The 57671-nt window shown below is 71.4% G+C and carries 49 protein-coding genes (1 of these 49 running past the window's edge); 32 read left to right on the top strand and 17 right to left on the bottom strand.

What is annotated here, in order from left to right:
• The 5 genes from ACYQ77_RS41465 to ACYQ77_RS41445 form a co-directional block, all read right to left on the bottom strand.
• Window positions 1-549, bottom strand: partial view of an amino acid ABC transporter ATP-binding protein gene (locus tag ACYQ77_RS41465; RefSeq protein WP_459722510.1) — the 5' portion only. Its footprint begins 180 nt before the window's first position; only the first 549 of its 729 coding nucleotides appear in the window; it begins with the start codon at window positions 547-549; its stop codon lies beyond the left edge, outside the window.
• Complete coding sequence (locus ACYQ77_RS41460; protein ID WP_459722507.1) at window positions 546-1292, bottom strand: amino acid ABC transporter permease; 747 nt, start codon at window positions 1290-1292, stop codon at window positions 546-548. The genes ACYQ77_RS41465 and ACYQ77_RS41460 overlap by 4 nt, the downstream gene beginning before the upstream one ends.
• Complete coding sequence (locus ACYQ77_RS41455; RefSeq protein ID WP_459722504.1) at window positions 1293-2069, bottom strand: ABC transporter substrate-binding protein; 777 nt, start codon at window positions 2067-2069, stop codon at window positions 1293-1295. It abuts the gene before it with no gap.
• A 1-nt stretch (window position 2070) separates the two neighbouring features.
• Complete coding sequence (locus tag ACYQ77_RS41450; RefSeq protein WP_459722501.1) at window positions 2071-2886, bottom strand: ABC transporter substrate-binding protein; 816 nt, start codon at window positions 2884-2886, stop codon at window positions 2071-2073.
• A 114-nt stretch (window positions 2887-3000) separates the two neighbouring features.
• Window positions 3001-3825 carry an NUDIX domain-containing protein gene (locus tag ACYQ77_RS41445; RefSeq protein ID WP_459722498.1) on the bottom strand — a complete coding sequence of 275 codons (825 nt, stop codon included), beginning with the start codon at window positions 3823-3825 and terminating at the stop codon, window positions 3001-3003.
• 62 nt (window positions 3826-3887) lie between these two features.
• Here ACYQ77_RS41445 and ACYQ77_RS41440 point away from each other — a divergent pair, with 62 nt between their 5' ends.
• Both ACYQ77_RS41440 and ACYQ77_RS41435 read left to right on the top strand, forming a co-directional pair.
• The gene (locus tag ACYQ77_RS41440) at window positions 3888-4454 is read left to right on the top strand and encodes a TetR/AcrR family transcriptional regulator (protein ID WP_459722495.1); all 567 of its coding nucleotides are present in this window, start codon (window positions 3888-3890) and stop codon (window positions 4452-4454) included.
• Window positions 4451-5353, top strand: a complete 903-nt coding sequence (locus ACYQ77_RS41435) for an SDR family oxidoreductase (protein WP_459722493.1) — start codon at window positions 4451-4453, stop codon at window positions 5351-5353. Before ACYQ77_RS41440 ends, ACYQ77_RS41435 begins: the two co-directional genes overlap by 4 nt.
• On the opposite strand, the gene ACYQ77_RS41430 is transcribed toward ACYQ77_RS41435, so the two are convergent.
• Window positions 5343-6959, bottom strand: coding sequence for a PucR family transcriptional regulator (locus tag ACYQ77_RS41430; RefSeq protein WP_459722491.1), 1617 nt, complete (start codon window positions 6957-6959; stop codon window positions 5343-5345). The two genes, ACYQ77_RS41435 and ACYQ77_RS41430, sit on opposite strands and share 11 nt — an antisense overlap.
• An 85-nt stretch (window positions 6960-7044) precedes the next feature.
• Between ACYQ77_RS41430 and ACYQ77_RS41425 the strand changes: the two genes are divergently transcribed.
• The 5 genes from ACYQ77_RS41425 to ACYQ77_RS41405 all read left to right on the top strand — a co-directional run bounded on the left by ACYQ77_RS41425 (window position 7045) and on the right by ACYQ77_RS41405 (window position 12556).
• Complete coding sequence (locus ACYQ77_RS41425; RefSeq protein ID WP_459722489.1) at window positions 7045-8337, top strand: aspartate aminotransferase family protein; 1293 nt, start codon at window positions 7045-7047, stop codon at window positions 8335-8337.
• On the top strand, window positions 8337-9833 hold the full coding sequence (locus tag ACYQ77_RS41420) for a CoA-acylating methylmalonate-semialdehyde dehydrogenase (RefSeq protein ID WP_459722486.1): 1497 nt from the start codon (window positions 8337-8339) through the stop codon (window positions 9831-9833). Before ACYQ77_RS41425 ends, ACYQ77_RS41420 begins: the two co-directional genes overlap by 1 nt.
• A 173-nt stretch (window positions 9834-10006) precedes the next feature.
• Window positions 10007-10495, top strand: coding sequence for a hypothetical protein (locus ACYQ77_RS41415; protein ID WP_459722483.1), 489 nt, complete (start codon window positions 10007-10009; stop codon window positions 10493-10495).
• 17 nt (window positions 10496-10512) lie between these two features.
• Entirely contained in the window at window positions 10513-11775 is a 1263-nt protein-coding gene (locus ACYQ77_RS41410) for a hypothetical protein (RefSeq protein WP_459722481.1), read from the top strand.
• 7 nt (window positions 11776-11782) lie between these two features.
• Complete coding sequence (locus tag ACYQ77_RS41405; RefSeq protein WP_459722478.1) at window positions 11783-12556, top strand: ESX secretion-associated protein EspG; 774 nt, start codon at window positions 11783-11785, stop codon at window positions 12554-12556.
• Window positions 12557-12559: 3 nt separating this feature from the next.
• On the opposite strand, the gene ACYQ77_RS41400 is transcribed toward ACYQ77_RS41405, so the two are convergent.
• Window positions 12560-13009, bottom strand: a complete 450-nt coding sequence (locus ACYQ77_RS41400) for a hypothetical protein (RefSeq protein ID WP_459722476.1) — start codon at window positions 13007-13009, stop codon at window positions 12560-12562.
• Between the two features lie 120 nt (window positions 13010-13129).
• On the opposite strand from ACYQ77_RS41400, the gene ACYQ77_RS41395 reads away from it, so the two are divergent.
• Complete coding sequence (locus ACYQ77_RS41395; protein WP_459722474.1) at window positions 13130-13501, top strand: hypothetical protein; 372 nt, start codon at window positions 13130-13132, stop codon at window positions 13499-13501.
• Window positions 13491-13733: a hypothetical protein gene (locus tag ACYQ77_RS41390; protein WP_459722473.1), complete on the top strand. Its 243-nt coding sequence runs from the start codon at window positions 13491-13493 to the stop codon at window positions 13731-13733. Before ACYQ77_RS41395 ends, ACYQ77_RS41390 begins: the two co-directional genes overlap by 11 nt.
• Here ACYQ77_RS41390 and ACYQ77_RS41385 read toward each other — a convergent pair.
• Window positions 13662-14570, bottom strand: a complete 909-nt coding sequence (locus tag ACYQ77_RS41385; protein ID WP_459722472.1) for a S1C family serine protease — start codon at window positions 14568-14570, stop codon at window positions 13662-13664. The two genes, ACYQ77_RS41390 and ACYQ77_RS41385, sit on opposite strands and share 72 nt — an antisense overlap.
• Before the next feature lie 88 nt (window positions 14571-14658).
• Between ACYQ77_RS41385 and ACYQ77_RS41380 the strand changes: the two genes are divergently transcribed.
• The 19 genes from ACYQ77_RS41380 (at window position 14659) to ACYQ77_RS41290 (ending at window position 39460) form a co-directional block, all read left to right on the top strand.
• Window positions 14659-14973, top strand: coding sequence for an ArsR/SmtB family transcription factor (locus ACYQ77_RS41380; protein WP_459722470.1), 315 nt, complete (start codon window positions 14659-14661; stop codon window positions 14971-14973).
• A gap of 8 nt (window positions 14974-14981) precedes the next feature.
• Complete coding sequence (locus ACYQ77_RS41375) at window positions 14982-15443, top strand: SRPBCC family protein (protein ID WP_459722468.1); 462 nt, start codon at window positions 14982-14984, stop codon at window positions 15441-15443.
• Between the two features lie 14 nt (window positions 15444-15457).
• Entirely contained in the window at window positions 15458-17530 is a 2073-nt protein-coding gene (locus tag ACYQ77_RS41370; RefSeq protein WP_459722466.1) for a S9 family peptidase, read from the top strand.
• Entirely contained in the window at window positions 17530-18480 is a 951-nt protein-coding gene (locus tag ACYQ77_RS41365) for an LLM class F420-dependent oxidoreductase (protein WP_459722463.1), read from the top strand. The genes ACYQ77_RS41370 and ACYQ77_RS41365 overlap by 1 nt, the downstream gene beginning before the upstream one ends.
• A gap of 1342 nt (window positions 18481-19822) precedes the next feature.
• Window positions 19823-21121 carry a pyridoxal phosphate-dependent decarboxylase family protein gene (locus tag ACYQ77_RS41360; RefSeq protein ID WP_459722460.1) on the top strand — a complete coding sequence of 433 codons (1299 nt, stop codon included), beginning with the start codon at window positions 19823-19825 and terminating at the stop codon, window positions 21119-21121.
• Window positions 21118-22386 carry a lysine N(6)-hydroxylase/L-ornithine N(5)-oxygenase family protein gene (locus ACYQ77_RS41355; protein WP_459722457.1) on the top strand — a complete coding sequence of 423 codons (1269 nt, stop codon included), beginning with the start codon at window positions 21118-21120 and terminating at the stop codon, window positions 22384-22386. Before ACYQ77_RS41360 ends, ACYQ77_RS41355 begins: the two co-directional genes overlap by 4 nt.
• Before the next feature lie 53 nt (window positions 22387-22439).
• Window positions 22440-24131, top strand: a complete 1692-nt coding sequence (locus ACYQ77_RS41350) for an IucA/IucC family protein (protein WP_459722652.1) — start codon at window positions 22440-22442, stop codon at window positions 24129-24131.
• Window positions 24128-25399 carry a type I glutamate--ammonia ligase gene (locus ACYQ77_RS41345; RefSeq protein ID WP_459722456.1) on the top strand — a complete coding sequence of 424 codons (1272 nt, stop codon included), beginning with the start codon at window positions 24128-24130 and terminating at the stop codon, window positions 25397-25399. The genes ACYQ77_RS41350 and ACYQ77_RS41345 overlap by 4 nt, the downstream gene beginning before the upstream one ends.
• Before the next feature lie 48 nt (window positions 25400-25447).
• Entirely contained in the window at window positions 25448-26248 is an 801-nt protein-coding gene (locus tag ACYQ77_RS41340; RefSeq protein ID WP_459722453.1) for a TIGR03084 family metal-binding protein, read from the top strand.
• Window positions 26249-27044: 796 nt separating this feature from the next.
• Window positions 27045-28697: an acyclic terpene utilization AtuA family protein gene (locus tag ACYQ77_RS41335; RefSeq protein WP_459722451.1), complete on the top strand. Its 1653-nt coding sequence runs from the start codon at window positions 27045-27047 to the stop codon at window positions 28695-28697.
• A 50-nt stretch (window positions 28698-28747) separates the two neighbouring features.
• Window positions 28748-29893 (top strand): acyl-CoA dehydrogenase family protein, encoded by a 1146-nt coding sequence (locus ACYQ77_RS41330; protein WP_459722449.1) that lies wholly within the window; start codon window positions 28748-28750, stop codon window positions 29891-29893.
• A complete protein-coding gene (locus tag ACYQ77_RS41325; protein WP_459722447.1) occupies window positions 29890-31488 on the top strand; it encodes an acyl-CoA carboxylase subunit beta in 1599 nt (532 codons plus the stop codon). The genes ACYQ77_RS41330 and ACYQ77_RS41325 overlap by 4 nt, the downstream gene beginning before the upstream one ends.
• A 5-nt stretch (window positions 31489-31493) precedes the next feature.
• Complete coding sequence (locus tag ACYQ77_RS41320; protein WP_459722444.1) at window positions 31494-33458, top strand: acetyl/propionyl/methylcrotonyl-CoA carboxylase subunit alpha; 1965 nt, start codon at window positions 31494-31496, stop codon at window positions 33456-33458.
• On the top strand, window positions 33455-34615 hold the full coding sequence (locus ACYQ77_RS41315; RefSeq protein ID WP_459722441.1) for an acyl-CoA dehydrogenase family protein: 1161 nt from the start codon (window positions 33455-33457) through the stop codon (window positions 34613-34615). The genes ACYQ77_RS41320 and ACYQ77_RS41315 overlap by 4 nt, the downstream gene beginning before the upstream one ends.
• Before the next feature lie 147 nt (window positions 34616-34762).
• Window positions 34763-35371 carry a TetR/AcrR family transcriptional regulator gene (locus tag ACYQ77_RS41310; protein ID WP_459722438.1) on the top strand — a complete coding sequence of 203 codons (609 nt, stop codon included), beginning with the start codon at window positions 34763-34765 and terminating at the stop codon, window positions 35369-35371.
• A gap of 112 nt (window positions 35372-35483) precedes the next feature.
• On the top strand, window positions 35484-37667 hold the full coding sequence (locus ACYQ77_RS41305) for a helicase (protein ID WP_459722436.1): 2184 nt from the start codon (window positions 35484-35486) through the stop codon (window positions 37665-37667).
• Window positions 37664-38227: an SRPBCC family protein gene (locus ACYQ77_RS41300; RefSeq protein ID WP_459722434.1), complete on the top strand. Its 564-nt coding sequence runs from the start codon at window positions 37664-37666 to the stop codon at window positions 38225-38227. Before ACYQ77_RS41305 ends, ACYQ77_RS41300 begins: the two co-directional genes overlap by 4 nt.
• 4 nt (window positions 38228-38231) lie before the next feature.
• Window positions 38232-38645 carry a PaaI family thioesterase gene (locus ACYQ77_RS41295; RefSeq protein ID WP_459722432.1) on the top strand — a complete coding sequence of 138 codons (414 nt, stop codon included), beginning with the start codon at window positions 38232-38234 and terminating at the stop codon, window positions 38643-38645.
• Window positions 38646-38647: 2 nt separating this feature from the next.
• Window positions 38648-39460, top strand: a complete 813-nt coding sequence (locus ACYQ77_RS41290) for an NAD(P)H-dependent oxidoreductase (protein ID WP_459722430.1) — start codon at window positions 38648-38650, stop codon at window positions 39458-39460.
• 463 nt (window positions 39461-39923) lie between these two features.
• Here ACYQ77_RS41290 and ACYQ77_RS41285 read toward each other — a convergent pair whose 3' ends face one another.
• On the bottom strand, window positions 39924-41306 hold the full coding sequence (locus ACYQ77_RS41285) for a hypothetical protein (protein ID WP_459722428.1): 1383 nt from the start codon (window positions 41304-41306) through the stop codon (window positions 39924-39926).
• 572 nt (window positions 41307-41878) lie between these two features.
• Between ACYQ77_RS41285 and ACYQ77_RS41280 the strand changes: the two genes are divergently transcribed.
• Complete coding sequence (locus ACYQ77_RS41280) at window positions 41879-42682, top strand: alpha/beta hydrolase (RefSeq protein WP_459722426.1); 804 nt, start codon at window positions 41879-41881, stop codon at window positions 42680-42682.
• Here ACYQ77_RS41280 and ACYQ77_RS41275 read toward each other — a convergent pair.
• Together ACYQ77_RS41275 and ACYQ77_RS41270 are read right to left on the bottom strand one after the other, a co-directional pair.
• Window positions 42669-44072 (bottom strand): cytochrome P450, encoded by a 1404-nt coding sequence (locus ACYQ77_RS41275; RefSeq protein ID WP_459722423.1) that lies wholly within the window; start codon window positions 44070-44072, stop codon window positions 42669-42671. The two genes, ACYQ77_RS41280 and ACYQ77_RS41275, sit on opposite strands and share 14 nt — an antisense overlap.
• A 2-nt stretch (window positions 44073-44074) precedes the next feature.
• Window positions 44075-45379: a TetR/AcrR family transcriptional regulator gene (locus ACYQ77_RS41270; protein ID WP_459722420.1), complete on the bottom strand. Its 1305-nt coding sequence runs from the start codon at window positions 45377-45379 to the stop codon at window positions 44075-44077.
• Between the two features lie 223 nt (window positions 45380-45602).
• Between ACYQ77_RS41270 and ACYQ77_RS41265 the strand changes: the two genes are divergently transcribed.
• From ACYQ77_RS41265 to ACYQ77_RS41255, 3 genes are all read left to right on the top strand, one after another.
• Window positions 45603-46817, top strand: a complete 1215-nt coding sequence (locus tag ACYQ77_RS41265; protein WP_459722419.1) for an acetyl-CoA C-acetyltransferase — start codon at window positions 45603-45605, stop codon at window positions 46815-46817.
• 51 nt (window positions 46818-46868) lie between these two features.
• On the top strand, window positions 46869-49028 hold the full coding sequence (locus ACYQ77_RS41260; RefSeq protein WP_459722416.1) for a 3-hydroxyacyl-CoA dehydrogenase NAD-binding domain-containing protein: 2160 nt from the start codon (window positions 46869-46871) through the stop codon (window positions 49026-49028).
• Window positions 49029-49202: 174 nt separating this feature from the next.
• On the top strand, window positions 49203-50429 hold the full coding sequence (locus tag ACYQ77_RS41255; protein ID WP_459722414.1) for a S1 family peptidase: 1227 nt from the start codon (window positions 49203-49205) through the stop codon (window positions 50427-50429).
• Here the strand turns inward: ACYQ77_RS41255 and ACYQ77_RS41250 are convergent.
• The 6 genes from ACYQ77_RS41250 to ACYQ77_RS41225 form a co-directional block, all read right to left on the bottom strand.
• Window positions 50396-51910, bottom strand: coding sequence for a beta-N-acetylhexosaminidase (locus ACYQ77_RS41250; protein WP_459722649.1), 1515 nt, complete (start codon window positions 51908-51910; stop codon window positions 50396-50398). The genes ACYQ77_RS41255 and ACYQ77_RS41250 overlap by 34 nt on opposite strands.
• Entirely contained in the window at window positions 51826-52740 is a 915-nt protein-coding gene (locus ACYQ77_RS41245; RefSeq protein WP_459722411.1) for a carbohydrate ABC transporter permease, read from the bottom strand. Before ACYQ77_RS41245 ends, ACYQ77_RS41250 begins: the two co-directional genes overlap by 85 nt.
• Window positions 52737-53636: a carbohydrate ABC transporter permease gene (locus ACYQ77_RS41240; RefSeq protein ID WP_459722409.1), complete on the bottom strand. Its 900-nt coding sequence runs from the start codon at window positions 53634-53636 to the stop codon at window positions 52737-52739. Before ACYQ77_RS41240 ends, ACYQ77_RS41245 begins: the two co-directional genes overlap by 4 nt.
• Window positions 53636-54919 (bottom strand): extracellular solute-binding protein, encoded by a 1284-nt coding sequence (locus ACYQ77_RS41235; protein ID WP_459722406.1) that lies wholly within the window; start codon window positions 54917-54919, stop codon window positions 53636-53638. The genes ACYQ77_RS41240 and ACYQ77_RS41235 overlap by 1 nt, the downstream gene beginning before the upstream one ends.
• A gap of 93 nt (window positions 54920-55012) precedes the next feature.
• A complete protein-coding gene (locus tag ACYQ77_RS41230) occupies window positions 55013-55411 on the bottom strand; it encodes a DUF1707 SHOCT-like domain-containing protein (protein WP_459722403.1) in 399 nt (132 codons plus the stop codon).
• Between the two features lie 357 nt (window positions 55412-55768).
• On the bottom strand, window positions 55769-57671 hold a 1903-nt coding region (locus tag ACYQ77_RS41225), incomplete at its 5' end, for a tetratricopeptide repeat protein (protein ID WP_459722401.1).

Below are 57671 nucleotides of genomic sequence, written 5' to 3'. Positions count from 1 at the left end.
GCCGGCCATGAGGTCCAGCACGCCCTTCACCAGCTCCGGGTCGAGCGCACTGGTGGCCTCGTCGAACAGCATCACCTCGGGGTCCATGGCGAGCGCACGCGCGATCGCCACCCGCTGCTGCTGACCACCCGACAGCGCGGCGGGCCGGAACGGCGCCTTCTCCGCGAGCCCCACCTCCGCCAGCCGCTCCCGTGCGATCGCCGCCGCCTCGTCCTTCCCGAGCCGCCGCACGTCGCGCAGCGGCAGCACGATGTTGTCCAGCACGGTCCGGTGCGGGAACAGGTTGAAGTGCTGGAACACCATGCCGACCCGCTGCCGCAGCTTGTCCGGGTTCGTGCGCACGACGCTCGTCCCGTCGAGCAGGATGTCGCCGGAGTCGGGCTCCTGCAGGCGGTTCGTCACCCGCAGCAGCGTCGACTTGCCGGACCCGGACGGCCCGATGACGCACGCCGTCTCCCCGGCCGCGACCGACAGCGACACCCCGCGCAGCACCTCGAGCGTCCCGAACGAGACGTGGATGTCCTTCAGCTCCACACTGGACGAACTCACGACCGCACCGTCCCCGAGGTCACCAGGTCGGGGGTGTCCGCGGCCACCTTCTTGCCCACCCGCAACCGTTTGTCGATGTGGTTGACCAGGTGCGTCAGCGGCACCGTGATCACCAGGTACACGAAGCCGGCGGCCACCAGCGGCGACAGGTTGCCCGTGTTCGCCGCGAGGTCCTGCCCGATGCGGAACAGCTCCCGCTGGTCGACCAGCAACCCGAGGAAGTACACCAGGCTGGAGTCCTTCACCAGCGCGATGAACTGGTTCACCAGCGCGGGCAGCACCCGCCGCACGCCCTGCGGGATGACCACCTTCACCATCGCGTTGCGGTAGGACATGCCCAGGGCGCGGCTGGCCTCCATCTGTCCTTTGTCGACGCTCTGGATGCCGGCCCGGAAGATCTCCCCGATGTACGCGGCCGCGATCAAGGACAGCGCGAGGATCCCCAGCGGGTACGGGTTGGTGCCGACGACGTCCCGCGCGACCGTGCCGAGGCCCTGGCCGATCACGAGGATCGTCAGGATCGCCGGCAGGCCGCGGAAGATGTCGGTGTACACGCGGGCGGGCCAGCGCAGCCACCGCTTGGTGGACAGCCCCATGACCGCCAGCACCATGCCCAGCACGGTGCCGATCACGGCGGACGCGCCCGCCAGGATCAGCGTGTTCAGCAACCCGGTCTTCAGCAGGTCCGGGAAGACCTGCCAGATGTACTCCCAGTTGAGGAACGTGTCGAGGAACTGGTCCATCTACTTGGCGGCGAACTCGGGTGGCGTGGGGGCGTTGGGTTCGAACCGCTTGTGCAGCTCCTCCCACGTGCCGTCCGCGATGACCTGCTTGAGCCCCGCGTTGATCTTGTCGATCAGCTCCGTGTTGCCCTTCTTGAAGGCGTAGCCGTGCGGCAGGTCGGTGGTGATCGAGTGGACCACCGTCAGCTTCGCGTCCGGGTTCTCGCTCGCGTACGTCTCGGCGGTCGCGAGGTCGAACACGGCGCCGTCGATGGCCTTGGTCTTCAGCGCCGACAGCGCGGCCGCGTCGTTCGGGAACCGGACCGCCTGCGCGGCAGGCTCGTTCTCCGCGAGCCACGAGTCCGACACCGTCCCCTGCACGACGCCGATGCGGTGGCCCGCGAGGGTGTTCTCGTCCGTGACCGGCGAGCCCTCGGGCGCCTCGATCCCGAGCGACTGGTAGTTGTACGGGTCGGAGAACGCGACCGTCTTCTTCCGCTCCTCGGTCTGCGAGATCGCGGAGCTGCCGATGTCGAACGTCCCGTTCGCGACCTGGCCGAGCAGCGCGGAGAAGTCCGTCGCCACGAACTCCAGCTTGAGGCCCTGCTTCTCCGCGATGGCCTTCAGCAGCTCGTTGTCGAACCCGGTGAACTCACCGTTCTCCTGGTAGGCGTTGGGCTTCGAGTCGCTCAGCGTGCCGACGCGCAGGGTCTCCTCGCCACCCGCGTCGTCGCTGCCGCACGCCACGAGCGACGCGGCGGTCACTAGCGCGGCCAAGGCCGCGAACAGGCGTTTCATGTCAGGCTCCTGGGTTCTCGACCGGCAGACCGGGTCCGCCCTCCGCCAGCTCGGCGGGCAGCGGGGTGTCCTGGTAGAACCTGGCGTGCAGCTTCGCGACCGTTCCGTCGGCGATGGCCGCGGCCAGGCCCCTGTTGAGCTTGTCTAGCAGCTCCTTGTTGTCCTTGCTCACCGCGTAGGCCGACGGCGTCTCCTTTGACTCGATCGTGTAGCCCAGCTCCAGCGGCACGGCGGCGTTCTGTTCAAGGTACTGCTGCCCGATGTCCTTCGGCACGACCCAGCCGTCCAGCGTGCCGTTGCGCAGCTGCGCGAACCCGGCGTTGTAGTCGGGGAACCGCACGACCTCGGCGCCCGGCACCCGGTTGGTCGCGAAGTCGTCCTGCACCGACGCCTGCACGACGCCGAGCCGCTTGCCCTTGAACGCGTCGACGCTGGTCAGGCCCGCGCCCTTGGCGGTGACGACCGTCGTGTACTCGGTGTTGTAGCCGTTGGAGAACGCGACCGTCTTCTTGCGCGCCTCGGTGGTGGAGATCGTCGAGCTGCCGATGTCGAACCGTCCATTCGCGACACCCGCGAGCAGGCCGGCGAACTCGGTGCCCACGAACTCGACCTCGAAGCCCTCCCGCTTCGCGATGTCGCGCAGCAGTTCGTTGTCGTAGCCGGTGAACTTGCCGTCCTCGAAGAAGATGGCGGGCGGCGCGTCGGTGAGGGTGCCGACGCGCAGCACCTGGCCACCGTCGCCGGAGTCGCTGCCGCACGCGGTCAGCGCCGCGGCGAGCACTCCGGAGACGAGCACGGCGAGGAGCCTGGAACGCATTGTTTCTCCCTGGAAATCCCGTTTGGCGGGCGCCAGGTTAGGCAGTCCGGGGCGGCGCGCTCATCTCGTTCCAGTATGTGGGCGGCACGCGGTGCCGTCGATCACACCGGGAATCTAGAGCTGGTTCAGCAGCCAGCGCGGGCCGAGCGTCTGCGCGCCTTCGGCCGCACAGCGGCGTTTCAGCTCCCGGTCGGCGGTCACGACGTAGAGGTCGGCGTCGCGGGCGGTGAGCTGTTTCACGGTCTCGACGATCGTGTCGTCGCCGTCGTGGTCCGCGCGGACGGTCCGGACGTGGTCAGCGTCACCGACCTCCCGCGCCTTGCCCTCCACGACCATGACCAGCTCGGGGTAGGCGACGTCGAACGGCGCGAGCGGCACCCCGTCGAGCTTGTCGATCTGGTCGCGCAGCCGGGTCGCCGCGCCGTGCCGGTCGCGCCACCAGCCGTCGTTGCGCGAACCCATCACGTTGGCGGTGTCCACGATGAGCACGGTCCTGCGCATGGCGGTGCGCACCCGTGGCCACGACGCGGCGAACGGTGCGAAGAGGTTCATGCCCTCGACCTCGTCGGCGGGCACCCAGCGGGCGTCCTTGGACTCCCAGTCGCGGGGTCCGACGTCCTGGTGTTCCGCCAGCTCGCCGACGACCGTGTCGTAGTGCCAGCCACCGTGGTCCTCGCGCACGTAGCCGTGCACCCGCACCGCCGACACGTCCAGAGTGGACTCCTCGGCGGTCTCCCGGAGCGCGGTCGTCACCGCCGCCTCGTCCCGGTCGCGGGCGCCGCCGAACAGCCCCCAGGTCTCGGGTCCCAGCGACAGCGCGGACCGCTGTTGGAGCAGCACCATGCCGTCGTGGTGCACGAGCAGCCCAGCGGCGCCGTACGCGCCCCAGTGCCGATGGCCGAGTCCACATTGGACGAACCGGTCGCCCTCCCGCAACATGCCGCCCATCGTACGCAGAGGGCACCTGGCCGAGAATATATAGACTGGTCTATTCTGTGCGCATGGCAGACACCAAAGGTGCCCGGACCAGCGCACGGCTGGTGGAGTCGATGCTCGAGCTGATCCAGACACGCGGGTACAGCGGCACCGGTCTCAACACGGTCGTGGCGCACGCGAACGCGCCGAAGGGTTCGCTGTACTTCCACTTCCCCGGTGGCAAGGAGGCGCTGGGGGAGCAGGCCGTCGCCTTGGCCGCGGAGCGCTTCCGCACGATGGTCACGGCCGACGGCACCCCCGGCGAGGTGGTCCGGCGCGTGCTGGACGCCCTGGCCAGGCTGCTCGAGGAGGGCGACTACCAGCTGGGCTGCCCGGTCTCCGTGGTGACCCTGGAGATGGGTGCGGAGAGCGACCGGCTGCGCGCGGCCTGCGCCGACGCGTTCGAGTCGTGGGTCGCGCCGCTGGCCGCCCTGCTGACCGCACACGGCCGCACGCCCGCCGAGGCCAGGTCACTCGCGACGGCCACCGTCGGCATGATCGAGGGCGCGGTGATCATGTCGCGTGCCCAGCGGTCGGTGACCCCGCTGCGCTGCGCCGCCGACACCGTGGTGCCGCTGCTGGACCGCCCGTGACCAGGCACGCGCTGGTCTTCGGCGCGAGCGGCTACCTCGGCAGGCACGTGGTGCGCGCACTCGGCGCGGCGGGTGTCCGGGTGACCGCGGCGCGGCGGGACGAGACGCCGGTCGGCGACGTCACCGAGATCCACCACTGCGCCGGTGCGTACCGGTTCGGCATGACCGTCGAGGAGGCGCGGGCCGGGAACGTGGACACCACCCGCACCGTGGTGGAACTGGCGGCGCGGCTGCCCCGGCTCCGGCGGCTCGTGTACGTGTCCGGATACCGGGTCAGCGGGCTCGCCGAGTGGGACTACCGGCGGCTCGGCGCGTACGAGGCGTCGAAGGTCGAGGCGGACGCGGTCTTCCGGACCCGGGCGGCCGAGCTGGGCGTGCCGTGGACGATCGTGAACCCGGCGAGCGTGATCAGCCCGGACTCGGACCAGCAGCTGGGCCTGGCGGCGAACGTGAAGCAGCTGTGGGAGGGCGCGCTGAAGGCCTTGCCGGGCAACGCGTTCGTGCCGGTCGTCTCGGCCGGCTACCTGGCCCGGTTCATGGCGTTGGTGCCGGCCGACCCGTCGACCGACGGCTCGGCGTACTGGCTGCTCGACGACGACACGCCTCTCCTCCCGGACCTGTTGACGCTGGTGGGGACCCACCTCGGCGTGCGGGTGCCGCGGCTGCGCGTCCCGCTCCCGCTGGTCAGGCGGCTGCCCGCGTGGCTCACGAAGGTGGACCCGGAGACCCGGTCGTTCCTGTCGGCCGACCGCTACCCGACGGCGTCCGCGCGCGAGTTCGCGGCGCGCCACGACCTGACGATGCCGGACGTCCGCACCCTGCTGTGCGAGTGGGCGGACAACCTGGTGGCGCGGTGGTCGCGCCTGTCAGGACACGGTGCCTGCGGGGCTAGCCGTTGATCTCGTGCACCAGCAGCGCCACGTGCAGGGACAGCACCGAGTCCGGGTCGTCCAGCGACACGCCCAGCACCTGCTCCACCCGCGCGAGCTGCTGGTAGTAGGCGGTCCGGGACATGTGCGCGGCGGAAGCGGCCGCCGACTTGTTCCCGCCGTGGGCGCAGAAGTGCCGCAGCGCGTCCACCAGCCGACTGCCATGAGTGGCGTCGCGGGCCAGCAGTGGACCCAGCTCGCGGGCGGCGAACGCGGTGACCCGGTCGTCGTCGGCGAGCAGGTGCAGCAGGCCGCGCAGGCGGACGTCGTCGAGCCGGTGGTACTGGCGGTCGTCCGGGGTCCGCAGTGACGCCTTCGCGACGTGCGCGGCCTCGATCAGGGTGCGGCGGGCGTCGGCGGTCGAGCCGACCGTCGTGCCGACGGCGACGATCACCGGCAGCGCCTTCGGCGCGCTGGCCGCGGCCTGGTGGATCTCCTTCGACAGCCTGCGCAGCACCGCGTCGGCGTCCGCCTGCGGGGTCAGCGACAGCAGCGCCCGCACGCTGATGTCGTCCACCACGCCCACCAGCGCGGCGACCCTGGCCCGGCGCGCGGCCAGCGCCGTGGCCTCGGCAAGGTCGCGCAGCACCTCCTGCGTCGCCATCGACGGGCGGCCCGCCGTCGCCGTGGACGGGCGGACCGACACGCCGATCAGCTGCCGCCGCTGCAGCGGGACGCCCAGGGCACTCGCCCGTGCCGTGATGTCCGCCGCGGTGGTCGTCGAGCCCAGCAGCTCGGTCAGCAGCGTCCGGTGCGCGTGCCGTTCCAGGCTCTCCCGGTCGCGCGCGACCAGCCGGTGCACGGCCAGCGCCGACGCCGCCCGTTCCACGATCACCACCTGCCGGTGCTGCGGTTCGACCGGGCACACCAGCACGAGGCGGCCCCAGTCGTTGCCCCGCGCGCCGACCACGGTGACCAGCCAGCCGGCCTCCGCGTGGTAGCTCGTGCGCGCGTCGACGGTCACCGCCCGCGACCTGGCCGCCCAGTCCGCGACCAGCTCACGCGGGTCGGTGCCCGCCGCGTCGTAGGCCAGCACGTCGTGGCCCAGCGTCTCCAGCACCACCGGCAGGCCCGACGCCCGCGCCACCTCCCGCAGCACCTCCGCGGGTTCGGCGCCTGCCACCGTCAGCGCCGTGAACGTCTCGTGCACCCGTTCCGCCGCCCGCAGCTCCGCGACCTGCGCGGCCACGATCAGCCCGACCACCGCCTCCGTCACCGCGACGAACCGGGTCTCCCGGGACAGCGTGATCAGCGGCAGCTCGTGCGCGTCGGCCGCCTCGACCAGCGCCGCCGGCAGCTCGCGGTGCCAGTGGCGGACCAGCTCGACGACCACGCCGACCACGCCCGCGCCCGCCAGCTCCTCGACGTACTTCGCCAGCGCCGCGGGGTCGTCCGGCAGTGCGATGCCGGTGGTGAGCACCAGTTCGCCGCCGTGGAGCAGGGGCGCGATGTCCGCGATCTCGGCGATGTGCACCCAGCGGACCCGGCGGTCGAGCCCGGCGGACCCGGCTACCACGGTCGCCATGCCCTGCCGGATCACCGGCAGGGTCAGCACGTCCGCGACGGTCGGGTACATGCACGCACACTGTACGGGCGGACGGCGTTCCGCGATACACACTGTCCATGGCGTGGCGGGGTCCCGCGTCGGCACACTCGAAGCCATGGACCGTCTGATCGACCGCCACCGCGCCGTGCTCCCGAACTGGCTCGCGCTGTACTACTCCGACCCGCTGGAGATCGTCCACGCCCACGGGCGGCGGGTGACCGACTCGAACGGCAAGACCTACCTCGACTTCTTCGCGGGCATCCTCACCAACGCGCTCGGCTACGACGTGGCCGAGGTGAGCGACGCGGTCCGCAAACAGCTCGACACCGGCATCCTGCACACCTCGACGCTGTACCTGATCCGCAGCCAGGTGGAGCTGGCGGAGGAGATCGCGAAGCTGTCCGGCATCCCGGACGCCAAGGTGTTCTTCACCAACTCCGGCACGGAGGCCAACGAGACCGCGCTCATGCTCGCCACCCAGTACCGGCGCAGCAACCAGGTGCTGGCGATGCGGAACTCCTACCACGGGCGGGCGTTCGCCACCGTGGGCATCACCGGCAACCGCGGCTGGTCGGCTTCCTCACTTTCACCGGTTCGTGTTTCGTATGTGCACGGCGGGTATCCGTACCGCAGCCCGTTCAAGGGCCTGTCCGACGCCGACTACATCGCCGCGTGCGTCGACGACCTCCGCGACGTGCTCCAGACCGCGACCTCCGGCGACGTGGCGTGCATGATCGCCGAGCCGATCCAGGGCGTCGGCGGGTTCAGCTCACCGCCCGACGGGCTGTACGCCGCGTTCGCGGAAGTCCTTGCCGAGCACGGGATCCTGTTCATCTCCGACGAGGTGCAGACCGGCTGGGGACGCACCGGCGCGCACTTCTGGGGCATCCAGGCGCACGGCGTGACGCCGGACATGATGACCTTCGCCAAGGGGCTCGGCAACGGGCTCGCCATCGGCGGCGTCGTGGCGCGCGCCGAGATCATGGACTGCCTGTCCGCCAACTCGATTTCCACGTTCGGGGGTAACCCGGTCGCGACTGTTGGCGCACACGCGGTGCTCGACTACCTCCGCGAGCACGACCTCCAGGCCAACGCCGCCGTACTCGGCGACCGGCTTTTGTCGGGGCTGCGGGATATATCTGTCGCGCACCCGGTCGTCGGGGACGTGCGCGGCAAGGGACTGATGGTGGGCGTGGAGTTCGTCGAACCGGGCGGCACGACGCCCGCCCCGGCCGCTGCCGCGCGCGTGCTCGAGGAGACCAGGGCGCGCGGGCTGCTCGTCGGCAAGGGCGGGCTGCACAACAACGTCATCCGGCTGGCGCCGCCGATGACGTTGACGGGTGAGGAACTGGACGAGGCGCTCGGCATCCTCGGCGACGCCATCGCCGAGGCTGGAAAGGACTACTGATGGTCGCGAAGATCAGCCACTGGATCGACGGCAAGACGTGGGGCGGCGTGGCCGCGCGCACCGGCGAGGTGTGGAACCCGGCGACCGGCGAGGTCACCGGGCACGTCGACTTCGCGTCGCAGGCGGAGGTCGAAGAGGCGGTCGCGGCGGCGGCGCGGGCGTTACCCGCGTGGCGCGACGCGTCCCTGGCCGCGCGGTCCAAGGTGCTGTTCGCGTTCCGGGAGCTGCTGGTCGCCAACCGCGACGAGCTCGCCGCGATCGTCACCGCCGAGCACGGCAAGGTCCTCGACGACGCGGCGGGCGAGGTCGGCCGCGCGATCGAGAACGTCGAGTTCGCGTGCGGCGTGCCCGCCCTGCTGAAGGGCGGGTTCAGCGAGAACGCGTCCACCAGGGTCGACGTGTACTCGATGCGCCAGCCCCTCGGCGTGGTCGGCGTGATCTCGCCGTTCAACTTCCCGGCGATGGTGCCGCTGTGGTTCGTGCCGAACGCGATCGCGTGCGGCAACACGGTGGTGCTCAAACCGTCCGAGAAGGACCCGTCGGCGGCGAACTTCATCGCCGAGCTGTGGCAGCGGGCCGGGTTGCCCGACGGCGTGCTGAACGTGCTGCACGGCGACAAGGTGGCGGTCGACGGGCTGCTCACGCACCCCACCGTGCGCGGCATCTCGTTCGTCGGCTCCACCCCGATCGCGCGGTACGTGTACGAGACGGGCACGAGCCACGGCAAGCGCGTGCAGGCGCTGGGCGGCGCGAAGAACCACATGGTCGTGCTGCCGGACGCGGACCTGGACCTGGCGGCGGACGCGGCGGTGTCGGCGGGCTTCGGCTCCGCGGGCGAGCGGTGCATGGCCGTGTCGGTGGTCGTCGCGGTCGACCCGGTCGGCGACGAGCTGGTCGAGCGGATCAAGAGCCGCATGGCCGCGCTGCACGTCGGCGACGGCACGCGGCCCGGCTGCGAGATGGGCCCGCTGGTGACGGCGGCGCACCGCGACAAGGTCGCGTCCTACCTGGACGCGGGCGTGGCCGAGGGCGCGTCGCTGGCGGTCGACGGCCGCGGCCACGAGGTCGACGGCGCCCCGGACGGCTTCTGGCTGGGCCCGACGCTGTTCGACCACGTCCGTCCCGGCATGTCGGTGTACCGCGACGAGATCTTCGGCCCGGTGCTGTCGGTCGTGCGCACGGAGAGTTACGAGTCCGCGGTCGCGTTGATCAACGACAACCCGTACGGCAACGGCACCGCGATCTTCACCAACGACGGCGGCGCGGCCCGCAGGTTCCAGAACGAGATCGAGGTCGGCATGGTGGGCGTGAACGTCCCCATCCCGGTCCCCGTCGGCTACTACTCGTTCGGCGGCTGGAAGGACTCCCTCTTCGGCGACACCCACGCCTACGGCCCGGACGGCCTGCACTTCTTCACCAGGACGAAGGTCGTCACGTCCCGCTGGCTCGACCCCTCCCACGGAGGTGTGAACCTGGGCTTCCCCCGCAACGACTGAGCGCGGCCGGGTCGGGTCCGCGAGCCGGGGTGCGGAGCGTTCCCCTCGCGGACTTGATCCGAAACGGAACCACGGCGCCCCGGCCCCCGTCATAATGCCCGCGTGTACTGCCTGGTCACGGGCGGTAAACTCGGGGCGATCAAGGGGTGACATGGACGAGGGGCGTGGTGGGCGTGCCTGACGGTGCGAACACGGACAACACGGACACTGAGCAGGAGCCGGGCACACCGGCGGAGCAGGTCGAGCAGGAGATCGCGTCGACCGAGGTGCTCAACTGGTGGCGCTCGCTGTTCGGACTGGGTGGACCGCAGCCGCACGAGTCGGGTGGTGGCGGCACCGGTGGGCAGTTCATGTTCGCGAGCCTGGAGGAGCTCGACGCGGTCATCACCAAGTGGGAAGAGGAGCGCGACGGGATCCTGTCCGACCGGGACGCGATCTACAAGGCCTACGACCACCTGCGACCACCCGCCGCCGACGACATGAGCAACGAGGCCACGAACGCCTCGCGGGACTCGCTCGCCAACCTGTTCCAGCACAACAACGCCATGCTGCGGTACGCGGAGAACTACATCGAGAAGCTGAAGGCCAGCCGCGAGCAGATGGCCGTCATGGACGAGGGCGCCCGCGACAACCTGCGTAGCATCCGCAACGTCGAGGCCTGAGGCGAGGGGATCGGGGCATGAGCTTCTGGGACAACCTCCCCTTCGGGGGCATGACCGGCGCGCAGATCTACCACAACTTCCGCGGCGGCACCGGCGACGACGGGTTCGGGCTGAGCGCCTCCGCGTTCTACGTGGAAGCGATCGTCAAGAACTACGAGGAACGCACCAAGTCGATCACCAAGCTGACCACGCGGATGGAGAGCGCGTGGGAGGGCGAGGGCGGTGGCGCCGCCCGGCGCGGCGCGGGTCCGCTGGCCGTCGAGCACGGGCTCGCCAAGGACAGCATGATGACCGCGCACACCACGATGCACGACCAGTTCGACGCGTTCCGGGTCGCGCAGCGCACGGTCACCGAGGTGCCGCCGACGCCGGACAAGCCGAGCGCGTGGGACAACCTGACGAGCCTCGGCGGCGCGGGCCGCGACTACGAGTCGCAGATGACGCAGGTCAGCGCCGCGAACGAGCAGAACGTCGCCGTGATGACGGCGTACGAGGGCGTGTCCGCGGCCAACGTGGAGCGGATGCCGACCTCGTACGGCCGGATCACCGACGACTACGCGGCGGTCGGCGTCGAGCGCCCGCCGCCGCCCACCCCGCCGCCCGGCTACGTGCCGCCGCCGAAGACGGGCCGCTACCCGACCGGCAGCACGCCCGGGACCGGCAGTGACACGGGGACGAACCAGAACGGCTCGTCGGACTCGTTCACCCAGGTGAACCCCCAGCACAACAACCCCACGAACCCGCAGCACAACAACCCGACGTACCCGAGCGAGATCCGGCCACCGTCCACGGTGGAGCCGCCGCGTGGTCCGCTCCCGCCAGGACAGAACCCCGGACAGAACCCGAACCACCCCGGCCTGCCGGGCATGATGCCGCCCGCGTTCGGCCCGAACGGCGGCGGTGGCGGCACGGGTGGCGGCCGTGGCTTCGGTCCCGGTGGCGGTCGCGGGTTCGGCCCGGGCGGCGGTCCCGGTGGTCCCGGCGCCGGTGGTTCCGGTGCTGGCGGCCCCGGTGCGGGCGGCCGTGGCGGCATGGGGTCCGGTTTCGGTCCCGGTGGCGCGGCGGCAGCGGCGGAAGGCGCGGGAGCGCGTGGCGGCATCGGCGGCCCGGGCGGTGCGGGCGGCCGAGGTGGCATGGGCGGTGGCATGGGCGGCGGTGGCCGCCGGGGTGAGGGCGAGGACGACGCCGAGCACGAGAGGCCGTCGTTCCTGGTCGAGCCCGACCCGCACGACACGTTCGGCACCGACGAGGTCACGGCGCCACCGGTGATCGGCGAGTAGGGGCACCGTGCTCGAGAAGCCGCTGAAGCTGCACATGGAGGCACTGGCCCGGCTGGTGCGCATGGAGAACCTGGGCGACCTGCACGTCACGCTGAAACCGCAACCGGTGTGGCGGCGCAGGGCCGACCAGGACCGGTTGGAGACCGAGGCGCGCAACGAGTTCCAGCGCCTCGGCCTGCTCGACCGCCGCGGCCGCGTGGAGGTCGAGGTCGCCGCGTCGCTGGCGGTGCTGTGCCGCGCGGGCGCGGAGTTCTACGGCTGGATCAACGAGGGCGACGACACGAAGGGCGTCCTGGCGGGCGCCATCGGCCGCGAGGCGATCCTGGCCGTCCGTGAGGGCGCGATGGTGACCGTCACGCAGATCCGCCCGGAGACGCTGCCGAACGCGCTGGTCGGCCAGACCCCGGAGGTGGGCGCGTCCCGCGGCGAGTCGGTGAGCGTCCTGCGCTCGGACATGCTCGCGACGGTCGGCGGCCGCCAGCGCACCGCGGCCGGCGTCGGCATGCGCCCGGCCCCACCCGAGGTCAGGATCGTCCAGCAGGTCATCGCCCAGCCGACCACCGGCGCGGGCGAACTGTACGTCGCGATCCGCGACCGCATGGGCCGCCGCGTCCCGTGCCGCGCACCCCTCCGCTACGCCGACACCCCCAACGGCCGCTGGCTCAACCACACGACCCCGACCCCCGACGGCGACGAACGAGTCCTCGTGGCCCCGGCGAGCCGCAGTGACCTGATCGGCCGCCTGCAGGAGATGCACAGGAACCTGACCGGCACCCGCTGATCGTCACGACGGCAGCCAGCCCGGCCACCACGCCGGCACGTTGTCCGGGCCGCACAGACCGGAGTCGCCGGGGTACCCGGCGATGGTTCCGGTGACCGCGAAGTCGTACAGGACGAGGCCGATCGGTCCGGCGACGGCGACCGCGACGCCGAGCGTGACACCGACGACCCGCCCTGCCGTACCCGCCCGCGAGAACAGCTTGTGCGGCAGCACGCCGAGAGCCGCGGCCACACACGTCACGACCGGCATCAGACCGAGCCGGGTCAGCAGGTGGAAGTTCAGTTCGAACCGGCCACCGGCGTCGAACCCGGCATCGCAGTACGCGCGCGCCGACCAGACCAGCCGGTAGTCCACGTAGGCGCCGCCGATGCCGAAGGCGACGACGACGCCGACCGCGCCCGCGCAGCCGATGAGCCGGGAGAACTTCCGCGCGGTGTCCATGTCAGACGGCATGGGACCTCCAGAGTCGTTTCCTGGAGGACGCGTGCCCGTCGGCCGGTGTTGCCGCTGGTCGTGTGGAGGAACGGTGGAGATGTGGTGCAGGCGTACGACCCCCGGGCATACCGTGGTCGCATGGAGACCATCGGGATGGTGCTCGTGCTCGCCGGGTTCGTGGTGCTGGGCGGGGCGGTGGTCGCGCTGCTGCGGTTGCGGCGGGAAGCAGGGGCGGTCGAGGCACGCGCCCGGCAGGTGGCCGAGCGCATGGACGCGCTGCCGCCGGAGCTGACCGGGCGGTTCGGGACCGGGGACCGGCACGTGATCGTGGTCGAGTTGCTCAACCTGTTCGAGCTCGCGCACCGCGAGAGCGCGCTGACCAGGCCGTTCACCGCGCTGACGCCACGGCTGGTGCGGGACCTGGTGCACCGCAGGCTGGTCGGCAAGGTGCGGGAGTCGCTGGCCGCGGCCGGGGTGACGGCCGACGTGCAGGTGCGCCGTGCTCGCTGAGCTGGTGGTCGTCGGGGGAGCCGCGCTGCTGCTCGGCTCCCTCGTGCTCCTCCGCGAGATCCAGGACCTGCGCGATCGGGTCCGCCGTGCCGGCTGGCTGCTCACCCGCGCGGACGCCGCGATCAGCGAGGCGCGCCGGGCGAGCGTCACGGTCGGTGGCCTACAGCTGGTCGATCACCTGCTGGGCGCGGTTGCTCGGAATGGCGAACCCGATCCCGACGCTCCCCGCTGACCCGTCCGGGCCCGACACCGGCGAGTACATGGCCGAGTTGATGCCGATGACCTCACCGGCGCTGTTGAACAGCGGCCCGCCGGAGTTGCCCTGGTTGATCGCGGCGTCGGTCTGGATGGCCTGGTAGGACGTCGCCTCGCCGCCGCTTTGCTGCTGGGTGAAGGGGAACGGGCTCTGCTGCTGTTCCTCCTCGGGCACGGTCACCTTGCGGTCCAGCGCCGACACGATGCCCGTCGTCACGGTCCCCTGCAGGCCGCCGGGCGAGCCGATGGCGATGACCTCGTCGCCGACCTTGACGTCGTCGGAGTCGCCGAACGTCGCCGCGGTCAGGCCGCTGACGCCCTTCGCCTGGATCAGCGCGAGGTCGCTGGACGGGTCGGTGCCCAGCACCTCGGCGTCGACCGTGCGGCCGTCGGACAGGGTGACCGTCACCGACGTCGCGCCCGCGACCACGTGGTTGTTGGTCAGGATCCTGCCGTCGGACGACAGGATCACGCCGGAGCCGATGCCCTCGCCGTTCGCCAGCCGCACATTGACCTGCACGACGCTGGGCAGCACCTTCGCGACGACCGCCGAGACGTCGGTGCCCTCGGTGCCGGTCGTGCTGGACGTGGTGGTGGCGCTCGCCGACGCGGTGGGCGTGCCGGCGCCGTCGGCGCCGATCACCGCGCCGAGCGTGCCGCCGAGCCCGCCCGCGACGAGGGTCGCGGCGATGACGGCGGCGACGGTGCCCCCGCGCACGCGCCGCGGCGGCTGCCGGCGCGGCGGCACGGGCGGCGGCGGGTACGCGGGTCCGGGGTAGGTCCACGGGGGAGTGTTGGTCATGTTCTCGCTCATGCACCCACCGTGCGCCCGCGCCATGAGAGAACGCTGTGAGAGCGCACAGGCTTGACTGAGAGTTGTGGTAAGTCGTAGCTTACCGTTCGTGCCGACTTACCAATTGGACGCGCTCGGCGCGCTGGGCGACCCGACCCGGCGCGCGATCTTCGAACTGCTCGCCGCCCGCCCCCGCGCGGTCGGCGAGCTGGCGAACGAGCTGCCGGTGAGCCGGCCCGCGGTGTCGCAGCACCTCAAGGTGCTCAAGGCGGTGTCCCTCGTGACCGACAGCGCCGAGGGCACGCGACGGCTCTACCGCGTCGACCCGCGTGGTGTGCACGCACTGCGCGACTACCTGGACCAGCTGTGGGACACCGCGCTGGCCGAGTTCAAGGCAGCAGTCGAAAGGGAAGAAGAGGAATGACCACCGGCATGCGGAACCTGTCAGTCACCAAGTCCGTCACCGTTCGTGCGGCGCGCACCCGTGCTTTCACCGTGTTCACCGAGAAGTTCTTCACGTGGTGGCCGGCGAGTCACCACATCGGTGACGCCGAACTCGCCGACGCGGTCATCGAGCCGGCGGTCGGCGGCCGCTGGTACGAGCGCGGCACCGACGGCGTCGAGTGCGAGTGGGGCCGGGTCCTCGCCTACGAGCCGCCCGACCGGATCGTCCTGTCGTGGCACCTGCAGGGCGACTGGACCTACGACCCCGACCCCGCGAAGGCCAGCGAGGTCGAGGTCCGGTTCGTCGAGGAGGAGCCCGGCACGACCCGCGTCGAGCTGTCCCACCGGCACATCGAGCGCCACGACGTCCCCGACGACGTGGTCCGCGGCGTCGACTCCCCGAACGGCTGGGCCGGGATCCTCGAGACGTACGCACTGTCGGTGCGGTGACCTAAGGTGCGGGGGTGACCAACTCTTTCCTCAGACTGCAGGCCAGGACCCAGCGGTTCACCCTCGGCACGCCCCGCGGCTTCCAGGTCTCGCCGGACGGCTCGCGCGTGCTCTTCCTGCGCTCGGCCGCCGGCGAGGACCGGCAGCACATCCTGTGGAAGCTGGACGTCGCGTCGGGCGAGGAGACGCGGCTCGCGGACCCGGAGGCGCTGCTCGGCGGGGACGAGGAGCTGTCCCCGGAGGAGCGGGCGCGGCGCGAGCGCAGCCGTGAGCAGGCGGGCGGCGTGGTCGGCAACGCGACCGACGCCGATGTCCGGATCGCGGCGTTCGCGTTGTCCGGCAAGGTGTTCGTCGCCGACGCGGTGACCGGCGAGGTCCGCGAGCTGGCGACCGAGGGCCCGGTGATCGACCCCCGGCCGGACCCGACGGGCACGCACGTCGCGTACGTCGCGGGTGGCGCGCTGCGGGTCGTCGCGGTCGACGGGAGCGGGGACCGGGCGCTGGCCGAACCCGAGGGGCCGGACCAGGCCTGCGGTGTCGCCGAGTTCATCGCGGCCGAGGAGATGGGCCGGGCGCGCGGCTTCTGGTGGTCACCGGACGGGACGCGGCTGCTGGTCGCGTTCACCGACAAGAGCGCGGTCCGCCGGTGGCACATCGCCGACCCGGCCAACCCCGGCGCCGAACCGAACGTGGTCGCCTACCCCGCGGCGGGCACCGACAACGTGACGCTGCGGCTGGCGGTCATCGGGCTCGACGGGTCGCGGGTGGACGTCGACCGCGGCGACGACGAGTACTTCGTCACCGCGCACTGGAGCTCGAACGGGCCGCTGCTGATCGCGCAGCAGCCCCGTGACCAGCGGCGCATGACGGTCCGGTCGGTCGACGCGGAGACCGGCGCGACGACCGTGCTCGCCGAGGACACCGACGACCGCTGGGTGGAGATCGTGCCCGGCGTGCCCGCGTGGACGGCCGACGAGCGCCTGGTCCGGGTCGCGGTCGCCGACGGCTGGAACCGGCTCGTGGTCGACGGCAAGGAGGTCACCCCGCCCGGCCTGCAGGTCCGCTCGGTCCTCGACGTCGGCGCCGACGTGCTGTTCACTGCGTCGGCCGACGACCCGACGCAGGTGCACGTGTACCGGTGGGCGGACGACGGCGTGACCCGCGTGTCCACTTCGGACGGCGTGCACACCGCGGCGCGCGGCGGCGACGTCACGGTGCTGGCGAGCTGGTCGCTGGACCACGCGGGGCCGAAGGTGTCGGTGCTGCGGAACGGCGCCGCGGTGGCCGGGATCGCGTCGCTCGCGGTGGCGCCGCCGCTGACGCCGAAGGTGCGGCTGATGACGGTCGGCGAGCGGGACCTGCGGGTCGCGCTGCTGTACCCGACGGACCACCGGCCGGGCACGAAGCTGCCGGTGCTGATGGACCCGTACGGCGGTCCGCACGCCCAGCGGGTGCTGTCCACGCGGAACTCCTACCTGGGCGCGCAGTGGCTGGCCGACCAGGGTTTCGCGGTGCTGATCGCCGACGGGCGCGGCACCCCGGGCCGTGGTGCGGAGTGGGAGCGGGAGATCGCGTTCGACTTCGCGGGCGTGACGCTGCAGGACCAGGTCGACGCGCTGCAGGCGGTCGCGGCGACGGAACCGGACCTCGACCTGTCCACTGTGGCCATCCGCGGCTGGTCGTACGGCGGGTACCTGTCGGCGCTGGCGGTGCTGCGGCGTCCGGACGTGTTCCACGCGGCGATCGCCGGCGCGCCGGTGACCGAGTGGCGGCTGTACGACACGCACTACACCGAGCGGTACCTGGGGCACCCGGACGAGCGACCCGAGGTGTACGACCGGAACTCGCTGATCGACGACGCGCCGGGGCTGGAGCGGCCGCTGCTGATCATCCACGGCCTGGCCGACGACAACGTGGTCGTGGCGCACTCGGTGCGGCTGTCGGCGGCACTGGTCGCCGCGGGCAGGCCCCATGCACTGCTGCCACTTCCGGGGGTCACCCACATGACGCCACAGGATGACGAGGTCGCGGAGAACTTCATGCTGATGCAGGTCCGCTGGCTGCGCGACGCGCTGGGGGTGGCGTGATGGACCGCTGGGGCCTGACGCTGCCGTTGACGGGCGTGCCGCTGCCCGCACACCGCGACCTGGTGCGCTCGCTGCCCGACCTGGGGTACACGGACGTGTGGTCCGCGGAGACGGCGGGCACGGATGCGTTCACCCCGCTGGCACTGGTCGCCGAGTGGGCCCCGGGCATGCGCCTCGGCACGGCGATCGCGCCGATCTACACCCGCGGCGCCGGCCTGCTGGCAATGCAGGCGGCGACCATCGCCGAACTCGCGCCGGGCCGGTTCGTGCTGGGCATCGGCACGTCGACCCCGACGATCGTGACGAACTGGAACGCGCTGCCGTTCGAGGCGCCGTACGCGCGGTCGCGCGACACCCTCCGTTTCCTGCGCGCGGCACTGCGCGGCGACAAGGTGACCGAGAAGTACGAGACGTTCGCGGTGTCGAAGTTCCGCCTCGAACGCCCGCCGACCCCGCCCCCGCAGGTGGTGCTGGCGGCACTGCGCCCGGGCATGCTGAAGCTGGCGGCACGGGAAGCGGACGGCGCGATCACCAACTGGCTGGCGCCATCGGACGTGCCCACGGTCCGCTCCGCCCTCGGCGACGAGCCGGAGCTGGTGGCGAGGATCTTCGTCTGCCCGACCACGGACGCGACCGCGGCCCGCGGCCTCGGCCGGTTGCTGATCTCCAGCTACCTGACGGTCCCGGTCTACGCGGCGTTCCACGAGTGGCTCGGCAGGGGAGAGGCGCTGCGCGGCATGCACGAGGCGTGGGCCGCGGGCGACCGCCAGGCAGCGAACGCGGCAATCCCGGACGAGGTCGTGGACGACCTGATCGTGCACGGCCCACCGGAGAAATGCCGCGAACGGGTGGCGGAGTACGTCGAGCAGGGCCTCACCACCCCGGTGATCTCCCTGCTCCCCACCGGCGACGACCCATCGGAGATGGTGCGAGCACTGGGCCGGACCTGACGGTTTCTCGCGTCCCGAAGGACGCTTTCGGGCGTTGCGTGTCCGGAGGCGTCCTTCGGGCGTTGGGGTGTCCTGAACGCGCCTGCCATGGCGCTGGCGGGGTTGCGTGTGCCGGGCGCTGCGGGGCCGCGCCCGGTCCCGTCTTGCCCCTGCCGGGCCGCTCCCGATCCAGCTCTGTGCGGGCGGACTGCGTCCGGTACAGCTTTTGCGCAGGCGGCTGTGCCCGATCCGGCTATGCCGGTTCGACTGTCCGTTGCCCGGCTCTGCCGGCCCTCGCTCGCGCTGCCCGGGCTGCGCTAAGCGCGGTTTGCTCGGTTCGGTTTCGCTCCGTCCGGTTGGCGTTACGGGGCTGTGCCCGGCCCGGTTTGGGTTGCGGGGTCTGCCTGGCCAGTGTGGACATCTGGGCTGTGCCCGGCCCGGTTTGCCCGACTTGCCCGGTGCTCGCGTTTGTGCAGGGCTGCGCTCGGGGGCTACGTCGGCCGGACGCTATCGCTGTGTGCGGGATTGCGCTGCCGGGCTACCCCCGGCCATGTCGGGGTGCTCGCCTTGCGCGAGGTTGCGTTGCCGGGCTGCGCCCGGCCGCGCGTTGCGCGGGTGCCAGGTGCGGCGTTTGCCCCGAAGTGCGGGCTGTGCGCCATCGCTGCCGGGCGCTCGACGTCTGTTCGGCCTTGCCGACCCGCGGGGCGCTTGGCCTTGTCGAGTTGCGGGCGCTTCGTGCCCAGTTCGGTCTCGCTGAGCTGCGGGCCACTGCGCGCCAGGCCGGCGTTTCGAGCGCACGGTGCCTTTTCAGCGTGCCGCGCGTCCGCAACCAGCCTGCTGCTGCAGATGGATCCGCCCGTCCAGCGTGAGGCTTCCGGCGTGCCGGGCGCTTCGCGCCCCGCTCAGCCTCCCTGCGCTTGTCCCACCCGCGCAGTCGACAAGCCGCAGCCCCAGACCCCCTGCCAAACCCACCCAGGCGGCCTCCGGCCCCCGGAATCCAGCCTACCGGCGAGCACCGACACATCACCCCCACCAGATCGTCACCTGTGGACAACCCGAGCACCTGTGGACAACCCCACCCAACCCGGGCCTCGTTGTCGGCCCCGCCCCGTACGCTGGAAACCGGGGGCCGGAGGCCGCCCCCGCAAATCTCGCCCTCAAGGTCGTTGGGCACGTGGCTTCGGCGTGCGACGCTGAACCCGGCGGTGCGAGCGGGGCTGAGGAGGCGATCGGTGCGGCCGGATGGCGCAGCCGGGTGCCCGGCGAATGGGGTCGCGCCCGCGAAGCGCCGCGTGGCACCGTCGTCTGCCTGGGGGTCCAGTACAGTCCCCCCAGAAGTTAGGTTTGCCTAAGAAGGAGTCCCATGCTGGCCAGTTCCGAGTCGGTTCGTGACCTCGTCACGGTGGCACTCGACGCCATGGCGGCGGCCGCTCCGGCCCGGCCCGTGCCGCCCGGCGGGCCCGCCGCCGTGGCCGCGACCCTCGACGTCGACCTCCTGCCCGACGACGGGGTCGGCGAGAAGGCCGCGCTCGACCAGCTGAGCAGGCTCCTCGCCGCCGGGTCCGTCGACACCTCGCACCCCTGGTGCGCGGCCCACCTGCACGGACCACCACTGGCGGTCGCCGCCGCGGCGGACCTCGTCGCCAGCATGCTCAACCCTTCCATGGACTCCTGGGACCAGGCGCCCATCGCGAGCGAACTGGAAGCCGCCCTGACCGCCGCCATCGCGCGGCTCGCCGGGCACGCCGACGCCGTGATCACCAGCGGTGGCACCGAATCCAACCTCCTCGGGCTGCTCCTCGCCCGCGAGGCGCACGGCGACGTCCAACCCGTCTGCGGCCGCAACGCCCACCACAGCGTCGCCCGCGCCGCCTGGCTCCTCGGGCTCCCCGCGCCGGTGCTCGTCGACTGCGATCAGGGGCGCATGCGGGTCGATCACCTCGAGAAGACCCTGGCCGCGCTCGGCCGGCCCGCGGCCGTGTTCGCCACCGCGGGCACCACCGACACCGGGGCCGTCGACCCCATCGCCGGCATCCGGGCCGCGGCACCGGACGCGTGGCTGCACGTCGACGCCTCCTACGGCGGCGCCGCCCTCTTCAGCGACCGCCTCGCGCCGCTGCTCGACGGCCTCGCCGACGCCGACTCCGCCGCCATCGACCTGCACAAGTTCGGCTGGCAGCCCATCGCCGCCGGGGTGCTCGCCACGAAGCGGCCGATGACGGCGCTGGACGTCCGGGCCGACTACCTCAACGCCGAGGACGACACCGACGCCGGGCTGCCCGACCTGCTCGGCCGCTCGCTGCGGACCTCCCGCCGACCGGACGCGTTCAAGATCGCCGTGACGTTGCGCGCGCTGGGGCGCCGGGGGATGGGGCAGCTCGTCGAGCACTGCTGCGCGGTCGCCGCCGAGGTCGCCGACCTCGTCGAACGGCATCCCGGCCTCGAGCTGTGGGCACGGCCCGAGCTGTCCACTGTGGTCTTCCGGCCGACCGGCGCGTCCGACGACGACGTGGCCGCGATCCGGCGGCGGCTCCTCGAGGACGGCACCGCCGTGCTCGGCCGCGCCACCATCGACGGGCGGGTGTGGCTCAAGCTGACCCTCCTGCGCCCCACCGCGACCGCCGCCGAGTACGCCGGCCTCCTCGACCTGGTGGTGCCGTGATCCGCGACGCCACCCACGACCTCGTCGGTGTCGGCATCGGCCCCGCCAACCTGTCGCTCGCCGCGCTCGCCGAACCGCTCGACGGGCTGCACACCGCGTTCTTCGAGCGGGAGAGCGCGTTCCGCTGGCACCCCGGCCTGATGATCGACGGCGCCGCGCTGCAGGTGCCGTTCCTCGCCGACCTCGTGTCCCTCGTGGACCCGACGAGCCAGCTGTCGTTCCTCGCCTACCTCCGCGACCGCGAGCGGCTGTACCCGTTCTACTTCGCGGAGAAGTTCCACATCCCGCGCGCCGAGTACGCCGACTACTGCGCGTGGGTGAGCCGTCGCCTGCCCACCCTGCGGTTCGACCAGACCGTGCGCGCGATCCGGTGGTCGGCGGCCGACGACGCGTTCGAGCTGGACGTCACGCCCGCCGGGCGGGTGCTGGCCCGCAACGTGGTGCTCGGCGTCGGGACCGAACCGAAGATCCCGGCGCCGCTGCGACCGTTCGCCGTGCACTCCGCCGACTACCTGCCCGCCCGCGACCGGCTGGTCGCCACACCCGACGTCACCGTCGTCGGGTCGGGGCAGTCCGGCGCCGAGGTGTTCCTCGACCTGCTGCGGGCACGCCCGGCCGGTCAGGGCAGGCTGCGCTGGCTCACCAGGACCCCGGCGTTCGCGCCCATGGAGTACTCCAAGCTCGGCCTCGAGCAGTTCACCCCGGACTACACGCGGTTCTTCCACGGCCTCGACGAACCGGTCCGCGACCGGCTCGTGCCCGCGCAGTGGCAGCTGTACAAGGCGATCAGCGCCGAGACCATCGCCGACATCTTCGACGAGCTGTACCAGCGGACCGTCGGCGGCGGCTGGCCGGACGTCGTGCTCGCGCCCGGGGTCGAGGTCACGGCAGCCGAGCAGAAGCCCGGCGGTGTCGAGCTGACGTTGCGGCACGTGCAGCAGGGCGGCCAGGCGACCGTCACGACCGACGCGGTCGTGTGCGCGACCGGTTACCAGGAACGGGACCTCGGCGACCTGCTCGGTCCACTCGCGACGGAGCTGGACCGGGACGCGGCGGGCAGGCTGGTCGTCGACGCCGACTACCGCGTCGGCACGGCCACGCCGGGCGCGCTCTACGTGCAGAACGCCGAGCGGCACACGCACGGCGTCGGCGCGCCCGACCTCGGGCTCATCGCGTGGCGGGCCGCGACGATCCTGAACTCGGTGTGCGGCAAGAAGGTCTACCCGCTGCCCGAGCGGACCGCGTTCACCACCTTCGGATTGTGAGGACTCCAGTGCTGACGACCTGGCGGGACGCCGGTGCCCTGATCACGCACAAGATGCTCGGGGAGCTGAGCTACGAGGGCCTGCTCGTGCCCGAAGCGGACGGTGACGGGTACGTGCTCGCACTGCCCGGCGCCACCTACCGGTTCCGGGCGCGGCGCGGCGCGTTCGAGACGTGGCACGTCGAGCCCGGCAGCGCCACCCGCGACGGCGAGCCCGTCGCGGACCCGAGACAGCTCGTCGTCGACGCGCGCGCACAGCTGGGGCTGACCGGCCTGCGGCTCGCCGACGTGCTGAGCGAGATGACCGCGACCGTCGCCAACGAGGCCGCGCGGCTGGCGCACGCGCCCACCGCGGCCGAGCTGATCGCCATGGACTACGACCACGCCGACGGCCACCTGACCGGCCACCCGCGGCTGGTGCTCAACAAGGGCCGCGTCGGCTTCTCCGCACGCGACCGCGAGGTGTACGCACCCGAGGCTGGCAAGGCGTTCCCGCTGCGGTGGTTCGCCGTGCACCGCGACTTCGCGTCGTTCCGGTGCGTGGCCGAGCTGTCCGAGGAGCAGCTGCTGACCGAGGAGCTGGGCGAGCAGTACGACGAGTTCCGCGCCGGTCTGTCCAACCCGGACGACTACGTGCTGGTGCCGGTGCACCCGTGGCAGGCGGACGAGATCATCGGGACGCTCTACGCCGCCGAGGTGGCGGCGGGCACCGTCGTGCCGGTCGGGCACAGCGCGGACGCGTACCTGCCGCACCAGACCGTCCGCACGCTCGCGAACGTCACCCACCCGGCGCGCCGCGACGTGAAGACCGCCGTCTCGGTGCGCAACACCCTCGTCTACAGAGGACTGGCAGCGGCGGCGACGCTCGCCGCGCCCGCCGTCACCACTTGGCTGCGGCAGATCAGCGCCGCGGATCCCTTGCTGGACAAGGAGTACCGGTTCGAGCTGCTCGGCGAGGTCGCCAGCGTCTCGGTGAAACACCCGCTGTTCGGGCACATCGAGGAGCTGCCGTACCGGTTCCACGAGACGCTCGGCGCGCTGTGGCGTGAGCCGTTGCGCGCCCGCGTCGGGGCTGGTGAGCGCGCGTTGTCGTTCGCCGCCCTGCCCTACCGCGGCCCGGACGGCGAGGCGGTGATCACCAGGCTGATCCGCGAGTCCGGTGTGGACACCGAGGAGTGGCTGGGCACGTGGCTCGACCTGTTCCTCACCCCGCTGCTGCACTGGCTCCTGCGGTACGGCGTCGGGTTCTGCCCGCACGGCCAGAACCTGATCCTGATCACCGACGAGCGCGGCCTTCCGGTGCGCGTGGCGATCAAGGACTTCGCGCAGGGCGTCGACCTGATGGACGAGGAACTGCCCGAGTACGCGACGCTCGCGCCGGAGGCGAACGCCGACATGCTGCGCTGGGCGCCGCACCTGCTCGCGCAGTCCCTGTTCAGCTCCGTGTTCGCCGGTCAGCTGCGGTTCCTGGCGGAGATCCTGCACGACGACCTCGGCTACCCGCGCGCGGCGCTGTGGGCGCGGGTCCGCGAGGTCGTCCGCCGCTACCGCGACGAGCACCCGGAGACCGCGGCCCGGTTCGACGCGTGCCTGCTGTTCGCGCCGGACGTCGAACGCGTCACCCTCAACCGCGAACACCTTGCGGGGCAGGGCTTCGACAAGGTCGACCGGGACGACGAGTTCGACGTGCGCTTCGGCCGCGCGAAGAACCCGCTCCACGCCCCCGATCCGGACGGCGCCTGGTGATCGTCGGTCCCCGGCCGCGCGGCCCGCGCACGCTGGCGGCGCGCGCGTCGGCGGCGGAGCCGGTCGCGGCGGAGCTGCGGGCGCGGATCGACGACGGCACGGTCCGGCGGGTGACGTTGCTGGTGCCGGACCCGCACGCGCGGTTCGCGGCGGTGGAGCTGGGCGCCCGGTTCTTCGCCGACACGGTGCTGGCGGACGGCTACGGGCTCTGCACGTACGCCTTCGCGTGGAACCCGGAACGCGCGGCCGTCGCGGCGCCGGTGTTCGAGCCGTACACCACGACCTACGGCGACCTGCGGCTGCGCCCGGACCTGTGCTCGGCACTGCCGGACGGCGACGACGGCGTGCTGGTCGTGTGCGACGCGGAGGACGTCGAGTTCGCGCCGCGCACCGTGCTGCGGCGGCAGGTGGAACGGGCGGAGGCGGCGGGCTACGTGCCGTCGGCGGGCATCGAGCACGAGGTCACGTTCACCACGCCGTCGGGTGCGCCGCTGGTGGCCGACGGCCTCGACTACGCGGCGGGCGGCCTGGACCCGCTGCGCCCCGTGCTGACCGCCGTCAGGTCCACAGTGGACGCCCTGGGCGTCGAGTCGCTGCGCGGCGAGTGCCACCCCGGTCAGTACGAGGTCGTCCTCGGCCACCGGGACGCGCTGGCCGCGTGCGACGACGCGTTGCTGCAGCAGCTGCTGGTGCGCCGGATCGCCGCCGAGCACGGGGTGCGGGCGGGATACCTGGCGGCGGAGCGGCCGGGCGCGGGCAGCTCGTGCCACGTGCACATCTCGCTGTCGCCCGGTTTCCCGCTGGAGCACTTCGTCGCCGGGGTGCTGCGGGCGGCGCCGGACCTGACGCCCTTCTGGGCGCCCACGTGGAACTCCTACGTCCGGCTGCGGACGGCGGACTTCTCGCCGCGGGTGGTGCGGTGGGGCGTCGACGACCGGACGGCGTCGGTCCGCGTGGCCGGGACGGGTGCGTCGAGGCGCGCCGAGGTCCGGTTCGCGGGGGCGGACGCGCAGCCGCACCTGGTGGTGGCGGCGATCCTGGCGGCGGGGCTGTGGGGGATCCGCGAGGAGCTCGACGTGCCCGCGCCGGGTGAGCTGCCGTCGACACCGTGGCAGGCACGGGCGGCGCTCGCGTCGTCGGACCTGGCCAGGGAGCTGCTGGGGGAGGCCGTGGTCGAGGCGCAGCTGGCACACCTCGACGAGGAGATCGCGGCGGGCTGCGACGCGGTCACCGACTGGCAGCGCCGCCGGGGTGACCTGCGTCGGTAAAAACAAGCATGCTTGCTTGATTGCGTCGCGCGTGCCATCGTGGACCGCGTGGTGGAGCTGAACGCCCTCGTCGCTGACCTGCGTGCCGAGGGGGACGAGATCGACGCGCTGGTGCGGGACCTCGCGGCGGACGGGTGGGCGCGCCAGACGCCCGCGGCGGGGTGGACGGTCGCGCACCAGATCGCGCACCTGGCGTGGACGGACGAGCGGGCGCTGCTGGCGGCCACCGACCCGGAGGGCTTCCAGGCGGAGTTCGCCGAGCAGGCGGCGCGGGCCGCGGAGGAGGGGCTCGACGGGGTCGTCGACGCCGAGGCCGCGCGGCTGGCGCAGCGGCCGGATCTGCTGGACTGGTGGCGCGCGGGCCGCGACCGCCTGGCGGCGACGCTGCTCGAACTGCCCGCGGGGACGAAGCTGCCGTGGTACGGCCCGCCCATGTCGGCGGCGTCGATGGCGACCGCGCGGTTGATGGAGACGTGGGCGCACGGCCAGGACGTGGCGGACGCGCTCGGTGTCCGGCGCACCCCGACGGCGCGGCTGCGGCACGTGGCGCACATCGGCGTGCGGACCAGGGACTTCGCGTTCATGGTGCGGGGCAAGCAGCCGCCGGCGGAGGAGTTCCGGGTCGAGCTGATGGGGCCCGGCGGGGAGTTGTGGACGTGGGGGCCCGAGGACGCCGCGCAGCGGGTGACCGGGCCCGCGCTGGAGTTCTGCCTGCTGGTGACGCAGCGTGTGCACCGCGCGGACACCGCGCTGGTGGCGGTCGGGGACGACGCCTCGGTGTGGCTGGACATCGCGCAAGCGTTCGCCGGTCCGCCCGGCACGGGGCGCGAAGTCGGGAGTCGGGGATGAGCGGGGGTGCGGCCTCCGGCCCCCGGATCCACGCTACCGGAGGGCACCGACAGTTTCGCGCTTGCGGAGGATGGTTGTCCACAAGGGGCTTCGTCGAGGGGTTGGCCTCCGGCCCCCGGATCCACGTTACCGCGGGGCACCGACAGAACCGGATCGGCGGAGTGCGGTTGTCCACAAGGCAGTTCGTCGGAGGGCTTCCGGTGGCCTCCGACCCCCGGATCCACGTTACCGGAGGGCACCGACAATTCCGGGCTTGCGCAGGACGGTTGTCCACAACGGGGTTTGATGAGCGGGGGTTGGCCTGCGGCTCCCGGCACCGCGTGAGCGGAGAGCACCGCGGAGTGTGGCCGGAGTTGGCCTCCGGCCCCCGAATCCACACTACCGGTGGGCACCGACAGTTTCGGGCTTGCGGAGGATGGTTGTCCACAAGGGGCTTCGTCGAGGGGCTGGCCTCCGGCCCCCGGATCCACGTTACCGGAGGGCACCGACAGTTTCGGTGCCGCGGCGGAGGGTTGTCCACAGCTTGGATGGCCCGCGTGGTTGAGGGGCGACCGGCTTGGCGTGGTGGGACTGGCGGACCGGGTCGCGAGAACCGCGTAGGGCGTGCCCGGGAGCGGCTCGCGTGCGTGCCTGCAGCGCACCGGGGTGCGGCCTCCGGCCCCCGGAACCACACTACCGGGGACCACCGACAGCGTTGTGCGTCCCGCGGCGGGTTGTCCACAGGGGTCGCTCCCGGATGGGCTGGATTGTCGGTGTCATGCCGTAGCGTTGAACCGGGGGCCGGAGGCCAACCCTCATGACTGTTCGTATCGGTAACGCGTCCGGGTTTTACGGGGACCGGCTCTCCGCCATGCGGGAGATGCTCACCGGTGGCCCGCTCGACTACTTGACCGGCGACTACCTCGCCGAGTTGACGATGTTGATCCTCGGGCGGGATCGGATGAAGGACCCGTCCCGCGGCTACGCGCGGACCTTCCTGCGCCAGCTCGAGGACACGCTCGACATCGCGCTCGAGCGGGGCGTTCGGATCATCACCAACGCCGGCGGGCTCAACCCCGCGGGGCTCGCCGCCGCCATCCGGGAGTTGCACCCGCACGTCACGGTCGCCCACGTCGAAGGGGACGACCTCCTCGCCCGCGGTTTCGACGGGGCCCTCACCGCCAACGCCTACCTCGGGTGCTGGGGCATCGTCGAGTGCCTGAACGCGGGCGCGGACATCGTCGTCACCGGGCGGGTCACCGACGCCTCCCTCGTCGTCGCGCCCGCTGCGCACCACTTCGGGTGGGGGCGGGACGACTTCGACCGGCTCGCCGGGGCGACCGTCGCGGGGCACGTCATCGAGTGCGGGACCCAGGCGACCGGCGGCAACTTCGCCTTCTTCACCGAGGTCGCCGACCTCACGCACCCCGGGTTTCCCATCGCGGAGATCGAGGACAGCGGCTCTTCCGTCATCACCAAGCACGACGGGACCGGCGGCGCGGTCACCGTCGACACCGTCAAGGCCCAGCTGCTGTACGAGATCGCGGGCCCCCGCTACCTCGGGCCCGACGTCACCAGCCGCTTCGACTCGATCCGGCTCAGCCAGGACGGGGCCGACCGCGTGCGGATCGACGGGGTGGTCGGGGAGGCGCCGCCCGGCACGCTCAAGGTGTGCGTCAACACCCTCGACGGGTTCCGCAACTCGATGACGTTCGTCCTGTGTGGACTGGACATCGACGCCAAGGCCGCGCTGGCCCGACGGCAGCTCGAGGACACCCTCGGCGCCGATGGTCTGGAGTGGACGCTCGCGCGCACCGACCACGCGGACGCCGACACCGAGGAGGCCGCCTCCGCGCTCCTCCACGTCACCATCCGCACCCCGGATCCCGGGCGTGCCAAGGCGTTCTCCCGCGCCGCCGTCGAGCTCGCCCTCGCCTCCTACCCCGGCTTCACCCTCACCTCCCCGCCCGGCGACGGCTCACCCGTCGGCGTCTACCGGCCCGAGTACGTGCCCCAGGACGCCGTCGAGCACGTCGCCGTCCTCCCCGACGGGACCCGCACCACCATCGCGCCGCCCGGGGTGACCGCGGTGGCGCCCGTCGCCGCCCCGGAGGACGACAGCCCGGTCCCCGGTGGACCCACCAGGCGGGTGCCCCTCGGCACGATCGTCGGCGCGCGGTCCGGGGACAAGGGCGGTGACGCCAACCTCGGCGTCTGGGTCCGCGACCCGGCCGCCTACCCATGGCTCGCCGCCGAGCTGACCGTCGACCGGGTCCGGGAGCTGCTGCCCGAGGCCGAGGACCTCGACATCGAGCGGCACCCGCTGCCCAACCTGTCGGCGCTCAACTTCGTGTTCCACGGGCTGCTCGGCAAGGGCGTCGCCGCCTCCAGCCGGTTCGACCCGCAGGCCAAGGCGCTCGGGGAGTGGCTCCGCTCCCGCCACGTCGACATCCCGGAGGAACTCCTGTGAGCGAGCGCGACGGCGTGCCAGCGGCAGAGCGAAGCGAACCATTCAACACCGTGAACCCCTTCGACACGCCCGAGCGGCGGGCGTTGCGGGAGACGACACGGCGCTTTGTCGAGAAAGAGGTACGGCCACATCTCGACCAGTGGGAGCGCGACGGCGAACTGCCGCGCGACCTGCACCGCAAGGCCGGTGAGCTGGGGCTGCTCGGCGTCGCCTTCCCGGAGAGCGTCGGCGGCGGGGGCGGGGACGTCATCGACGCGACCGTCGTCACCGAGGAGGTCCACTACGCGGGCGGCTCCGGCGGGCTCGTCGCGTCCCTGTTCACCTCCGGCATCGCGCTGCCGCACATCGTCACGGCGGGCGACCCCGAGCACGTCGAGCGCTGGGTCAAGCCGACCCTCGCGGGCGAGAAGATCGGGTCGCTCGCCGTCACCGAACCGGACGGCGGTTCGGACGTCGCGAACGTGCGCACCACGGCCAAACGGGACGGTGGCCACTACGTCGTCAACGGCGCCAAGACGTTCATCACCTCGGGTGTGCGCGCCGACTTCGTCACCACCGTCGTCCGCACCGGCGACGCGGGCGCCCACGGGCTGTCGTTGCTGGTGGTGGAGAAGGGCACGCCGGGGTTCACCGTCACCCGCAAGCTCGACAAGATGGGCTGGCACTGCTCGGACACCGCCGAGCTGTCCTACGTGGACGTCCGCGTCCCCGCGCGGAACCTCGTCGGCCAGGAGGGGCAGGGGTTCGCGCAGGTCGCGACCCACTTCGTCACCGAGCGGCTCGCGCTCGCCGTCCAGGGGTACGCCACCGCGCAGCGGGCGCTCGACCTCACCGTCGAGTGGTGCCGGCTGCGGGAGACGTTCGGGCGGCCGCTCATCAGCCGTCAGGTCGTGCAGCACAAGCTCACCGAGATGGCCCGGCGCGTGGACGTCGCCCGCACCTACACCCGCAACGTCGCGCTCCGGCACGCCGCCGGTGAACACGTGATCGCCGAGGCGTGCTTCGCCAAGAACACCGCCGTCGAGACGGGCGAGTGGGTCGTCAACGAGGCCGTGCAGCTGCACGGCGGGCTCGGCTACATGCGCGAGTCCGAAGTGGAACGCCACTACCGGGACGTCCGCATCCTCGGTATCGGCGGTGGCACCAACGAGATCCTGACCGGGCTGGCCGCGAAAGTGCTGGGTTACCACGCATGACAACGATCAACTCCACCGTGGACGTCACGTCCGCAGAGCACAAGGCCAACCGCGAGGCCATGCTCGAGAAGCTCGCCGAGATCGAGGCCGAGCACGCCAAGGCCGTCGCGGGTGGTGGCGACAAGTACGTCGAGCGGCACCGCAAGCGCGGCAAGCTGCTCGTCCGCGAGCGCATCGAGCTGCTGCTCGACCCCGACTCGCCGTTCCTGGAGCTGTCGCCGCTCGCCGCGTGGGGCACCGACTACAAGGTCGGCGCCAGCGTGGTCACCGGCATCGGGGTGGTCGAGGGCGTCGAGTGCCTGATCAGCGGCAGCGACCCGACGGTCAAGGGCGGCGCGAGCAACCCGTGGACCACCAAGAAGTCGTTCCGCGCCGCCGACATCGCCGCGCAGAACCGGCTGCCGACGATCAACCTCGTCGAGTCCGGCGGCGCCGATCTCCCCACGCAGAAGGAGATCTTCATCCCCGGCGGCCGGATCTTCCGCGACATCACGCGGGCGTCCGCCGCGGGCTGCCCGACCGTCGCGCTCGTCTTCGGCAACTCCACCGCGGGCGGCGCGTACCTGCCGGGCATGTCCGACTACGTGGTGATGGTCAAGGAGCGCGCCAAGGTGTTCCTCGGCGGGCCACCGCTGGTCAGGATGGCGACCGGCGAGGAGTCCGACGACGAGTCACTCGGCGGCGCGGAGATGCACGCCCGCACGTCCGGGCTCGCCGACTACCTCGCCGTCGACGAGGAGGACGCGATCCGCATCGGGCGCCGGATCGTCGCGCGCCTCAACTGGCGCAAGCAGGGCCCGCAGCCGGCGAGCGTCTACAGTGAACCGCTCTACGACGCCGAGGACCTGCTCGGCATCGTGCCGACCGACCTCAAGGTGCCGTTCGACCCGCGGGACGTGATCGCCCGCGTGGTCGACGGCTCGGACTTCGACGAGTTCAAGCCGCTCTACGGCACGAGCCTCGTCACCGGCTGGGCGCGCGTGCACGGCTACCCGGTCGGCATCCTCGCCAACGCCCGCGGGGTGCTGTTCAGCGAGGAGTCGCAGAAGGCGGCCCAGTTCATCCAGCTCGCCAACCAGATCGACACGCCGCTGATCTTCCTGCACAACACGACCGGCTACATGGTCGGCAAGGAGTACGAGCAGGGCGGCATCATCAAGCACGGCGCCATGATGATCAACGCGGTGTCGAACTCGAAAGTGCCGCACATTTCCATCCTCATGGGCGCGTCCTACGGCGCCGGGCACTACGGCATGTGCGGCCGCGCGTACGACCCGCGGTTCCTGTTCGCCTGGCCCAGCGCCAAGTCGGCGGTCATGGGCCCGCAGCAGCTCGCCGGTGTGCTGTCCATTGTGGCCAGGCAGGCGGCCGCGAGCCGGGGCCAGGAGTACAACGAGGAGCACGACGCCGCCATGCGGGCCATGGTGGAGAACCAGATCGAGGCGGAGTCGCTGCCGATGTTCCTGTCCGGCATGCTCTACGACGACGGCATCATCGACCCGCGCGACACCCGCACGGTGCTCGGCATGAGCCTGTCTGCCATCCACAACGGACCGATCAAGGGCGCCGACGGCTTCGGCGTCTTCCGGATGTGAGCGGGATGATCACCACACTGCTCGTCGCGAACCGGGGCGAGATCGCCCGCCGGGTCTTCCGCACCTGCCGCACGCTCGGCATCTCGACCGTCGCGGTGTTCTCCGACGCCGATGCCGACGCGCCGCACGTGCGGGAGGCCGACTCGGCGGTCCGGCTGCCCGGTGTGTCGCCTGCCGACACCTACCTGCGCGCCGACCTGCTCCTCGACGCGGCCCGCGAGTCCGGCGCCGACGCCGTCCACCCCGGCTACGGCTTCCTGTCGGAGAACGCGGCGTTCGCCCGTGCGGTCATCGACGCCGGGCTCACGTGGGTCGGGCCGACGCCCGGGGCCATCGAGCAGATGGGCTCGAAGATCGAGTCCAAGCGGCTGATGGCCGAGGCCGGCGTGCCCGTGCTGTCCGAGCTGGACCCGGCGGCGATCACCGAGGCCGACCTGCCGGTGCTGGTCAAGGCGTCCGCGGGCGGCGGCGGTCGCGGCATGCGTGTCGTCCGGTCGCTGGCCGAGCTGGCGGACCAGGTCGACGGCGCGCGCTCGGAGGCCGCGAACGCGTTCGGCGACGACACGGTGTTCGTCGAGCCGTACCTCGCGACCGGCAGGCACATCGAGGTCCAGGTCATGTGCGACCGGCACGGGACCGTGTGGGCGGTCGGCGAGCGTGAGTGCTCCATCCAGCGCCGCCACCAGAAGATCGTCGAGGAGTCGCCGTCGCCGCTGGTCGAGCAGATCGCCGGGATGCGTGACGAGCTGTTCGCCGCCGCCCGCAACGCCGCCAAGGCCATCGGGTACGTCGGCGCGGGCACCGTCGAGTTCCTCGCCGACGAGACCGGCCGGTTCTACTTCCTCGAGATGAACACGCGCCTGCAGGTCGAGCACCCCGTCACCGAGTGCGTGACCGGTCTCGACCTGGTCGGTCTGCAGATCGGGGTCGCGGAAGGACGGCCGCTCCCGGCCGGGCCGCCGCCGTCGCAGGGCCACGCGATCGAGGTCCGCCTCTACGCCGAGGACCCGGCCGCGGACTGGCGCCCGCACAGCGGCACGCTGCACCGGTTCGAGGTGCCCGGCGTGACCGCCACGTTCGCCGTCCCCCTGGGCACGGGCATCCGGCTCGACTCCGGTGTGGACGACGGCAGCGTCGTCAGCCCGCACTACGACCCGATGCTCGCCAAGGTCATCTCGGTAGCGCCGACCAGGGACGTCGCCGCCCGCGCACTGGCCGCGGCGCTGACCAAGGCGAAGATCCACGGCGTCACCACCAACCGCGACCTGCTCGTCAACATCCTGTGCCACCCGGCGTTCCTCGCGGGCGACACGGACACCGCCTTCTTCGAGCGGCACGGCCTCGGCGACCTCGCCACCCCGCTCGCGACCGAGCCGACCGTCCGGCTGTCGGTGCTCGCGGCCGCACTCGCCGACGCCGCCGCCAACCGCGCGAGCGCTACGGTGCTCGGTCGCATCCCCAGCGGGTGGCGCAACGTGGTGTCGGCACCGCAGCGCAAACGCTTCACCATCGGGGACACCGAACACGAGGTCACCTACCGGCTCGGCCGGGACGGGCTGATCGGACACGACGGTGTCCGGCTGGTCGAGGCGACGCCGACCACGGTCGTGCTGGACGTGGACGGTCTGCGGCGGCGGTTCGACGTGGCCGCGTACCCGAAGCTGTCCGTTGTGGACTCGCCGTTCGGGTCGGTCGCGCTGGTGCCGGTGGAGCGCTTTCCCGACCCGGCCACGCAGGTCGCGGCTGGGTCGCTGCTCGCCCCGATGCCCGGCACGGTCGTGCGGGTCGCGGTCGAGCAGGGCGAGAAGGTCACCGAGGGCCAGCCGCTGCTGTGGCTGGAGGCCATGAAGATGCAGCACCGGATCAACGCCCCCGCGGACGGTGTCGTCACCGAACTCGGTGTCACGGCGGGGGACCAAGTCGAGGTCGGCCGCGTACTGGCCGTCGTCAGCGCTGAGGAGGAACAGTGACCGGTTTCAACGAGTCCGAGGAGCGGCAGGCACTGCGTGCGGCGGTCGCCGACCTCGGCAGGCGCTACGGCGGCGAGTGGTTCCTGAAGAAGGCCCGCGCGGGGCAGAAGTCCGCCGAGCTGTGGGACGAGGCGGGCAAGCTCGGCTACCTCGGTGTGAACGTGCCCGAGGAGTACGGCGGCGGTGGCGGCAACATCGGCGACCTCGCCGCGGTCGCCGAGGAGCTGGCCGCGCAGGGCTGTGGCCTGCTGCTCATGGTGGTGTCCCCGGCGATCTGCGCGACGATCATCACCCGCTTCGGCACCGACGAGCAGAAGCAGCACTGGCTGCCGCGGTTCGCCGACGGGTCGCTGCGCATGGCGTTCGCGATCACCGAGCCGGACGCGGGCTCCAACTCGCACAAGATCACCACGACCGCCCGCCGGGACGGCGACGAGTGGGTGCTGAACGGTCGCAAGGTCTTCATCTCCGGCGTCGACGAGGCGGCCGCCGTGATGGTCGTCGGCCGCACCGAGGACGCGAAGACCGGCAAGCTCAAGCCGGCGTTGTTCATCGTGCCGACGGACACGCCCGGGTTCGAGTGGCAGCCGATCGAGATGGACATCGTCTCGCCGGACAAGCAGTTCATGCTGTTCCTCGACGACGTGCGCCTGCCCGCCGACGCGCTGGTCGGCTCCCAGGACGCGGCGCTGCTGCAGCTGTTCGCGGGCCTCAACCCGGAGCGCATCATGGCCGCCTCGTTCGCGATCGGCATGGGCCGCTACGCGCTGGACAAGGCGGTCGACTACGTCAAGTCGCGGCAGGTGTGGAGCACCCCGATCGGCGCCCACCAGGGCGTCGCGCACCCGCTCGCCGAGGCGAAGATCCAGCTGGAGCTGGCGAAGGTGATGACGCAGAAGGCGGCGGCGCTGTACGACGCGGGCGACGACATGGGTGCGGGCGAGGCCGCGAACATGGCGAAGTACGCGGCGGCGGAGGCGTCGATCAAGGCGGTCGACACGGCCGTCCAGGTGCACGGCGGCAACGGCCTGACCGCCGAGTACGGCCTCGGCGCGCTGGTCTCGGCGGCGCGCGTGAACCGGATCGCGCCGGTGAGCCGCGAGATGATCCTCAACTTCGTCGCGCAGAACACGCTCGGGCTCCCGAAGTCGTACTAGTCCGCCTCCCCGCATTCACAAGTGTTGGTCCCGACCCAGCGAAACCGGCGGACCGCGGGCGGTCAGTGGCTGAGTGCCGTCACGTTCCCCTGAGGCAACTGCTGATCAGGCCAAGACTTCGCACAAAGATCCAAAGGACACGCGCTAATGACAGAAGTCCTGCGCGAGCCGCGCCAGGACCGCAGCCGGGCCACCCGGCAGCGGCTCCTGGAGGCGGCCATCGAATGCCTGGCCGAGGTCGGCTGGTCGGGCAGCACGGTGTCGGTGGTGGCCGAGCGGGCGGGCGTCTCGCGCGGCGCCGCCCAGCACCACTTCCCGACCCGCGAGGACCTGTTCACCTCGGCGGTCGAGTACGTGGCGTCGGAGCGCCTCGCGGTGCTGCGATCCAAGTCACTCGACCTGCCCGCGGGCCCGGACCGCACGCGGGCCGTGGTCGGGATGGTCGAGCTGATGTACACCGGCCCCCTGTTCCGCGCGGCCATCCACCTGTGGGTGGCGGCGTCGTCCGACGAGCGGCTGCGCGCGAGCGTCGTGCAGCTGGAGGAGCGGGTCGGGCGCGAGACGCACCGGACCGCGCTGGAGCTGCTCGGCGTCGACGAGTCACGCACCGGTGTGCGCGAGGCGGTGCAGGCGACCCTCGACATGGCCCGCGGGCTCGGCCTCGCCAACCTGCTGACCGATGACAGCAAGCGACGGCAGCGCGTGCTGGACCAGTGGTCGACCATGCTATCGGACGCGCTGCACGAGGAGCCCTGACCGGCTCGTTTGGCAAATGGTCCACGTCAAGCCATAATCAATGGCTGGCTTTTGTGCGAGAAATTCGGCGAATGCCAGAAAGTGCGTTGATTATAGCTGATGAGGGGCCCCTTTGTCAAAGAGCGATTACGACGCGGAATTGCAGGCCGAACGGGAACACATCGCGTCGTTGTACGCGCACCTGGACGCCGAGCGGTCGACCGCGTCGGGCAAGCTCGACGGCGTGCTGATCGACAGCACCGCGGAGACCACGGAGGCGCGCTGGGAGCGTGACGTGGCCGCGACCACGCTGACCAGCCAGATCTCCCGGCTGAAGGTCGCCGACAACGGGCTGTGCTTCGGCAGGCTCGACCACACCGGCGGCGGCACCACCTACATCGGCCGCATCGGGCTGTTCGACGAGGAGAACGACTACGAACCGCTCCTCACCGACTGGCGGGCGCCGATCGCGCGGCCGTTTTACGTGGCCACCTCCGCCAATCCCGAAGGGGTCACGCGCAGGCGCCATTTCCGGGTCCGCGGCCGCCGCGTGCTCGCATTTCACGACGACGTGCTCGAACACGGCGTCGCCGACAGCGACGAGGTGCTGCTCACCGCGCTCAACGCGCCCCGCTCGGACACGATGGGTGACATCGTCGCCACGATCCAGGCCGAGCAGGACGAGATCATCCGCCTCGACCGCGCAGGCGTGGTCGTCATCGACGGCGGCCCCGGCACCGGCAAGACGGTCGTCGCGCTGCACCGGGTCGCCTACCTGCTCTACACGCACCGCGAGCGCATGTCCCGTCGCGGTGTGCTCATCATCGGCCCGAACACCGGCTTCCTGCGCTACATCGGCGGCGTGCTGCCGTCCCTCGGCGAGACCGACGTGGTGTTCGCCACCACCGGCCAGCTGATGCCCGGCGTGCGCACCCGCGCGGCCGACCCGGACCGCGAGGTCAAGGGCAGCCTCGCGATGGTCGACCTGGTGCACGCGGCCGTCGCGAACCGGCAGGAGGTGCCGGAGACGCCGATCGAGGTCGAGCTGGACGACGTGACCGTCGAGATCGACGTCTCGGTCGCCGGCCGGGCGCGGGAGCGGGCCCGCGGGTCGGGGCGGCTGCACAACCGGGCGCAGGAGATCTTCCGCGACGCGCTGATCCTGGAGCTGGCCGAGCAGGCCGTCGACCGGATCGGCGAGGGCTGGCTCGACGTCCGCGACACGCCCGACCTGGCGAAGGACCTGGCCGCGGACGTGCGCCGCGAGCTGATCTCCAGCGAGGCGCTCGCCGCGGCCGTCGAGCTGCTCTGGCCGCGGCTGACGCCGCAGAAGCTGTTCGCCGACCTGTACACCTCGCCGGAGCGGCTCGCCGCGATCCGTGCGCCGAAGTCGTTCCACCGGGAGCGCGGCGACGCGTGGACCGTGTCCGACGTGCCGCTGCTCGACGAGGCGGCCGAGCTGCTCGGCCCGTACGAGTCGGACGAGGAGGCGGAGCGGACGCGGCTCGAGCAGGAGGCGTACGCGCGCGGCGTGCTCGACATCCTCGACACCGACGAGGACCCGGACGAGGAGATGCTGCGTGCCGTCGACCTGATCGACCCGACGGCGCTGGCCGAGCGGCAGGAGGAGCGCGACCACCGGTCGCTGGCCGAGCGGGCGGCGGCGGACCGCGAGTGGACGTACGGGCACGTGGTGGTCGACGAGGCGCAGGAGCTGTCCGAGATGGACTGGCGGGTGCTGATGCGGCGCTGCCCGAGCCGGTCGATGACGATCGTCGGCGACCTCGCGCAGCGCGAGTCGCCCGCCGGCGCGCGGTCGTGGGCGGACATGCTGAACGAGTACGTGCCGAACCGGTGGACCTACCGGCAGCTGACCATCAACTACCGCATGCCCGCCGAGATCATGGACGTCGCGGCGTCCCTGCTGTCCACGATGGACACCGCGGCGCAGCCGCCGAAGTCCGTGCGCTCGACCGGGGCCCAGCCGTGGTCGCGGTGGACCACGCGGGAGCGGCTCGCGGCCACGGTGACGGAGATGGTCGCGCGCATGGAGGAGGAGATCGGCGAGGGCACGGTCGCGGTGATCGCGCCGGACGGCTCGACGCTCAACGTGGACGCGCTGGTGCTGCCGCCCCGCTCCACCAAGGGCCTCGAGTTCGACGGGGTGATCGTGGTCGAGCCCGCGGCGATCATGTCCGGCGACGCCGGACCCGCCGAGCTGTACGTGGCGCTGACCAGGGCGACGCAGCGGCTCGGGGTCGTGCACACGGCCCCGTTGCCGGACTGCCTGCTGCTGCTCGATGATGTGACCCCGTGAAGATCTCCGCCAGGACGGTGGCACCCGCCGCCGACGCCCGCGCCCTGCTCCCGTACGCCACGGTCACCGACGACGGTCTCATCGAGGCCGAGGTGCGGGACCGCGAGTTCACCCAGCGCTGCCTGGAGATCTCGAACGCGGTCGACGAGCTGGAGGGCCGCCCGGTCCTGCGGTTCGACGAGACGAGCACGACGGTCGACATCGCCGCGCCGGTGTCCGCGGTGTTCGCGTCGCTGACCGAGCGGGAGCTGTTCCGGCGCTGGTTCGGTCTGCCGCTGTCGCTCGAGCCGCGCGCGGGCGGGCGCTGGGAGATCGAGGGCGGCGGGCCGGTCGGGACGGTCGTCGAGGTGGTCGCGGACCGCCGGCTCGTGCTGTCCGAGGACACCGGCGTCAGCACGTGGGAGCTGTCCGAAGTGGATGGTGGGACGCGGTTGACGGTCAGCATGAGCCTGCGTGGCGGTCCGCCGCCGCAGCGCAGCTGGTGCGGGTGGCTCTCCGGCATCAACCAGCTGCGCAGGTTCCACGAGGTGCCCGACCGCTGCCCGATCTGGGTAACCTGACCGGGTGGAGCTGACACTCGAGCTGGCCAGGCAGGTGCTCGCCGCGCAGCCGTTCAGCGTTCTCGTCGGCGCGCGCGTGGTCGCCTTCGGTGGTGGCGGCGCCACGCTGGAGATCGACACCCGCGACGAACTGAAGCAGCAGAACGGTTTCCTGCACGGCGGCGTGCTGGCGTACGCGGCGGACAACGCGATCACGTTCGCGGCGGGCACCGTGCTCGGGCCGTCCGTGCTGACCGGCGGGTTCGCCATCGACTACCTGCGCCCGGGTGTCGGCCGCACGCTGGTCGCGCGGGCCGCGGTGGTCCAGTCGACCCGCCGGCGGGCGGTCGCGCGCTGCGACCTGTCCGTTGTGGACGAGGAAGGTGCCGAGACGGCCGTGGCGTTCGCGCAGGGCACGGTCGTCGTGACCGGAGGATGAGTATGCGAGTGCTGTGGCTGTACGCCCATCCCGACCCGCGGTCGCTCAACGGGGCGCTGCGGGACCACGGGATCGCGGTGCTGCGGGAGCACGGCCACGAGGTGCGTGAGTCGGATCTCTACGCGATGGACTGGGACCCGGTGGTGCGCGCCTCGGACTTCGCGCATGATCCCGCCGAGCGGATGGACGTGCTGGAGGAGTCCGAGCGGGCGCTGAACGACGGGTCGCTGCACCCGGACATCCGTGCCGAGCAGGAGAAACTGCTGTGGTCGGACACGCTCGTTGTGCAGTTCCCGCTGTGGTGGTTCGGCATGCCCGCGATCCTGAAGGGCTGGTTCGACCGGCTGTTCGTGCAGGGCTTCGCACAGGGCGTGCTCGACCCGGCCACCGGCCGCGCCCGCCGCTACGGTGACGGCGGGCTGGTCGGCAGGCGGGCGCTGGTGATCACGACCGTCGGCGCGAACGCGGCCACCACCGGCCCACGCGGCATCCACGGCGAGCTGGACGAGGTGCTGTTCCCGCTCACGCACGGCACGCTGTGGTACTCCGGCATGACCCCGGTGCCGCCGTTCGTGGTCAACGGCGCGGTCGCCCTGTCCGACGACGAGTACGCCGACGCCGCCAAACGCCTCACCGAACGCCTGGTCACGCTGCCCGACGCGCCCCCGATCCCGTTCCGCCACCAGAACGGCGGCGACTACGACAGCCACCTCGTGCTGCGGGACGAACACGCGCCGGGGGAGACCGGGGTGGGCATCCACTACGTGGGCGGCCAGTGCGACCGCACCGGTGGCGACACCGAGGCGCCGCGTTAGCCCTCGCTCGGCTCTGGTCACAATTCACCGCGGCCCGCAGGTGCCGGTCGGCTACCTGGCCAGCACCAAGCGACTCGCACTGACAGTCGGGTACGACATGAGGATCGAGGCGAGCCCGGATGTCGGTGACCTCGTCTGTTCGTGGGTCGAAACGGAACAGAACAGGTGCGGCTGCTCGGGCAGGCCGAGGCATACGACTGGACGCGGAACCCGCGGGTCATGGCTCCGCTCGGGCTGCCGACGCACCGAACACGAGGCACTGATCACCGCACGGGACGCGACGTGCTCGGCGGATGGTCAGCCGACAGGGACGCGGGTTGGTGCTCGAGATCGACAACACGACCGTGGACCTCGCGGCGTTGTGGGAGCCAGGCCCCTGACGCGCCGCCCTCGTTGCGGGTGGCCTTCGTGGAGTTCGTGCGGCTGTGGGCCGCGGGGCGCACTCGACCTGGAAGGCGCCGCGTCAGTCGCGCACCAGGACGGTGTGGCCGCCGCCGCTGTAGTCGTAGGTCAGGGTGTCGCCGGTGAGGGTCAGCGTGACGGTGCCCTTGTCGGGGCAGTTGCCGTAGGCGTCGATGCTCTCGGTCTCCGCGAACACCACCGTGGTCGCGGAGATCTCGGTGGCGTCGAGGTCGGCCGAACAGGACAGTTCGCCCACGCCGGCCAGGTTGTCGAAGTCGTCGCTGTAGCCGCTCACGCCCTCGGAGTCCTCGCCGTCCGGGAAGTCCTCGCCCCACAGTTGGATCCGGACGTAGTACGGCGTGCCCAGGCCCGCTCGCGCCATCGGTTCCGGCGACCGCCACGTGTCGAGGAACGCCTCCGGGATCCGCGCCGGCTCGTCCTGCGGGACGGACGGCCCGGGCGACGCCGTCGGATCCGGCAGCGGGCCCGCGCACGGCTTCGTGGCGAACACCGACTCCTCCCGGTCCGGGTGCGGCCCGCGCGGGCCGTTGGAGCCGGGAACCCCCTTCTGGTCACCCCAAAGACCCCGGTAGCCCCACCACGGCTGCTCGACCACGGACCGGGCGTGCTCCCACGTGTGCCACTCGGTGCCCCGCGACGTCGTGTCGGTCACCGGCTGGAACGCGTCCGGGCCCTGGGCCGTGGCGTCGTAGCTGCCCTCCCAGGGGTACGAGCCGTGCGAACCGGTCGCGGCGTAGGTCACCGGGTGCCCGTCGCGCTTGTCGACGTCGTCCCACGCGGCGCGGCAGGGCCCCTCTTCGTGCTTCCAGAAGGTCAATCCGTCCGGTTCGCCGTCCTTCAGTTGCACGGCGACCCGTTCCCAGTCGCCCTCGTGCTTGTTGACGAAGTCGTTGTAGCCGTAGAACAGCCAGTACACGAACGCGGTGGTGTGCCCGTCGCGCTTGTCGTAGAACTGCCAGTACACCGGCGCGGACGGGCCGTCGCCGCGGCGGAGGTCCTCCTCGTTCCCGAGGTCGAGGTAGAAGCCGGGGGACTCCGCGGAGCCGCTGAACGAGTCGGACGCGACCTCGGGCTCGGACTTCGCGCTGCCGCATTCCCGTGCGGTGTAGGCGCCGTCGCGGCCGCCCAGCTTCCGTTCGTCCACGTCGGACGCGATGCGCTGCCGGTCCGCGACGTCCCCGCACCGGCCCAGGAACAACAGCTCCGACGCCGCGACGAACCGGCTCGCGTCCATCGGGCCCCGGTCGTCACCCGCGGCGAGCCAGACCATCGGCGCGAACCGGGCGGCGTCGGCCGCGCTACCGGGCTTCGGCGACGGTTCGCCGGCCGACCTCGGCAGTTCCTCGTCGTCGCAACCGCTTGCGAGCAGCGCGAGCACGGCCAGACCCACGACCGCGACGTGCCGAAGCGCACCCTGTGACATTCGATCCCCTCTGTCCCCGACACTGCCTTTATAGCGGATCGTTCGCGGGGGTGCGCCGGACACCGGCAGCTCTCATGCCGAACAGGACTGGCGAGGGCACCGGGTCGGTCTGTGGAGCGGGTTCACAACAATTCGGCGTGGGGCTCGCTGATGTACCACCGAGTCCGGTTCGGACGATGCGGACGGTGATTGACACGAGGATGAGACAGGTTCTCAGTTGGTGAACTCTCAGAACCGCGGAAGAGCCAGGAGGTTGTTGGGCCATGGGGTGGTTCGGTCGCGGCCTGGTTCGTTCTGCTCTCTTCCAGCCAGTTCACGATGCTGGCGCGAGACGATTCTTCTTGGTGGAAGCTGCCGTCCAGGTGCCAGCGCAGACGCGTGATGTGCTCGTGGTTTTGCCCGCCGTCGAGATGCACCTGCGTGATTCGTATTGCCGTGATCGACTCCCCTTTGTTGTGTCTCTGACCCGGACCGCAGGTCCCTGAACCGTGATGCTCGGCGATGTCGTCCCATTGCATCTTCAGTCGCAACCTGATCCAGGTCGCGGACGTCTCAGTGGCATGGGGAGACGGGTGACGCGGCGGGTGCTCCTGCTCGGGGGAGCGGCGGGTGTGCTGGCGGGAGCGGGCGTGGTGACCGACGTCCTGCCGGGCGGGCCCGCGGTGCGCCGTGCGCTCGGCCTCACCGGGCCCGACGGCGAGATCCCCGACGTCCCCCCGGTGCCCGTGACCACCGAGCGCGTCCGGTCGGCGGCGCGGGGACGCGACGTCAGCCTGGTCGTCATGGGTGAGCGTCCGCCCGTGTGCCTTGCCCTGCACGGACGTGGCGGCAGCGCCCACTCATGGCTCGACATGGGCACCCCGAAGTTCCTCACCGCCGCCGTCGACGGCGGGGTGCCGCCTTTCACCGTGGTCGCTGTGGACGGTGGGGACACCTACTACGTCGACGACGCCCTGCGCATGCTGCGGGACGACCTGCCGGACTGGCTCGCCGCGAGGGATCTGCCCGCGCCCGTCGCCGCGCTGGGCATCTCCATGGGGGCGTTCGGTGCGTTGCGGTACGCCAGGGAACGCGATCTGCGCGCGGTCGCCGTTGCCGGGCCCGCGGTGTTCCGGTCCTGGGACGAGGCCAGGACCCGGCACGTGTTCCGCGACGAGCGGCACTGGGCTGCCAACGAACCCCTGCGCCACCCGCCGGACGTGCCGCTCGGGATCTGGTGCGGCACCGAGGATCCCTTCGTCGACGCGGCGCGGGAGCTGGCCGGGCGGACCGGTGCGCACGCCGACATCGGGCCCGGCGCACACGAAGACGGCTACTTCCTCCGTGTGCTGCCGGACATGCTGCGGTTCGTCGGGACGGAACTCAGCGGCGCCTGATCGAGATCGGCAGGCCGTCCTTGGGCAGCGGCAGCGCCGTCGGATCCCAGCGCACCTGGTAGTCCGCCGGGACCGTCCACTCGAAACGGCGGACCAGCTCGTGCGCGATCGTCTTGACCTCCTGCGTGCCGAAGTGCATGCCGATGCACTTGTGCACGCCGCCGCCGAACGGCATGTACGCGAAGCGGTGCGACTTGTCCTCGCGGCGGTCCTCGGCGAAGCGCTCGGGGTCGAAGCGCAGCGGGTCGGTCCAGTACTCCGGCAGCAGGTGGTTCAGCCACGACAGCGTCGTCACGAACACGCCCTCCGGCACGTGGTGGCCGAGCAGCTCGGTGTCCTTCACCGTCTTGCGCACCATCCACGGCACCGGGGCCACGAGGCGCATGGACTCCTTCAGCACCAGGTCCAGCGCGGGCAGCCGCTCCAAAGTGGACACGGTGAGCGGTTCGTCGCCCAGTGCGAGGGACTCCGCCCGTACCTGTGCCTGCCACTCCGGGTGCTTGCCCAGGTAGTACACGAGCGCGGACGTGGCGATGGTCGACGTGTCGTGCGCGGCCATCATCAGGAAGATCATGTGGTTCACGACGTCGTCGTCGGTGAACATCTCGCCGTCGTCGGTGCGGGCGTGGCACAGGGCGGCGAACAGGTCGTCCGAGTCGGACGCGCGCTTGGCCGGCAGGCTGCGGCGGAAGTAGTCCTCCAGCACCTTGCGCCCGGCGAGACCCGCGCCCCAGCGGCCGATCGGCAGGCGGACCAGCGCGGTGCCCGCGCGGACGGTGTCCACGAACGCCTTCGTCAGCTTCGTGGCCTCGCCGCCGAGCGTGGTGGCCATGAAGATCTTCGTCGCCACGTCCAGCGTCAGCTGCTTGAGCGCCGGGTAGACCAGGAACCCGTCCCTCGGCGACCACGCCGACACGCTGTCCCGCACCACGTCCCCGACCTGCACCATGTAGCCCGACAGCCGGTCCGCGGTGAACGCGAGCTGCATGAGCCGCCGGTGGTAGATGTGCTCGTCGAAGTCCAGCAGCATCAGGCCGCGGTGGAAGAACGGGCCGATGAAGTACTCCCAGCCCTTCTGCGAGAACGCCTTGTCCCGGTTGGCGAGCACGACCTGCGTGGCCTCCGGGCCGGACGCCGACACCACGTTCACGCCGAACGCGCGCACCCACGACACCGGGCCGTACTGGTCGTACCGCTTCATCGCGTAGTCGAGGCCGAGGCGCAGCATCTCCAGGCTGTGCCCGAGCAGGGGCAGACCGGGGTCACCGGGGATGGGCTTGAGGCCGGCAGGGGCCTTCGCCAGGTCCTTCCTGGGCCACGCACGGTCCATGAGCCAGCGGTCGAACGCGTTCTTGTCGACTTCGTAGGGCGCGCGCAGCGCAGTGGACATGACTACCTCCCGGTGTCGATGGGTAGCTCCGCTCCCGGGTCGACAGGTCGCTCCGCTCCGGGGTCGACAGGTCGCTCCGCTCCGGGGTCGACAGGTCGCTCCGCTCCGGGGTCGACAGGTCGCTCCGCTCCCGCGTCGAGAACCGTCACCGCCAGCTCGGTCAGTTCGGCCGCGATCCTCGGCCGCCGCAGCAGCCTCGGGGTCCGGGCCAGGTCGTTGACGATCGTCAGCGCCACGTGCACGACGACCTTCGCGTCCTGCTCGGGCAGCTCCGGCGCCACCGTGCGCAGCAGCTGGTACCAGTGGCCGACGTAGTGCCGCTGCAGCCGCACCAGGTCCTTGCGGTCCCGTTCCGGCAGGTTGCGCAGCTCGTTCGCGAACGTGGCCATGATGTTGTCCGACCGCAGCACAGTGTCCACGTAGGACGTGGCGAGGTGGTTGAGCGCCTCCGCGGGCGGCAGCGTCATGGCGTGCGCGGCCGTGCGGGCCAGCTGGTCGGCCATCCGGTAGCCGCCCGCGACCAGGATCGCGGCCTTGCCGGGGAAGTACCGGTAGATGCTCGGCCCCGCCATGCCTGCGCGGGCGCCGATGTCCTCCATGCTCACCGCCGCGTACCCGCGTTCGCGGAACAGGGAGATCGCGGCGGTCAGCAGCTCCTCGCGCCGCGAGCCCGGCGTGCTCGGCGTCGGTTCGGGCAGCGGAACGGGGTCGCCGACGGGCACCCGCCACGAGGTGACCGCCTTCGCGAGCGTGGTCAACAGCTCCTCGAACCGGCGGCGCGGCGGGCTCGTGTGGTGGTCGGAGAGGCTCCCGTACACCGACAGGGTGGCCCAGCAGAGCAGCTCGGAGTCGCTCTTGGACAGCTCCGGCCGCACGTCCCGCAGCGCGATGGCCCACTGCGCCATCAGCTCGGCGCCCCGGTGGCGGATCTTGGTGCGGTCGGCCTCGGCGAGGTGGCGGCCCTCCCACCGCCACAGGGCGGTGATCTCGCGGCGGTCGACGGCGAGCGCGGCGACCGCGCGCAGCAGCGCGTCGAGCTGGTCGGCCGGCGTGCCCGGGGTGGCCAGCGCACCCTCGGTGACCAGGCCGAACGTGTCCATGCCGGACAGCAGGACGTGGGCCAGGATGTCCTGTTTGCCCCGGAAGTGCCGGTAGACGGCCGGCCCGGTGACGCCCGCGGCGTGGGCGATGTCGTTGACGCTGACCTGGTGGTACCCGTGCTTGCGGAACAGTTCGGCCGCCGCGTCGGCGAGTTGTGCCTTGCGGTTGCGTGGCCGCCTGCCCGGCGGCCGGGATGTCTCCGCCACGGTTCCTCCACGGTGCGGTGCTCGTCCAAGCTAACCGACGGGGGCGTTGTTGGCAAACTGTCAACGAGACGCGAAGTGAACTCAGATTAGCGCGATGACGTCGACCTCGCGTCCTGCTGTGAGCTGAGTGTGGCCCACACCCCAAATCGGGTGGCGGGCGTTGACAACGGCCGGGACAGTGCCAACATGTTAATCAGTATTAGCCCTCGAGAGGACCCCTAGCGTGGCTACCGAAGCTTTCGTCTACGACGCGATCCGCACCCCGCGCGGCCGGGGCAAGAAGAACGGGTCGCTCCACGGAACCAAGCCGATCTCCCTCGTCGTCGGCCTGATCGACGAACTCCGCAAGCGCAACCCCACGCTCGACGTCGACCGGGTCTCCGACCTGCTGCTCGGCGTGGTCACCCCCATCGGTGACCAGGGCAGCGACATCGCCAAGACCGCCGCGATCGCGGCCGGGCTGCCCGACACCGTCGGGGGCGTGCAGCTCAACCGCTTCTGCGCCTCGGGCCTCGAGGCCGTCAACATCGCCGCCCAGAAGGTCGCGTCCGGGTGGGACGAGGTCGTGATCGGCGGCGGCGTCGAGTCCATGTCGCGGGTCGCGATGGGCTCTGACGGTGGCGCATGGGCCATGGACCCGGCCACCGCGTACGACACCTACTTCGTGCCGCAGGGCATCGGCGCCGACCTGATCGCGACCATCGAGGGCTTCTCCCGCGAGGACGTCGACGCCTACGCGCTGCGCTCGCAGCAGCTCGCGGCCAAGGCGACGAGCAACGGCTACTTCGCGAACTCGATCATCCCGGTGGTGGACCAGAACGGCATCACGGTCCTCGACCACGACGAGCACATGCGGGCCGACACCACCATGGAGGGCCTGGCCAAGCTGAAGCCGTCCTTCGAGGCGATCGGCGAGATGGGCGGCTTCGACGCGGTGGCGCTGCAGAAGTACCACTGGGTCGAGAAGATCAACCACGTCCACCACGCGGGCAACTCCTCGGGCATCGTCGACGGCGCCGCGCTGGTGCTCGTCGGCTCCGAGCAGGCGGGCAAGGACATGGGCCTGACCCCGCGCGCCCGCATCGTCGCCACCGCCACCTCCGGCGCCGACTCGACGATCATGCTGACCGGCCCGATCCCGGCGACCGAGAAGCTGCTCGCGAAGACCGGCCTGACCGTCGACGACATCGACCTGTTCGAGCTGAACGAGGCGTTCGCGTCGGTGGTGCTGAACTACCAGAAGAAGCTGCACATCCCGGACGAGAAGCTCAACGTCAACGGCGGTGCCATCGCCATGGGCCACCCGCTCGGCGCGACCGGCGCGATGATCCTCGGCACCATGGTCGACGAGCTGGAGCGCCGCCAGGCGCGCCGGGCCGTGATCACCCTCTGCATCGGCGGCGGCATGGGCGTCGCGACCCTCATCGAGCGCGCGTAAGGCCTGCTTGCAGGGCCTTACCATTGAGCACTGAAGGAAGACGACACCTCAATGACTGAGACCATTCGCTGGGAGAAGGACGCCGACGGGATCGTCGTCCTCACGTTGGACGACCCGAACCAGTCGGCCAACACGATGAACCGCGACTACGCGGCGTCGATGCACGCCACGGTCGAGCGCCTGCACGCCGAGAAGGACGACATCACCGGTGTGGTGATCACCTCGGCGAAGAAGACGTTCTTCGCGGGCGGCGACCTGAAGGACATGATCGAGGCCAAGGCCGACCAGGCCAAGGAGGGCTTCGAGTTCATCCAGGGCATCAAGGCCGACCTGCGCCGCCTGGAGACGCTCGGCAAGCCGGTCGTGGCCGCCATCAACGGCGCCGCGCTCGGCGGCGGCCTGGAGATCGCGCTCGCGACGCACCACCGGATCGCCGCGGACGTCAAGGGATCCAAGATCGGTCTGCCGGAGGTCACGCTCGGCCTCCTGCCGGGCGGTGGCGGCGTCACCAGGACCGTGCGCATGCTGGGCATCCAGAACGCGCTGCTGCAGGTGCTGCTGCAGGGCCAGCAGTACGCCCCGGCCAAGGCCAAGGACGTCGGCCTGGTGAACGAGGTCGTCGGCTCGGTCGACGAGCTGCTGCCCGCCGCCAAGGCGTGGATCAAGGCCAACCCCGAGGCCGCGCAGCCGTGGGACGTCAAGGGCTACAAGATCCCCGGCGGCTCGCCGTCGCACCCGGCGTTCGCGGCGAACCTGCCGGCGTTCCCGGCGAACCTGCGCAAGCAGCTCAAGGGCGCCAACATGCCCGCGCCGCGGGCGATCCTGTCCGCCGCGATCGAGGGCGCGCAGGTCGACATCGACACCGCGCTGACCATCGAGTCCCGGTACCTGCTGGAGCTGCTGTCCGGCCAGGTCGCGAAGAACATGATCAAGGCGTTCTTCTTCGACCTGCAGCACATCAACTCCGGCGGCTCCCGCCCGGACGGCTACGAGAAGTTCACCGCCCGCAAGGTCGGCGTGCTCGGCGCGGGCATGATGGGCGCGGGCATCGCGTACGTCTGCGCGCGCGGCGGCATGGAGGTCATCCTCAAGGACGTCTCGCAGGAGGCGGCCGACAAGGGCAAGGACTACTCGGTCAAGCTGTTCGAGAAGGCCGTGTCCCGCGGCAAGGTCACCCGTGAGAAGGCCGACGAGACGCTGGCCCGCATCAAGCCGACGGCGGTCGCCGAGGACCTCGCGGGCTGCGACCTCGTCATCGAGGCCGTGTTCGAGAGCACCGAGCTGAAGCACAAGGTGTTCGCGGAGATCGAGAACATCGTGGCGCCGGACGCCGTGCTCGGGTCCAACACGTCCACGCTGCCGATCACGGGTCTCGCGGAGGGCGTGAAGCGGCAGGAGGACTTCATCGGCCTGCACTTCTTCTCGCCGGTCGACAAGATGCCGCTGCTGGAGATCATCGTCGGCGAGAAGACCTCCGACGCGACGCTGGCCAAGGCGTTCGACGTGGCGCAGCAGATCAAGAAGACCCCGATCGTGGTCAACGACTCGCGCGGCTTCTTCACCTCGCGCGTCATCGGCACGTTCATCAACGAGGCGGTCGCCATGGTCGCCGAGGGCGTGAACCCGGCGTCGGTCGAGCAGGCCGGTTCGCAGGCGGGCTACCCGGCGCCGCCGCTGCAGCTGCTGGACGAGCTGACGCTGACGCTGCCGCTGAAGATCCGCAAGGAGACGCAGGCCGCGGTTCTCGCCGCGGGCGGCGAGTGGAAGTCGCACGCCTCCGAGCCGATCATGGACCGGATGGTGGAGGAGTTCGACCGCAAGGGCCGCTCCTCGGGCGCGGGCTTCTACGAGTACGCGGACGGCAAGCGCGTCGGCCTGTGGAAGGGGCTCTACGAGCACTTCACCAAGGAGGGCCACGAGATCCCGTTCGAGGACATGAAGGAGCGCATGCTCTTCGCGGAGGCCCTCGAGACGGTCAAGTGCTTCGACGAGGGCGTGCTCCGGTCCGTGCCGGACGCCAACATCGGCTCCATCATGGGCATCGGCTTCCCGCCGTGGACCGGTGGTGTCATCCAGTACATCAACGGGTACGAGGGCGGCGTCGCCGGGTTCGTCGCGCGGGCGCGTGAACTCGCCGAGCGCTACGGCGACCACTTCCTGCCACCCGCCTCGCTGGTCGAGAAGGCGGAGAAGGGCGAGATCTTCGAGTAATCCGTTGGTGCCGACGATGCCGCCGTACCCCCTCCGGGGTGCGGCGGCATCGTTGTGAGCCGGATCAACCGGTTCTGCCCTTTTGGGGTGTATCTCCGCGGGCCGCTCACGGCGGCGGTGGGGTGCGACGACTCACCGGTCGTTGTCGCAACCCACAACAAGGGGATTCAAGGGATGAACAAGTTCGTTCGCGTCCTCGTCACCGCGGCCGCCGTCGCCACGGCCGCCGTCGCGGTGCAGACGACCGCCGCCGCCGCGCCCGGGCGTTCCGCCGTGGCCGACGAGGTGCTCGCCGCCATGCAGCGGGACCTCGGCCTCACCGCCGCGCAGGCCACGACCCTGCGGGCCCAGCAGGACCGGGCCGTCGACCTCGACGTGACGCTGCGGGGCAAGCTCGGCGCCGACTTCGGCGGCTCGTGGTTCGACGCCGCCACCGGCAGGCTGACCGTCGCCGTCACCGACGTGGCCCGGGCCGCCGAGGTACGCAAGGCAGGTGCCGACGCGAAGGTCGTCCGGCACAGCGCCGCGGAGCTGGACGCCATCCGCGCCGAGCTGGACTCGTTGTCCGGCAAGGCATCCGGGCCGTCGCGCGGGAAGCCGGGCGCGTCGTCGCTGCGCGGTCTCGCGAGCTGGCGGGTCGACCCGGAGACCAACTCCGTCGTCGTCACCACGGTCAAGGGGCAGCAGGCCACGCTGTCGTCGCTCGCCAGGTTCGGCGACGCGGTGCGGTTCGAGCAGACCGACCGCGCCCCGGTGCAGACCGCCAACTACCTCGACGGCGGCGACGCCATCAACTACGGCAGCTGCTCGGCCGGTTTCAACCTGCGCAACCACTCGACCGGCCAGGGCTACCTGCTGACCGCCGGCCACTGCGTGTCCACCGGCGCCACGGTCACCGGCCAGGACGGCACGTTCCTCGGCACCACCGTGTCCAGCTGGTTCCCGAGCTACGACGACGCCCTGATCCGCAACGACAACCCGTCGTACTGGCTGCAGGGCTGGTGGGTCGACACGAACCCGTCCAACGGCGGGATCATCACGGTCAGCGGCTACAGCGACTCGCCGGTCGGGACGTACGTGTGCAAGTCCGGCATCACGACGAAGTGGACCTGCGGCTACATCACCGGCAAGGACGAGACGGTGAACTACAGCCAGGGCGCCGTGTACGGCATGACCCGCCACTCCGCCTGCGTCGAGCCGGGCGACTCGGGCGGCGCCAACGTGGCGGCCCTGTCGTCCTGGACGCCGGAGGGCGTGACGTCCGGTGCGCAGCTGTACTGGGACGGCAGCCGCTACCGGTGCGCGGCCGCGGTCGGCGCAGGGCAGAACGTGTCGTGGTACTTCCCGATCGCGGACAGCCTCGCGTACTACGGGCCCGCGTACGGCGTGTCCATGTGGTGACCGGTCGGTAGCAGGCCACGGTCCCGGCAGCATGGCTGACCGGGACCGTGTGCGTTGACGTCCCGCGGCCGGCCAGGCACCCCTGGGCGCGTCTGCCACGGGTGCGGGCCCGCCAGGGGCCGGTACTCCACGCCCAGCGCGTCCAGCCGCGGCAGGTGGTGTGTGACCAGCCGGCGCTCGAACTCCTCGTACGAGCCCCCGGGTCCGCTCCACACGACCTCCGCGAACGCGGCCAGTCGCGGGAAGACCGCGTAGTCCACCCGCCGCGGCGTGTCCAGGTGCTCGGTCCACACCTGCGCCTGCGCGCCGAGCACCGACCCCGGCGGCTCGAACGCGTACACGTCCGCCAGCGTCCGGACGTAGCCCACCGGGATCGGCTCGTCCGGGTGGTCGGACTGGCGGTGGTCCAGGTACACGTGCTCCTCCGGGCACAGCACCACGTCGTGGGCGCCGGTGTCGACGCCTGCGTGCCACGCCGCCACGATCGTGCGCGGGGGCAGCGCCGGGGACAGCGCCTCGTCCCACACGGACGCCCTGCGGCCCAACGACTCCACGTGCGCGGCCAGCTCGGCGACGAACCAGCCGTGCAACGACCCCACGTCCGGCAGGCCCAGGGCGGCCGCGCGGGCCACCGACGCGGGATCCGCGGCCCATCGCGTCGTGGGCACCTCGTCGCCGCCGAGGCAGATCACCTCCGCCGGGAAGACGTCCGCCACGTGGGTGAGCACCCGGCGGTAGAAGGCCACGACCTCGTCCGTCATCGCCAGGACGTTGTCGTTGATGCCCCAGCGGGTCAGGACCTCCAGCGGCCGTCCCGTCACACCCAGCCACGGGTACGCGGCGATCGCCGCCTGGCTGTGGCCCGGCACGTCGATCTCCGGCACCACCGTGATGTGCCGCTCGGCCGCGTACGCCACGATCTCGCGCATGTCCTCGACGGTGTAGAAACCCCCGTGCGGGCGCCCGTCGTGGCCCGGGGTGCCGTCCGGCGGCCTGCCGGTCCACGACCCCGCACGCCACGCGCCCACCTCCGTCAGCCTGGGGAACTCCGGGACCTCGACGCGCCAGCCCTGGTCGTCGGTCAGGTGCAGGTGCAGCACGTTCAACCGGTGCGCCGCCATCAGGTCCAGGAACCGCAGCACCCCGTACTTCGGCATGAAGTGCCGGGCCACGTCCAGCAGACAGCCGCGCCAGCCGAACCTCGGCCAGTCCTCGACCACGCCGCACGGCAACGGGTCGCCGGGGCCGGGCACCGCGCGGAACGCCGACGGGCCGCGCAACTGCCGCAACGCCTGCAGGCCGTGGCACGAGCCCGCGGCGTCGGCCGCCTCGATCCGCACCGCGGAGTCGATCGTCAGCCGGAACCCCGACGGCGGCAGGGACGCGTCGACCACGATCACCGGTTCGGGCGGGTCCGGCAGCGTCCCACCCGTCGACGTCGCGCGCACCGGGCGCGGCAGCAAGCCCTCGAACACGGTAATCCCTTCACCGCTCCCGCCATGCCGGACACCAGATGTCGTTGCACGATCAGGAAGAACACCAGCACCGGCACCGTCATCAGCGTTGAGCCGGCCATGATCGCACCCCAGTCCTGCTCCTCCGGTTTGAAGAACACCAGCAGTCCCAACGGGAGCGTCCGGTTGTCCGTGCCGGAGATCAGGAACGTCTTCGCGAACAGGAAGTCGTTCCACGCGTGGATGAACGACACCACGCTCGCCGCCACCAGACCGGGTGCGACCAGCGGGAACAGCACCTGCCAGGTGAAGCGGAACCGGGACGCGCCGTCGAGTGCCGCCGCCTCCGCCAGGTCGTCCGGCACGGTCGCGACGAACCCGCGCAGCAGCCAGATCGCGAACGGCAGGCTGAACGCCAGGTGCACCACCACGAGCGACCCGAGCCGGTTCAACCCGATCGCGGGCACCACGTCACCGAACGAGCGCACCAGGAAGAACAGCGGGATGGTCAGCGCCTCCACCGGCACCATCTGCGCCACCAGCAACATCACCACGAGCACCGTGCGGCCGCGGAACCGGAACCCGGTCAGCGCCACCGCCGACAGGAACGACACCACCAGCGACAAGGCCACCACCAACAGGGCGACCACGAGGCTGTTCACGAAGTACAGCCCGAAGTCCGCCACGTCCAGCACCCGCATGAAACTGTCCACAGTGGGCGCCGCGGTCCACGGCCGGGCCGACCGCAGCTCGCCCGCCGGTTTGAGCGCCGACAGCACCATCCAGTACAGCGGGAACGCGACGACCACGGCGATCACCACGCACACCGCGTCGACGACGAGCTGCCCGCGCCTCACCGCGCACCCCGCTGCGCCCGCACGTAGAGGCCGGTGATCAGCAGCAACAGGACGGTCATGACGACGCCGATCGCCGCGCCGAGGCCGTACTGCTCGCCGGCGAACGCCTTCTGGTACGCGAACACGTTGAGCACCAGGTTCTGCCCGGCCACGCCGCCGCCGTTCGTCATCACGTAGATCTGCGTGAACACCTTGAAGTCCCAGATGATCGACTGGATCGTGGCGATCACCAGCAGCGGCCGCAGGATCGGCAGGAGCACCGACGTCGCCGTGCGGCGGGCCGACGCGCCGTCGAGCGCCGCCGCCTCCACCACCTCACGCGGGATCGCCGTGATGCCCGCGTACACGGTCACCAGCACGAACGGGAACGAGCACCAGATGATCTCCGCCGCGACGAGCCCGAACGCCGGGAACCGCTCGAACGTCCAGGAGTGGCCGCGCATCCCGTCGAACCCCAGCCCGGCGAGGACCTCGTTGACCAGCCCGAAGTCCTGGTCGAACAGGAACAGCCACACGTACGAGCCCGCCATGGTCGGCGTCGCCCACGCGCCCAGCGCGGCGAGGAACAGCAGCGTCCTCGGCACGGTCCGCGCCCGGCTCGCGAGCACGGCCAGCGCGGTGCCCACGAGCAGCGTGCCCGCCACGCAGAACGCGGCGAACCCGATCGTCGTGACCAGCACGTCCCAGAACTGGGGATCGGACAGGAGCGTGGCGTAGTTCGCCAGGCCGAGGAACTCGAGTGGCGCCGCGCCGCTGGCCTGCGGCTGCCCGTAGTCGTACAGCGAGATGACGACCAGCTGGTGGATCGGGTACGCCAGCAACGCCAGCAGCACGACCGCGGCGGGCAGCAGGTACAGGAGCGCGGCGCGCCCGTCCCGCCGGTGCGTGACCGCCATCAGCTGCCGAAGGCTTCGTTCATCTCGGCGGCCGCCACGCTCGTCGCGGTCCGCACGTCCGCCTGCCCGGTGGCGACCTGCTGGACCATCGTGGGCAGCACACCGGCCGCGTCGATCTTCGTCCACGCCGGTGTCGCAGGCACGAAACGGGTCCCGCTCTGGACGGTCTCGATGAACGGCGCGAGGAACCGGTCGCCGGCCGCGACGCGGTCCTGCACGTCGGTGAACGTGGGCATGGTGCCCATCGCGCCGTACATCTTCTCCTGGTATTCCTTGCCACCGAGGAGCTGCACGAACTCCAGTGCCAGCGCGCGTTTCGTGCTGGAGCGGAACACGCCGAGCAGGTTGCCGCCCGCGAACGCGGGGGCGATCGAGCCGGGTTCCTTGCCCGGCAACGGAACCACGGCGTACTTGCCCTTGACGGCGCCCGCGTCGACCGCGGCCCGGTTGAAGTCGCCGCCGATCGTCATCGCGGCCTTGCCGCCCGCGAACGCGGCGACGGACTGGCTGCCGGTGAGCTGCGCGCACGAGGCGGGCGGGCAGATGTCGTCGCTGATCAGCTCGGCGTACTGGGCAAGGCCGTTCCTGGCGGCCGGTGAGTCGACCGCGGCCTTCCAGGTGGCACCGTCCTGTTCGGCCACGTCACCGCCGTTCGCCCAGATGTAGGGCAGCAGCGCGAACTGGTACTTGCCGCCGACCGCGATGCCGTACAGGTCGGGCCTGGCCGTCCGGATCGCGCGGGCGGTCTCGGTCAGCTCGGCGAGCGTGGCAGGCGGCGTCAGGTTCAGCTCGGTGAAGACGTCCGTGCGGTAGTAGAGCGCGCGGGTGCCGGTGAACCAGGGGACGCCGTAGGTCTTGCCGTCCACCTTGGCCGTGTCGAGAACCTCGGGCACCAGGTCCTCGCCGTCCGGCCACGTCCCGAGGTCGGCGGTCAGGTCCGCGAACCCGTTGGACGCGGTGTAGCCCGCGAGGTCGGTGTTGCCGAACTCGGCGACGTCGGGCGCGCTGGCCTTGTCGTTGAACGCGCCGTTGAAGCGGGTGGCGCGGCCGTCGACCGGCAGGTACTCCACGTTGACGGTGACGCCGTCGTGCGCCTTCTCGAACTCCGCTGTGGCCTCGTCGACGACCGCTTCCTTGGCCGCGTTGGACGCCTCCTGGAACAGCCAGACCCGCAGCTCGCCGGTGGTCTCCTGCGTGCCGGTGCCGTCCGATGCCCGCGGTGGTGCGCAACCGGTGGCGAGCGCGCCGAGAGCGAGGAAAGTCAGTGTCCGCCGGAACCTCATGTGCGACCCCCGTTGCACTATGCGCAATGGACGTTCTGCTCTATGCAACGGATGCTAGAGAGCAGTCACCACCCGCACAAGGGTCTGGACCAATCAGCGCGCGGCGACCAGCACGGTCACGACCACGACCACGCACGCGAGGAGGATCGCGGGCACCCACCACCCGGCGACGAGCGCCCCGAGCACGACGACGGCGCCACTGCCGAGCACGAGACCGGTGCCGTTGCTGCGCCCGTCAGGGGTGTCGGCGGCCGGGCGGCTGCCCGGCGTCGCCTCCCACGCGTCCCGCTCCTCCCCGATGAGCGGATGCGGCGACGGCAGATCGGCGAACACCGCGCGGAGCTCGCCCCGGGTCCGCGCGTCCCGGACGAGATCACCGCGGCGGTCGTGTTCGGCCGGGGTCAGGTGTTCGGCGTCCCGGTGCTCGGCCAGCGCGCGCAGCGCCACCTTCCGGTCGGCGCTGTCCACCCAGAGCTCGTCGTCGTCGTTCATGACCGGGCGACGATACCCAGCCGCAGTGGCTCGTGCCGTGCCGGTGGCGAGGTCGCCGGGGGGACACGTGACCATGCCGGGGTCCTGGTTCGACACGTACCTCCACCGCTCGTCCGGACTCCCAGCCGGTCAGGACGTCTGTCGGTGGTGGTGGTCGTCTGCGGTTCGACGACCTGCACATGCAGGTACAGTCCAGCGCTGATCCGGGTACGTGATGCATCATTGTTGTCGGTGAGGACCAGTCCTCGTCGAGCCTGAGCGAGCTGATGCGGTGAGCGAAGGCAGCTGGCGCCGATTCGACCCGGTGCCGCAGAGGTTGGCGGCAGCCATGCCATGCATGGCTGCGCTAACCCATCCTCAGCGGGCGTCCGCGCATTCGCACGTCAACCTGCCGAGTTCGGCTCGGATTCCGTCGGCTTCCGCGGAGCCGAGTTCGTCGAATTCCGTCATCGCGTCGCGCCAGACCGTTGAAATGTGGCGATCGGTCTCGTGCAGGACGATGGCAATGCGGTGATTGCTCCTCGCTCGTTGGGCTCGGTCGCCGGTGCCGCTGGAGATGTCCAAAGCCGCGCGGAAACAATGGAGAGCCGCATTGTGGTCGCCCATGGCGCGGGCGGTCTCCCCCCGGTCGAAGTAGAGCTGCGTACGCAGGTTCGGGTCGACGATCAGATCAGCGACCACTCTTGCCCGCTGCTGGTAATCCACGGCTTCGTCCAGCCTGCCTGCGAGGCGGTGGGTATTGCCCAGATCGTTCAGTGCATAGGCCTCGCTGGCATGGTCACCCAGTTCAACGGCCAGTTCGTGTGCCTCGGTGTGATTGGCGAGCGCGGCGTCGAGCAGGCCGAGTCGTTGTCGTATGGCGCCCAGGTTGTTGAGCGAATGGGCGAGACCCGGTTGGTGGCCGAGTTCGCGGAGGATGCCGGTGGCGGCGAGGTGCTGTCGCTCGGCGCTGGAGAGATCGCCACGCCGTTCGTTGACGAGGCCGGACAGGTCCAGGGCGTGGGCTTGGCCAAGCCGGTCGCCGATCTGCTCGAACCGCGCCACCGCGATGTTCAAAGTCGTGGACGCACCGGTGAAGTCGCCGGTCATGTATGCGTTGGTCGCGATCTCGGTCAAGGTCGCCGCCTCGCCGCGTACGTCGCCCAGTTCGATCCAGAGCGGCAGTGCCTGTTCGGCCAGAACGCGTGCCTCGGTGAGCGCACCCGAGGTGCGTCGTGCTGCGGACAACCGGAGCCACACGTGGGCAAGGCCGAGGGTGTTCCCGGCGACGACGTGTGCGGCCCGACTCAGCGTCTCGTTCCAGTCGCGCAGGTGGCCGCGGACGTTGAAGTAGCGCCACAGCAGGACGGCGAGCTGCCACGCGTGCTCTGGCCGGCCATGGTCGGCGGCGTGACGGATCGCCGCGACGAGGTTGCGCCGCTCATGGTCGAGCCAGCTCATCGCCGATTCGTAGCCCGAGAAGGACATGGCGGCGCGACTGGTCGCCGTCACCTCGGGTCGGTTGCGATCGAATGGGTACAGCGTGGTCACTGCGGCAGCAGTGCTCACCAGGTAGAAATCCAGCAACCGGTCTATGGCCTCCACGTGGTCCTCGGCCGGGTGCGTGGCGAGGACGTAGTCGCGGACCGGGTCGAGCAGCTGGAAGCGTTCGGGAGCTGACTCCTCGAGGAGGCTCACGCGTTGGAGGTGGTCGAGAACCTCGGCGATCGTGGTCATGTGGTCGCCAGCGAGCGCCGCCGCTGCAGGCGCGGAGATGTCGACCCCTGGAGCCAGAGCCAGCACACGGAACACGGACTGCTGCAGCGTGGTGAGTTGGTCGTAGGAAACCGCCATCGTTGTCGCGACAGCCTCGAAAGGGCGTGCGTGAAGGCTGGTGGGGGGTGTCGTCCGCAGCAGGTCGAGCAGGTGTGCCAGCGGCCAGCGGGTGTGCCGCTGGAACTGGGCCGCGACGAGGTGGATGAGCAGCGGCACGTGCCCGCACAGGGCGACGATCTCGCGGACCTGGTCGAACGCATCGTGCACGCGTTCGGCGGTGACGAGTTTGCGGAACAACTCGATGGCCTCGTGCGGTGGTAAAGGCTCGAGGCGGATATGTTCGGCCGCCGGAACCGCTCCTTGCACGCGGCCGGTGACGATCGTGAGGGTGGCGCCGAGCAGGGGCTCGACCTGGTCCTCGGAGGCGGCGTTGTCGAGGACGACCAGGGTGCGGGTGCCGTCGACGGACGACCGGTACAGGTCGGCGCGGGCCGCGGTGGACTCG

The organism is Actinophytocola sp. KF-1 (assembly GCF_054661535.1).
The sequence above is the reverse complement of the archived record's forward strand: the minus strand, read 5'-3'. Positions and strand labels throughout refer to the sequence as shown.

Coding starts and splice junctions, on each gene's coding strand:
- ACYQ77_RS41240 (WP_459722409.1), bottom strand. CDS start 53,636: ATGGCGGTCACGCACCGGCGGGACGGGCGCGCCGCGCTCCTGTACCTG.
- ACYQ77_RS41460 (WP_459722507.1), bottom strand. CDS start 1,292: ATGGACCAGTTCCTCGACACGTTCCTCAACTGGGAGTACATCTGGCAG.
- ACYQ77_RS41425 (WP_459722489.1), top strand. CDS start 7,045: ATGGACCGTCTGATCGACCGCCACCGCGCCGTGCTCCCGAACTGGCTC.
- ACYQ77_RS41230 (WP_459722403.1), bottom strand. CDS start 55,411: ATGAACGACGACGACGAGCTCTGGGTGGACAGCGCCGACCGGAAGGTG.
- ACYQ77_RS41440 (WP_459722495.1), top strand. CDS start 3,888: ATGGCAGACACCAAAGGTGCCCGGACCAGCGCACGGCTGGTGGAGTCG.
- ACYQ77_RS41455 (WP_459722504.1), bottom strand. CDS start 2,069: ATGAAACGCCTGTTCGCGGCCTTGGCCGCGCTAGTGACCGCCGCGTCG.
- ACYQ77_RS41255 (WP_459722414.1), top strand. CDS start 49,203: ATGAACAAGTTCGTTCGCGTCCTCGTCACCGCGGCCGCCGTCGCCACG.
- ACYQ77_RS41375 (WP_459722468.1), top strand. CDS start 14,982: ATGCGGAACCTGTCAGTCACCAAGTCCGTCACCGTTCGTGCGGCGCGC.
- ACYQ77_RS41400 (WP_459722476.1), bottom strand. CDS start 13,009: ATGCCGTCTGACATGGACACCGCGCGGAAGTTCTCCCGGCTCATCGGC.
- ACYQ77_RS41365 (WP_459722463.1), top strand. CDS start 17,530: ATGGACCGCTGGGGCCTGACGCTGCCGTTGACGGGCGTGCCGCTGCCC.
- ACYQ77_RS41350 (WP_459722652.1), top strand. CDS start 22,440: ATGCTCGGGGAGCTGAGCTACGAGGGCCTGCTCGTGCCCGAAGCGGAC.
- ACYQ77_RS41430 (WP_459722491.1), bottom strand. CDS start 6,959: ATGTACCCGACCGTCGCGGACGTGCTGACCCTGCCGGTGATCCGGCAG.
- ACYQ77_RS41385 (WP_459722472.1), bottom strand. CDS start 14,570: ATGAGCGAGAACATGACCAACACTCCCCCGTGGACCTACCCCGGACCC.
- ACYQ77_RS41420 (WP_459722486.1), top strand. CDS start 8,337: ATGGTCGCGAAGATCAGCCACTGGATCGACGGCAAGACGTGGGGCGGC.
- ACYQ77_RS41450 (WP_459722501.1), bottom strand. CDS start 2,886: ATGCGTTCCAGGCTCCTCGCCGTGCTCGTCTCCGGAGTGCTCGCCGCG.
- ACYQ77_RS41260 (WP_459722416.1), top strand. CDS start 46,869: ATGACTGAGACCATTCGCTGGGAGAAGGACGCCGACGGGATCGTCGTC.
- ACYQ77_RS41275 (WP_459722423.1), bottom strand. CDS start 44,072: ATGTCCACTGCGCTGCGCGCGCCCTACGAAGTCGACAAGAACGCGTTC.
- ACYQ77_RS41290 (WP_459722430.1), top strand. CDS start 38,648: ATGCGAGTGCTGTGGCTGTACGCCCATCCCGACCCGCGGTCGCTCAAC.
- ACYQ77_RS41325 (WP_459722447.1), top strand. CDS start 29,890: ATGACAACGATCAACTCCACCGTGGACGTCACGTCCGCAGAGCACAAG.
- ACYQ77_RS41395 (WP_459722474.1), top strand. CDS start 13,130: ATGGAGACCATCGGGATGGTGCTCGTGCTCGCCGGGTTCGTGGTGCTG.
- ACYQ77_RS41410 (WP_459722481.1), top strand. CDS start 10,513: ATGAGCTTCTGGGACAACCTCCCCTTCGGGGGCATGACCGGCGCGCAG.
- ACYQ77_RS41235 (WP_459722406.1), bottom strand. CDS start 54,919: ATGAGGTTCCGGCGGACACTGACTTTCCTCGCTCTCGGCGCGCTCGCC.
- ACYQ77_RS41445 (WP_459722498.1), bottom strand. CDS start 3,825: ATGTTGCGGGAGGGCGACCGGTTCGTCCAATGTGGACTCGGCCATCGG.
- ACYQ77_RS41360 (WP_459722460.1), top strand. CDS start 19,823: ATGCTGGCCAGTTCCGAGTCGGTTCGTGACCTCGTCACGGTGGCACTC.
- ACYQ77_RS41310 (WP_459722438.1), top strand. CDS start 34,763: ATGACAGAAGTCCTGCGCGAGCCGCGCCAGGACCGCAGCCGGGCCACC.
- ACYQ77_RS41320 (WP_459722444.1), top strand. CDS start 31,494: ATGATCACCACACTGCTCGTCGCGAACCGGGGCGAGATCGCCCGCCGG.
- ACYQ77_RS41335 (WP_459722451.1), top strand. CDS start 27,045: ATGACTGTTCGTATCGGTAACGCGTCCGGGTTTTACGGGGACCGGCTC.
- ACYQ77_RS41285 (WP_459722428.1), bottom strand. CDS start 41,306: ATGTCACAGGGTGCGCTTCGGCACGTCGCGGTCGTGGGTCTGGCCGTG.